The 41,438-nt window shown below is 30.1% G+C and carries 39 protein-coding genes and 1 other annotated feature (1 of these 40 only partly in view); all 39 genes read left to right on the top strand.

Translation table 11 applies throughout. The features are described 5' to 3' along the window. The first annotated feature begins 198 nt into the window (after positions 1 to 198). Entirely contained in the window at positions 199 to 399 is a 201-nt protein-coding gene (locus L3B96_RS01730; RefSeq protein ID WP_238858648.1) for a hypothetical protein, read from the top strand. A 523-nt stretch (positions 400 to 922) separates the two neighbouring features. Then, the gene (locus L3B96_RS01725) at positions 923 to 2,167 is read left to right on the top strand and encodes a replication-associated recombination protein A (RefSeq protein ID WP_238858647.1); all 1,245 of its coding nucleotides are present in this window, start codon (positions 923 to 925) and stop codon (positions 2,165 to 2,167) included. A 122-nt stretch (positions 2,168 to 2,289) separates the two neighbouring features. After that, a complete protein-coding gene (locus tag L3B96_RS01720) occupies positions 2,290 to 2,742 on the top strand; it encodes an Rrf2 family transcriptional regulator (protein WP_011968438.1) in 453 nt (150 codons plus the stop codon). A gap of 2 nt (positions 2,743 to 2,744) precedes the next feature. Then, on the top strand, positions 2,745 to 3,926 hold the full coding sequence (gene nifS / locus L3B96_RS01715) for a cysteine desulfurase NifS (RefSeq protein WP_238858646.1): 1,182 nt from the start codon (positions 2,745 to 2,747) through the stop codon (positions 3,924 to 3,926). A 1-nt stretch (position 3,927) separates the two neighbouring features. Then, the gene (nifU, locus tag L3B96_RS01710) at positions 3,928 to 4,365 is read left to right on the top strand and encodes a Fe-S cluster assembly scaffold protein NifU (RefSeq protein WP_011968440.1); all 438 of its coding nucleotides are present in this window, start codon (positions 3,928 to 3,930) and stop codon (positions 4,363 to 4,365) included. Positions 4,366 to 4,376: 11 nt separating this feature from the next. Further along, entirely contained in the window at positions 4,377 to 5,453 is a 1,077-nt protein-coding gene (gene mnmA / locus L3B96_RS01705; protein WP_011968441.1) for a tRNA 2-thiouridine(34) synthase MnmA, read from the top strand. A 415-nt stretch (positions 5,454 to 5,868) separates the two neighbouring features. Further along, on the top strand, positions 5,869 to 6,150 hold the full coding sequence (locus L3B96_RS01700; protein ID WP_238858645.1) for a hypothetical protein: 282 nt from the start codon (positions 5,869 to 5,871) through the stop codon (positions 6,148 to 6,150). Between the two features lie 600 nt (positions 6,151 to 6,750). Then, positions 6,751 to 7,251 (top strand): PRC-barrel domain-containing protein, encoded by a 501-nt coding sequence (locus tag L3B96_RS01695; RefSeq protein ID WP_011968443.1) that lies wholly within the window; start codon positions 6,751 to 6,753, stop codon positions 7,249 to 7,251. Beyond that, positions 7,232 to 8,260 carry an AI-2E family transporter gene (locus L3B96_RS01690; protein WP_077305143.1) on the top strand — a complete coding sequence of 343 codons (1,029 nt, stop codon included), beginning with the start codon at positions 7,232 to 7,234 and terminating at the stop codon, positions 8,258 to 8,260. Before L3B96_RS01695 ends, L3B96_RS01690 begins: the two co-directional genes overlap by 20 nt. Before the next feature lie 106 nt (positions 8,261 to 8,366). Continuing rightward, positions 8,367 to 8,545 (top strand) — a binding site (T-box leader). A gap of 280 nt (positions 8,546 to 8,825) precedes the next feature. Beyond that, the gene (gene alaS / locus L3B96_RS01685) at positions 8,826 to 11,465 is read left to right on the top strand and encodes an alanine--tRNA ligase (RefSeq protein ID WP_238858644.1); all 2,640 of its coding nucleotides are present in this window, start codon (positions 8,826 to 8,828) and stop codon (positions 11,463 to 11,465) included. A 136-nt stretch (positions 11,466 to 11,601) separates the two neighbouring features. After that, positions 11,602 to 11,859, top strand: coding sequence for an IreB family regulatory phosphoprotein (locus tag L3B96_RS01680; RefSeq protein WP_008424959.1), 258 nt, complete (start codon positions 11,602 to 11,604; stop codon positions 11,857 to 11,859). Positions 11,860 to 11,967: 108 nt separating this feature from the next. Continuing rightward, positions 11,968 to 12,384, top strand: a complete 417-nt coding sequence (gene ruvX / locus L3B96_RS01675; RefSeq protein ID WP_011968446.1) for a Holliday junction resolvase RuvX — start codon at positions 11,968 to 11,970, stop codon at positions 12,382 to 12,384. Between the two features lie 208 nt (positions 12,385 to 12,592). Then, positions 12,593 to 12,871 (top strand): DUF1292 domain-containing protein, encoded by a 279-nt coding sequence (locus tag L3B96_RS01670; protein WP_017210790.1) that lies wholly within the window; start codon positions 12,593 to 12,595, stop codon positions 12,869 to 12,871. An 85-nt stretch (positions 12,872 to 12,956) separates the two neighbouring features. Beyond that, positions 12,957 to 13,421 (top strand): Fur family transcriptional regulator, encoded by a 465-nt coding sequence (locus L3B96_RS01665; RefSeq protein ID WP_011968448.1) that lies wholly within the window; start codon positions 12,957 to 12,959, stop codon positions 13,419 to 13,421. Between the two features lie 363 nt (positions 13,422 to 13,784). After that, positions 13,785 to 15,452, top strand: coding sequence for a ribonuclease J (locus tag L3B96_RS01660; RefSeq protein ID WP_238858643.1), 1,668 nt, complete (start codon positions 13,785 to 13,787; stop codon positions 15,450 to 15,452). 399 nt (positions 15,453 to 15,851) lie between these two features. Further along, a complete protein-coding gene (gene typA / locus L3B96_RS01655; RefSeq protein WP_011968450.1) occupies positions 15,852 to 17,678 on the top strand; it encodes a translational GTPase TypA in 1,827 nt (608 codons plus the stop codon). 108 nt (positions 17,679 to 17,786) lie between these two features. After that, on the top strand, positions 17,787 to 18,812 hold the full coding sequence (gene mltG / locus L3B96_RS01650; protein ID WP_238858642.1) for an endolytic transglycosylase MltG: 1,026 nt from the start codon (positions 17,787 to 17,789) through the stop codon (positions 18,810 to 18,812). A gap of 271 nt (positions 18,813 to 19,083) precedes the next feature. Further along, a complete protein-coding gene (locus L3B96_RS01645) occupies positions 19,084 to 19,728 on the top strand; it encodes an O-methyltransferase (protein ID WP_011968452.1) in 645 nt (214 codons plus the stop codon). A gap of 6 nt (positions 19,729 to 19,734) precedes the next feature. Next, positions 19,735 to 20,955, top strand: a complete 1,221-nt coding sequence (locus L3B96_RS01640; protein WP_011968453.1) for a U32 family peptidase — start codon at positions 19,735 to 19,737, stop codon at positions 20,953 to 20,955. A gap of 250 nt (positions 20,956 to 21,205) precedes the next feature. Beyond that, complete coding sequence (locus tag L3B96_RS01635; RefSeq protein ID WP_077310043.1) at positions 21,206 to 22,822, top strand: penicillin-binding transpeptidase domain-containing protein; 1,617 nt, start codon at positions 21,206 to 21,208, stop codon at positions 22,820 to 22,822. Between the two features lie 309 nt (positions 22,823 to 23,131). Then, on the top strand, positions 23,132 to 23,830 hold the full coding sequence (gene sigK / locus L3B96_RS01630) for an RNA polymerase sporulation sigma factor SigK (RefSeq protein ID WP_011968455.1): 699 nt from the start codon (positions 23,132 to 23,134) through the stop codon (positions 23,828 to 23,830). A gap of 248 nt (positions 23,831 to 24,078) precedes the next feature. Continuing rightward, positions 24,079 to 25,110, top strand: a complete 1,032-nt coding sequence (locus tag L3B96_RS01625; protein WP_011968456.1) for a PilT/PilU family type 4a pilus ATPase — start codon at positions 24,079 to 24,081, stop codon at positions 25,108 to 25,110. Positions 25,111 to 25,210: 100 nt separating this feature from the next. Then, entirely contained in the window at positions 25,211 to 26,464 is a 1,254-nt protein-coding gene (locus tag L3B96_RS01620) for a cell division FtsA domain-containing protein (protein WP_238858641.1), read from the top strand. A gap of 14 nt (positions 26,465 to 26,478) precedes the next feature. Continuing rightward, positions 26,479 to 27,618 (top strand): cell division protein FtsZ, encoded by a 1,140-nt coding sequence (ftsZ, locus tag L3B96_RS01615; protein WP_077831623.1) that lies wholly within the window; start codon positions 26,479 to 26,481, stop codon positions 27,616 to 27,618. Positions 27,619 to 28,154: 536 nt separating this feature from the next. Then, positions 28,155 to 28,997: a sigma-E processing peptidase SpoIIGA gene (locus L3B96_RS01610; RefSeq protein WP_238858640.1), complete on the top strand. Its 843-nt coding sequence runs from the start codon at positions 28,155 to 28,157 to the stop codon at positions 28,995 to 28,997. Next, on the top strand, positions 28,972 to 29,679 hold the full coding sequence (gene sigE, locus L3B96_RS01605; protein WP_011968460.1) for an RNA polymerase sporulation sigma factor SigE: 708 nt from the start codon (positions 28,972 to 28,974) through the stop codon (positions 29,677 to 29,679). The genes L3B96_RS01610 and sigE overlap by 26 nt, the downstream gene beginning before the upstream one ends. Positions 29,680 to 29,761: 82 nt before the next feature. Beyond that, complete coding sequence (sigG, locus tag L3B96_RS01600; protein ID WP_011968461.1) at positions 29,762 to 30,535, top strand: RNA polymerase sporulation sigma factor SigG; 774 nt, start codon at positions 29,762 to 29,764, stop codon at positions 30,533 to 30,535. A 40-nt stretch (positions 30,536 to 30,575) separates the two neighbouring features. Continuing rightward, positions 30,576 to 30,845 (top strand): YlmC/YmxH family sporulation protein, encoded by a 270-nt coding sequence (locus tag L3B96_RS01595; protein WP_011968462.1) that lies wholly within the window; start codon positions 30,576 to 30,578, stop codon positions 30,843 to 30,845. Positions 30,846 to 30,915: 70 nt separating this feature from the next. Continuing rightward, on the top strand, positions 30,916 to 31,365 hold the full coding sequence (gene nrdR / locus L3B96_RS01590; protein ID WP_011968463.1) for a transcriptional regulator NrdR: 450 nt from the start codon (positions 30,916 to 30,918) through the stop codon (positions 31,363 to 31,365). Positions 31,366 to 31,629: 264 nt separating this feature from the next. Continuing rightward, entirely contained in the window at positions 31,630 to 32,370 is a 741-nt protein-coding gene (pgeF, locus tag L3B96_RS01585; protein WP_238858639.1) for a peptidoglycan editing factor PgeF, read from the top strand. A 15-nt stretch (positions 32,371 to 32,385) separates the two neighbouring features. Beyond that, entirely contained in the window at positions 32,386 to 33,087 is a 702-nt protein-coding gene (locus L3B96_RS01580) for a response regulator transcription factor (RefSeq protein WP_011968465.1), read from the top strand. A gap of 2 nt (positions 33,088 to 33,089) precedes the next feature. After that, positions 33,090 to 34,796 carry an ATP-binding protein gene (locus L3B96_RS01575; protein WP_238858638.1) on the top strand — a complete coding sequence of 569 codons (1,707 nt, stop codon included), beginning with the start codon at positions 33,090 to 33,092 and terminating at the stop codon, positions 34,794 to 34,796. Positions 34,797 to 34,998: 202 nt separating this feature from the next. After that, the gene (locus tag L3B96_RS01570) at positions 34,999 to 35,907 is read left to right on the top strand and encodes a phosphate ABC transporter substrate-binding protein (RefSeq protein WP_238858637.1); all 909 of its coding nucleotides are present in this window, start codon (positions 34,999 to 35,001) and stop codon (positions 35,905 to 35,907) included. Positions 35,908 to 35,930: 23 nt separating this feature from the next. Then, positions 35,931 to 36,824, top strand: coding sequence for a phosphate ABC transporter permease subunit PstC (pstC, locus tag L3B96_RS01565; RefSeq protein WP_017210780.1), 894 nt, complete (start codon positions 35,931 to 35,933; stop codon positions 36,822 to 36,824). Continuing rightward, positions 36,824 to 37,708 (top strand): phosphate ABC transporter permease PstA, encoded by an 885-nt coding sequence (gene pstA, locus L3B96_RS01560; protein ID WP_238858636.1) that lies wholly within the window; start codon positions 36,824 to 36,826, stop codon positions 37,706 to 37,708. The genes pstC and pstA overlap by 1 nt, the downstream gene beginning before the upstream one ends. Positions 37,709 to 37,717: 9 nt before the next feature. Then, positions 37,718 to 38,467: a phosphate ABC transporter ATP-binding protein PstB gene (pstB, locus tag L3B96_RS01555; protein WP_011968470.1), complete on the top strand. Its 750-nt coding sequence runs from the start codon at positions 37,718 to 37,720 to the stop codon at positions 38,465 to 38,467. An 18-nt stretch (positions 38,468 to 38,485) separates the two neighbouring features. Beyond that, a complete protein-coding gene (gene phoU / locus L3B96_RS01550) occupies positions 38,486 to 39,148 on the top strand; it encodes a phosphate signaling complex protein PhoU (RefSeq protein ID WP_078114841.1) in 663 nt (220 codons plus the stop codon). A 313-nt stretch (positions 39,149 to 39,461) separates the two neighbouring features. Then, positions 39,462 to 40,124, top strand: a complete 663-nt coding sequence (gene phoU, locus L3B96_RS01545) for a phosphate signaling complex protein PhoU (protein WP_011968472.1) — start codon at positions 39,462 to 39,464, stop codon at positions 40,122 to 40,124. A 239-nt stretch (positions 40,125 to 40,363) separates the two neighbouring features. After that, a protein-coding gene (locus L3B96_RS01540; RefSeq protein ID WP_238858635.1) for a DUF512 domain-containing protein crosses the window boundary here: on the top strand, positions 40,364 to 41,438 show its 5' portion. It continues 260 nt past the right edge of the window; 1,075 of the gene's 1,335 nt are visible here — the first part of the coding sequence; its start codon is at positions 40,364 to 40,366; the stop codon falls past the right edge of the window.

Below are 41,438 nucleotides of genomic sequence, written 5' to 3'. Positions count from 1 at the left end.
ATTAAAAATAGCTTAATAATCTGTTTTTTTATTCAACTGTAAAATTATTCAAGCAAAACTGCACTATTATAGTTTTAAATAAAGATTGAATATTTTTTCTTATTAAGGTATATACTTAGTATATGAAATTTTGAATTTACAACTATTTTATACAATTCCGCTCACGAGAAAGGCTGGCTGACAGATTAAACTATAACAATGAATTCAGATACTTGTCTTGTTAAGAAAGATATAAATACAAATGATGGAACTGATGTAGGTATAACACAAGCTAGATTAGGAGAATATATAATTGAACCAGGTACTAAAGGAACAGTAACAGCCGTTATTTCTTTATTAAATACTAAAACAAGACAATTATATTATGTAAGTTCAGAATCTACACCATTCCGAGCTTAATAGCTAAATTTATAGACGAATATAAAGATTTAGAATTATTAATTATATTTGTATTAAACTAAGAGTTTTATAATCAAATGTAATAGTAATACTTATTCATTAATAGCAGAAGCAAAGCAGTAAGAATTTTAAATTCTTACTGCTTTCTTATTTTTTTATATCTGCTATAATATTACTTGTCGCTATTTTTATTTCTAGCGAAGAAAAATATTGGGGAAAGTGTTACTTTATATAAAATAAAGTTTATTATATATATTGCAAAAATAAATCTTCGTCATAATTCTAAAGATATTGTGAGAATTTTAGACGTAATTGTGAAGTGTGCATTGTGAATTGCAACATATATAAGTTAAGAGGCATTAAAGAAAAAGAGAAGTCCAAAACTAACAAAAAGATTTTGGGTTAAGCATAAGTAATATGGCAGTGGGAGTGGATTTACTAGGATATGTATATCTGCTGCTAAATAGAAAATTAGAAATCTTAGGCTTTGAGTGAACCAAAGTTGCAGAAAGGAGTGGAAAATGTGAGACCATTAGCAGACTTAATGAGACCTAATAAATTAGAAGATTTTGTAGGACAGCAGCATATATTAGGGCAAGGAAAGCCATTATATAACTTGATAGCTGGAAAAAACATATGTAATTGCATATTTTACGGACCACCAGGAACTGGAAAAACAACTTTAGCTAATATAATGGCTAATTATGTAGATAAGAAATTTTATAAATTAAATGCAACAGTTGCATCGGTTAAGGATATTCAGGACATAACTAATAATATAGATAGCTTATTAAATTATAATGGAGTTGTTTTATATATTGATGAGCTTCAACATTTTAACAAAAAGCAGCAGCAGGCATTGTTAGAATTTATAGAAGATGGAAGAATAACTTTGATTGCAAGTACAACTGAAAATCCATATTTCGTTATACATAAAGCTATAATAAGCAGATGTAATATATTCTCTTTTAAACCTTTAACTACAGGTGACATAATAGTTGGTCTTAAGAGATCTATACAAAAGCTTATAGATGAAGGGATAGAAATAGAATATTCAGATGAGGCGCTGGAGTATATAGGGGAAATCTCTCAAGGCGATTATAGAAAGGCTTATAATATTTTAGAGCTGGCTGTAAACTCTCAGGTTAAGCAGGTTAGAGTAATTTCAAGTGAATATATTGAAAGCTTAGGACAATCAAGTATGCGGGCTGATTCTAGTGGAGATGAATTTTATAATTTATTAAGTGCTCTTCAAAAAAGTATAAGGGGAAGCGATCCTAATGCAGCAGTCCACTATCTAGCTAGATTGATTAAAGGAGGAAATTTAACAGCTATAATAAGAAGAATATCTGTTATTGCAGCAGAAGATATTGGTCTTGCATTTCCTAATGCATTATCTGTTGTTAATTCTGGAATAGAACTTTCATTAAAGGTTGGACTTCCGGAAGCAAGAATAATTCTTTCAGAAATAGTTGTATATTTAGCAACGCTTCCTAAATCGAATAGTGCATGCTTAGCTATAGATTCTGCTATGAGTGATCTAGAAAACATGAATTTTGGAGATGTTCCAATGCATTTAAAGGATGCTCATTACTCTGGAGCAGCAAACCTTGGTGTTGGTGGCTATAAATATCCTCATGATTATCCTAATCATTATGTAAAACAGAGTTATTTACCGCAAGAACTGCTTGGAAAGATTTATTATAATGAACAAAATAATAAATATGAAGAGAGTTTGAGGAAATACTGGGCAGAAATAAAAAAATAATAGCAATTATCGTTTGACAAAAGCCGAGTATTTTGGTAAGATATAAGCGAATTTAATATATCTTTTATAATACTAGAAAAACAAAGAAATATCAACAAAAAACGAAAAGGGGTGAAGAAATAATGAAACTTTCAACTAAAGGAAGATATGGAGTTAGAGCTATGGTTGACTTAGCATCTAATTATGGTGGTGCCCCAGTTTCAATAAAAACTATATCAAAGAGAGAAAATCTTTCGGAATACTATTTAGAACAGTTATTTAGCCCGCTTAGACGTGCTAATATGATTAGAAGTATAAGAGGTGCTCAAGGTGGATATGTTCTATGTAAAGCGCCAAAAGACATAACAGTTGGCGATATTATGACTATTCTTGAAGGGCCAGTTGAGATAGCAGATTGTATTGATGGTGTTGAGTGCGATAGCTCGGATTGCTGTGCAACCAAAGCAGTTTGGGAGAAGATCAAAAGAAGCATAGACGATGTTATGAACTCAATTACATTACAAGATATACTTGATGATTATGAGACAATTAAAAACAATAAGAATAATATTAAGATAGTGGATAGGAGTGAATGATTATGAAGAACGTATATATGGATTATTCAGCTACAACTTATGTAAAGCCAGAAGTATTAGAAGAAATGCTTCCTTATTTTACTGAAAAGTTTGGTAACCCATCTTCATTTTATGGAATATCAAGAGAAACAAAAAGAGCTATAGATAAGGCAAGAGAACAGATAGCAGAAGCGTTAAACTGTTTACCTGATGAAGTGTATTTTACAGGTGGCGGATCAGAGGCTGATAACTGGGCTATAAAAGGTATTGTATCAGCTCATAAGAATAAAGGAAATCATATAATAACAACTAAGATTGAGCATCATGCAGTTCTTCATACTTGTGAATACTTAGAGAAGAATGGTTTTGATGTTACATATTTAGATGTTGATGAAGAAGGTTTCATAAAATTAGATGACTTAAGAAATGCTATAACTGATAAGACAATTTTAGTAAGTATTATGTTTGCTAATAATGAAATAGGAACAATTCAACCTATAAAAGAAATTGGAGAAATCTGTAGAGAAAAGAAAGTTTTCTTCCACACAGATGCAGTTCAGGCTGTTGGAAATGTTCCTGTTGATGTTAAAGAAATGAATATAGATATGCTATCACTTGCAGGCCATAAGATTTATGGACCAAAAGGTATTGGAGTTCTTTATATAAAGAAGGGAATTAAAATTGATAATTTAATTCACGGTGGAGCTCAAGAAAAGAATAGAAGAGCAGGTACAGAAAATATTGCTTCTATCGTTGGACTTGGTAAAGCTCTTGAACTTGCTACTAATAATTTAGAAGAGCATATGAAAAGATTAACTGCGTTAAGAGAAAAATTAATAGCTGGTTTACTTGAAATTCCATACACTAAATTAAATGGACCAAGAGGAGATAAGAGACTTCCTGGAAATGTTAATGTATGTTTTAGATTTATTGAAGGTGAATCAATTTTATTATCATTAGATTTTAAAGGGGTTTGTGCATCGAGCGGTAGTGCTTGTACTTCAGGTTCTTTAGATCCATCACATGTATTACTTGCAATCGGGCTTCCTCATGAAATTGCTCACGGATCATTAAGACTTAGTATGGGTGAAGGTTCAACAGAAGAAGATGTAGATTATGTTCTTGAAGTTGTACCACCAATTATTGAAAGATTAAGAAATATGTCACCATTATGGGATGACTTTTTAAAGAAAGGGGAAAATTAATATGATATACAGTGAAAAAGTAATGGAACATTTCCAAAACCCAAGAAACGTTGGAGAAATAGTAGATGCAAATGGCGTAGGTGAAGTTGGAAACGCTAAATGTGGAGACATAATGAAAATCTATTTAAAGGTTGAAGATAATATCATTAAAGATGTTAAATTTAAGACTTTTGGATGTGGATCAGCTATTGCATCATCATCAATGGCTACAGAATTAATCAAAGGGAAAACATTAGATGAAGCTTGGGAATTAACTAACAAAGCAGTTGCAGAAGCTTTAGATGGTCTTCCACCAGTAAAAATGCATTGTTCAGTTCTTGCAGAAGAAGCAATTCATAAAGCTATAAATGATTACAGAGCAAAAAATGGATTAGAAGTAATACCTATGGAAGAACATAGTGATGAAGATCTACATGCTGCTGTACATGGAGAAGAGTAATAGGTGAATTTATGAAGAAAAAAGTTTTAGTAGGTATGAGTGGTGGTGTAGATAGTTCTGTTGCTGCATATTTATTAAAACAGCAGGGATATGACGTCATTGGTGCTACAATGCAGATTTGGCAGCACGATGAGGAATTTGAAGAAAGGGAAGGGGGCTGCTGCTCCCTTTCTGCTGTTGATGATGCAAGAAGAGTATGCGACAAACTTGATATACCATTTTATGTTTTGAATTTTAGAGATTATTTTAAGGAAAAAGTTATTGATAAATTTGTTCAAGAATACATAGACGGAAAAACTCCAAACCCTTGTATTGAATGTAATAAACATTTAAAGTTCGATGAACTTTTAAGAAGAGCAAGAGGTATAGGGGCAGATTATGTTGCTACTGGTCATTATGCTAAAATTGAAAAGCGAGATGATAGATATCTTTTAATTAGATCTGATGATGATAGAAAAGATCAAACGTATGCTTTATATAATTTTACTCAAGATCAGTTAGAACATACATTAATGCCTTGTGGAGATTATGAAAAGACAAAAATAAGAGAAATAGCGAAAGAAATTGGTCTTGCTGTTCATAATAAAAAAGATAGTGAAGAAATATGTTTCATTTCTGATAATAATCATGGAAAATATATTTCAGAAGCAGAACCAAATAGGGTTAAACCAGGTAACTTTGTCGATAAGAGTGGTAATATACTAGGTAAGCATAAAGGAATTGTGTATTATACTATTGGACAAAGAAAAGGACTTGGACTTTCACTTGGAAGGCCAGTATTTGTAACAAATATTAATGCTAAAACCAACGAAGTTGTACTAGGTTCTGAAGATGATATCTTCAAAACAGAATTAATTGCAACTGATGTGAATTTTATTCCTTTTGATAAACTTGAAAAAGAAATAGAAGTTACAGCGAAAATCAGATATTCTGCAAGACCAGCAGAAGCGACTTTAATACCACTTCCAAATGGTAGGGTGAAAGTTATCTTTAAGGAAAAGCAAAGGGCAATAACTAAAGGTCAGTCAGTTGTATTTTACGATGATGAAATAGTAGTTGGCGGCGGAATAATAGAAAGTATAATCTAAAGAGTTATTGTAATTTAAATATTTTTAAAACTGAGAGTGCGTAAGTGCTCTCGTTTTTTTGTTTTTGTTTTTGTTTTGAGGTTGTAGAATATTTCAATGTGCAAGTAGCAGAGGAGTGTTATAGACAGTAAAAAGCTTTATAGGTGCAGAGAAAGGCACGCGTTTTGTGAGAGGATTAACTATGTGATTTAGAATTAAAAAGAACTTTGTGAGTAATTATACTGATTTGATAATTGATAGAAATAATACTAAAAAGTTAGGATAAATAAACAATGGAAGTGAATATAAATTACCAACTAGAGGAGATAAAATATTTACCTATATTTTACATAATAGTATTAACTTATAAAGATATACTTGATATAATGTTTTTGAGAGTAAAAAATTGGAAGGTGATTTTTTGAATATCTTCAAGGTGTTAAAAAGATACGATGAACATGGCTTTAATTCTAAAGGATTTCATAAAAATGGCACGAAGTATGACGAGTATGGATTTGGTAAAAGAGGAATGCATAGAAATGGGACATATTATAACGAGGAAGGGTATGATAGAGAAGGATACGACAAAAAAGGATATGATAGAAATGGATTTAATAGTGCAGGTTTTGATAAAGAAGGATATAACAAAAATGGATATAACATATTAGGATACGACAGAGGTGGTGAATACTTAGAAGTAAGATATAAGTGGAAGTGATTGGAGTAAATCTAAATAATAAGAGGGTAATGTCATGAAGCGAATAAAAAGCTGCATTTCTAAATTGGCATTTAGAATGAACATTTTATACTTACATTAATTTTTCTAATAACTGATAATGGTAGTGTCTCTTTTATTAAAGTTAAAGAAAACGGTTGTATATTATTGAATAGATTCACCCAAATTCTAAGGATATTAAAATTTTATCTCAAAAATTTTATTTGATGAAATTAAGTACTTACTAAATAGTAGGTACTATTTTTATTCTCTAGTACTGCTCATGAAGACAAAGTATCCACAATGTATGATGAAAATATTGGTATTTTCGTAGGAACCCGCCCATAGAGGCAAAGCCTTCATAATTAACCATATTCGTCTACGATTTTTTAAGTGCAAAATTATTGTGCGGTAAAATTATACATTTGAGCATATTAATATGAATAATTTTCCTCTTGTTGGAGACCATATCAAATGAACTAGATTTAGTTTATTAACTATATTACTTATTTTAGAGAATATAGGGGGAACACTACAGTGTATAGTGTATAGACATAAACAGGCATAAGGACTTTCTATTAAAAATTATTTTGGAGGTGCACAATGTTTAAAACTAGAGACTTCTATTTCAAGAAAGTTTATAACATTAAAGGCAAAAAGATTGGCATTATAGAAGACTTATACATAGATTTCTTTTGGGGAAAGATTGTAGGATTTAAGGTATCCAATAGCCATCTGTTCTCTAAAAATAACTATATAGACATGGAAGATGTTATAGATATAGGTGAAGATGTAATAATAGAAAATATAAAAAAAGGTGAGGGACTTACATTTAAAGAGATTAAGTATATGGAAGTTATTGATACATTGGGGAATGTTAAAGGAGTTCTAGAGGATATTATAATAGATATACAAGATTATTCAATTAAAGCAATAGTTATAAGCTCAGGGTTAGTAGATAAAATGATAAAGGGTAAGCAAATTATTCTATTAAATAGATGCATCCTCGGAGAGGAATATATATTATATACAGGAAATGAGGGAGTTATGTTTAAAACTTTACCTCATAATATGGATAGGCACAATGCAATTAAGAAAGCATAAAAAAGCAATTCTTCTAGGTATAACCCTATTATGCTTTATTAGCTTAATATTAGCTTACATTTTTAACAAATCAATAAATTCAATAATAAATATTATTGTAGCATCTTTTATTTTAGCTTATACTCTGACTCCTATTAGGGATGGATTTGAGGCAAAATTTAGAATAAGCAAGAAAATATCCTCAATAGTGGTTATATTAATAATTATAGGTATCATAACTGCATGTATAATTGTTATAGTTCCTACGCTATTTAATGAGATATCCAATATCAGTAATATATTTGATAACGTAAGAAGTTTACTGGAAGGAATGCTTAAAAAAAATAACTTAGATGACTTTTCTACCACCAATGTAATTTATAATGAAATTTTAGAAAAAGGAAATGCTTTTTGGACAAATTTTTCGGAAAATGCAGTGGAAAATTTAATGAGCATTGGAGATAATGCAATGTCACTAGCTATAATACCTATTATGGTTTATTACTTTCTTTGCGATGGTAATAAAATATATAGTAAAATGCTACTGTTATTACCAACTTCTAAAAGAGGGCTAACTAAAAAAATATTAAGTGATATTGATAGAGTGTTAACAAGATATATAACAAGTCAGTTAATGCTTTCGGGATTAATAGGCGGATTAACATTAATATTGTTATTATTATTGAAAGTAAAATTTCCTTTATGGATTTCTATATTGAATGCAATCTTAAACATAATACCTTACTTTGGACCAATTTTTGGTGCAGTTCCAGCGGTAATAGTTGCACTTTTAGATTCTCCAATAAAGGCATTTTGGGTGATTGTAGGTATGTTCATAATCCAGCAGCTTGAAGGTGATATTTTATCTCCGAAAATAACAGGGGACAGCACAGAGATGCATCCATTTGTTATAATAATTTTATTACTTATAGGAGATAAATTTGGCGGATTTGTTGGGATGGTTTTAGTGGTGCCAATAGCTGTCATTATAAAAGTTTTATATGATGACATAAATTATTATCTGTTCTAGATTTTATAGCTATCTATAAAAAAGCTTATGTATTAGGGGCGTACAAATAAAGTTGAATATTGACATAATTATCTATATGAAATATAATTTTGATGAAATAATTAAATATTAAGCGATGAATAGGATAAGTAAATTTATCATAGTCATTTCAGAGAAAAAGTGGTTGGTGAAAACTTTTGGCTATATATTTTGAAGCTACCTAGGAGCTATAAATTACTAAGTGATGTATGATTATATCATACATAATTAGGGTGGTACCGCGGAATTCTAGCTTTCGTCCCTATATCTATTTGGGGAGAGGGCTTTTTTTATTTGGTAAATTATACACCTATAAAAAAGAGCAGCTATGCACTACTGAAAAGAGAAGCTATGCTGCAATACGGAACTTTTCTGCAATTAGGATCTTTTCGCCTATAAAAAGAGCAGTGGTTCTGCAATTAATGACTTGTCACAAATAATTATGAAATCTTAAATCTTCATAAGAAGATTGTAAACAATAAAATAAAAGATATTCCGAAGGAATATCATCGTCAACTGTTAACTGAAAAAAATGGAGGAATAGTTTATGAAATTTATGAAAACCAATGACTTAAGAGAAGCATACTTGAAATTTTTTGAAAGTAAAGATCATCTAAGAATGGATAGCTTTTCTTTGGTTCCAAAGAACGATAAAAGTTTATTATTAATAAATGCAGGAATGGCTCCGTTGAAGCCTTATTTTACTGGATTACAAGAGCCGCCAAAGAGAAGAATTACAACTTGTCAAAAATGTATTAGAACAGGGGATATCGAAAACGTAGGTATTACAAGTAGACATGGTACTTTCTTTGAGATGCTTGGAAACTTTTCTTTTGCAGATTATTTCAAGAAAGAAATAATTCCTTGGGCTTGGGAATTTATCACAGAAGTGTTGGAACTTCCTAAAGATAGATTATATGTAACTATATATTTAGATGATGATGAAGCATATGAATATTGGACTACACTTACAGATGTAGATAAAACTCATATATTTAGATTAGGCAAAGAAGATAACTTCTGGGAACATGGTGCAGGTCCATGCGGTCCTTGTACAGAAATTCATTTTAATAGATCAGAAGAAATACCAACTAACGCTGATGAGTTTGTTAAATTAGCAGATGAAGATAAGATAATAGAATTCTGGAACCTTGTTTTCACTCAATTTGATGGTGATGGAAAAGGAAACTATGAAAAACTTGCTAATACTAACATTGATACAGGTATGGGACTTGAAAGACTTGCAACTATAATGCAAGAGAAGAATAGTATTTTTGAAATTGATACATTAGAAAATATTTTAAGTGAAGTTGCAAAATTAGCTAATGTTAAATATGGAGAAAATCAAAAAACAGATATATCTTTAAGATTAATAACTGACCATATTAGATCGATAACTTTCATGATTTCAGATGATGTTATGCCATCTAATGAAGGTAGAGGGTATGTTTTAAGAAGACTTCTTAGAAGAGCAGCGAGACATGGGAAGACTTTAGGAATTAAAGAAGCATTCCTTTGTAATTTATGTGACACTGTTATAAGAGATTCAAGTGAAGCTTATCCAGAACTAAATAGCAAAAAAGAATATATTAAAAAAGTAATTAAAATAGAAGAAGATAAATTTAGAGAAACTTTAGATTCAGGAATGGAAATATTAAATGGATTTATAAGTGAACTAAAAGCAAAGAATGAAAAAGTTCTTAGTGGTGTAGATGGATTTAAATTATATGATACATTTGGTTTTCCAATGGAACTTACAAAAGAAATATTAGAAGATGAAGGCTTATCATTAGATGAAGATGCTTTCCACGAAGAAATGAAAGTTCAAAGAGAAAGAGCTAGAAGTGCAAGAAAAGTTTCTAATTACATGGGAACTGATGTTAAAACATTAGATATTATACCAGGAGAAATCGAAACTGTTTTTGATGGATATGACAATGATACTTTAAATGCAGAAGTTAAAGTGTTAATTGAAGGTGAAGACTTTACAGATGCTATAACAGAAGGAAATAAAGCTATTATAGTTACTGATGTTACTCCTTTATACGCTGAAATGGGTGGTCAAATAGGAGATACAGGTGTAATATTTAATGATGGTTTTAAAGCTAATGTGCTTGATACTAAAAAGAACATAGGTGGAAAAATAGTTCATTTTGTTGAAGTTGTATCAGGAGAACTTAAAGTAGGAGATACAGTTACTATTGAGGTGGATAAAGTTAGACGTGAAAACATTAAGAAAAATCATACTGCAACTCACCTTTTAGATAAAGCTTTAACTGAGGTTCTTGGATCACATGTTCATCAAGCTGGATCTTATGTAAGTAATGATAGACTTAGATTTGACTTTTCTCATTTTGAAGCTATGACAGAAGAAGAAATAAGTAGGGTTGAAGATTTGGTAAATGAAGCAATTACAAGTGTTACACCAGTTGTTACAGAAGTTATGGATCTTCAAGAAGCAAAAAATAGTGGAGCTATAGGTATATTTGATGATAAATATGCTGATAAAGTTAGAGTTGTAAGTGCAGGGGAATACTCTAAAGAATTATGTGGTGGAACACATATAGATAACACAGGAAAGATTGGTTTATTCAAAATTATATCTGAAAGTGGTATTGCTGCAGGAACAAGAAGAATTGAAGCTGTAATAGGAAAAGAAGCTTATAAGATAGTAAATGAAAAGAAAGATTTATTAAAAGAAATTTCAACTAAGCTTAAATGCTCAGAAAAAGAATTATTAGCTAAACTTGATCAACAAGTTAAGGAGCTTAAGGAAAAAGATAAAGAAATAACAGCTCTAAAATCTAAATTCGCATCAATGGGAATAGATGATATAGTATCTTCTTCAAGAAACGTTAAGGATATAAATGTAATTTCTTATGAATTAAAAGACGTTGATAGTGATACTTTAAGAGATGTATGCGAAAAAGTAAGAGATAAAGCTCCAAATAGCATAGTTTTACTTATGAGTGCAAATGCTGGAAAAGTTATTATTTGTGCTATGGCAACTAAAGATGCAGTAGCTAAAGGTGCTCATTGCGGAAAGTTAATAAAAGAAATATCTTCTATGCTTGGCGGCGGAGGCGGCGGAAGACCAGACATGGCTCAAGCAGGTGGAAAGATGCCAGAAAAGATACAAGGGGCGATTGAAGAATCATATAAAATAGTGGAAACTTTAGCAAAGTAGTATACTTTTTATAAAAAATAGGTTATAATCTAATTATAGTTAGTGAATAAATTTAAAAAATAAAGTTAATAATAAATATGGATATCGTTTCCTTATAAAATGATTAAGGGGGTGAGTTGCTTTAAGTAGCAATTTTATGAGTAATAATATTGAACATACAATGCAATTTGATTTAAGTAAGAATAAAGAAGCTCTTACAAAAACAATATTAACAGAGGTTTATAATTCATTACAGGAAAAAGGATATAATCCTATAAATCAATTAGTTGGATATTTGATTTCAGGAGACCCTACTTACATCACTAATTACAACGGAGCAAGAGCTTTAGTAAGAAAACTCGAGAGAGATGACATACTAGAAGAAGTTATAAAATCTTATTTAGAGATAAAGTAGAGAGTGCCCGTTTATAACGGGCACTTTTAATTTTAGTATATGAAAGAAAGCGTGATATTGAGATTTTCTTGATATTTGCTGCTTATATGTTGTGAGAGGTGCTGTAATTTGAGGATACTTGGATTAGATTTGGGTTCAAAGACTATTGGAGTGGCAGTAAGTGATCCATTAGGATTCACTGCTCAAGGCCTGACTACAGTTAGAAGAACTAATAAAGAAAAAGATATAGCGGAAATAAAAAAGTTTTGTGATGAATATGATGCAAAGGTTATTGTAATTGGATTACCCAAGAATATGAACGGAACAATAGGACCATCTGGAGAGATTGCGATGGCTTTTGGAAAGGTTATAGAAGAAGAACTTAATGTAGAAGTGAAATTCTGGGATGAACGTTTAACTACTGTTGCAGCACATAAAGCAATGCTTGAAGCCGATTTGTCAAGGAATAAGAGGAAGAAGATAGTAGATAAAGTTGCATCAACTTACATACTTCAAGGATATTTAGATATGATTTCAAGAAAATAAATATCTGATGGAATAGGAAATTTTGAGGAGTATATGTATAAGATTAATTTCTTATACAATATGCTTTTATTAATAAATATATATTGCAAAAATAATCCTTATCATAATTCTAAAAATATCGCAAGAATTTTAATCGCGATTGTGAATTGTGAAATGTGCATTGTGAATTGCAACATAAATAAAAATAAAATACAGAAGGGATACATTTATGGATAAGGAAGCAAAATATGTATATATACCTGATCAAGAAGGAAATGACGTTAAGTTTGAGGTTGTTATATACTTTGAAATAGAAAAATTAAAAGGCCAATATATTATTGCAACTCCTGCATTTGAAGAAACTGATGAAGCTTATGCTTTTAAGATATTCAAAGATGAGGATGGAAGCGATATATTTATAGCTTTAGAAGATGACGATGAAGAATTCGAAATGGTATTAGAAACTTATGAAACTCTTATGAATGAAGATGGTTTAATTGAGGAATAGTATACAATCTAGTAATATGATATTTTCTTTAATGTTTATTTAGAGAAAAATCAATTCATTTAATATGAAAAGTGAGGTGTCATGTATGGATGCATCAAATTTAATTGATATGAATGCCTTGAAGGAAGACTTGAAAAAAAAGGGTTATAAATTAACACCACAAAGAAGATCAATTGTTGATACTATTATTGAAAATGAAGGTCAACATTTAACAGCGGAAGAAATATATGATAGTGTAAAAAAAAGTTGTCCGGAAATTGGATTAGCAACAGTATATAGAACTATTCTTTTGCTAGAAGAATTAGGAGTAATATCAAGATTAGATCTAAATGATGGATGTAGTAGATATGAAATAGTGCATTCAAATGAAACGCACAGACATCATCATCTTATTTGTAATATCTGTCATAAGGTTTTGGAAGTTCAGGATGATTTATTAGAGGATTTAGAATCTGGAATTGAAAAGCAATATAAGTTTAAGATTTTAGACCATAGTTTAAAATTTTTTGGCGTATGTGATGAATGCCAAAAGAAGCTAAGTGATGAATAAAAGGACTTTTAATAGAAAATTAAAAATAAAATAAAGTCAAAAGTGTGCCAGATATTTTGCCGTGAATGAAGTAAGGATATGTATTTTACGGTTTATATATTTACTAAGAAAATGCATTCGGTGCCATGCTTAAAAGGGCATGGTATCAAATGATAATTGTTATTAAGGTATATGTATTTAAAGTGAATTAATATGGCTAAACCTTATATGCTAAATAAAGCAATGTAGGCTTATAGATTGGAATGTAGATTAAGGTCGCCTATATTAATGTAAAATATATTGTCACATAGGACTTGTTATTTTTTAATGCTAAAGAAAGAACCTTTGTTTATAAATATAATATTAAGAAGAAGGAGGGGAAGTATGAAAAATGAAAGAGCGAAGATAAAGATAATTCCTCTTGGTGGTATAAACGAAATCGGAAAAAATATAACAGCTATAGAATATAAAGAAGATATTATTATTATAGACTGTGGACTAAAATTTCCGGATGATGATATGTTTGGAATAGATATTGTAATACCAGATGTTTCATATCTAATCAAAAATTCAGAGAAAATCAAGGGGATATTTTTAACTCACGGACATGAAGACCATATAGGAGCGTTGCCGTATGTACTTAGACAACTAAATGTTCCTGTTTATGGCACTAAGCTTACTCTTGGAATAGTTGAAACAAAACTAAAGGAACACGGTTTGTTAGCTTCAACAGAGTTAGTAAGAGTAAAGCCAAAGGATATAATTAAACTTGATAGTGTTTCAGTTGAATTTATAAAGACTAATCACTCAATTGCAGATTCAGTTGCAATTGCAGTTCATACACCACTTGGGGTAGTACTTCATACAGGAGATTTTAAGATTGATTACACACCAATTGATGGGGAAATGATGGATTTTGGAAGATTAGCTGAACTTGGAAGAAAGGGAGTTTTAGTATTAATGGCGGATTCAACAAATGTTGAAAGACCAGGATATACTATGACAGAAAAGGTTGTTGGCGAAACTTTCCTAAGACTTTTTGGTAAGGCTAAGGGCAGGTTAATAGTTGCAACATTTGCATCTAATGTTCACAGAATTCAGCAAATAATTACAGCTGCTGAAGCTTATGAAAAGAAGGTAGCAGTTTCAGGAAGAAGTATGGAGAATATTGTTCAAGTTGCAATAGAACTTGGATATCTCACAGTTGGAAAAGATGTACTTGTTCCAGTGGATCAAATTTCAAAATATCCAAACGAAAAAATTGTTGTAATAACAACTGGAAGCCAGGGGGAACCAATGTCTGCTCTTGCAAGAATGGCAGCATCGGAGCATAGAAAAATTAATGTAATTCCAGGCGATACAGTAATTATTTCAGCAACACCTATACCAGGTAATGAAAAATTTGTTTCAAAAGTTATAAATCAACTATTTAAAAAGGGTGCTCAAGTTATATATGATTCTCAGGAAAAGATTCACGTTTCAGGTCATGCATGTCAAGAAGAACTTAAACTAATGCAGGCTTTAGTTAAACCAAAATTCTTTGTGCCAGTTCATGGTGAATATAGACATTTAAAGAAGCATGGTGAATTAGCTATGGAAGTTGGACTTTCAGAAAAGAATTTATTAATACCTGAGAATGGTGATGTTATCGAAGTAGCAAGAAATTATATTAAAAAGAATGGTGCTGTTGTTTCAGGGCAAGTGTTTGTTGATGGTCTCGGTGTTGGAGATGTCGGAAATATTGTCTTAAGAGATAGAAAACATCTTTCACAAGATGGTATATTAACAATAGTAGTTACAATAGAGAAACAAACTGGAAGGGTTGTATCCGGTCCAGATATAATTTCAAGGGGATTCGTCTATGTTAGAGAATCTGAAGGTCTTATGGATGAAGCAAGAGAAATTGTTAAATCTGTATTAAAGACTTGTGAAGAAAAACAGATTACTGACTGGGCTACATTAAAATCTAAGATGAGAGATCAACTTAGAGAGTATCTTTACGAAAAGACTAAGAGAAAACCTATGATATTGCCAATAATTATGGAGTTTTAGAAGTTTTTGGAAGTGTGAAAGAAAATAGTGATTCTAAAACTGCAAAGAATATATTTTGTTATTGATAATTAAATTATGAATTAACTAAATATTAAATTGTTAAATATATATTCTTTGGAATAGGGTTGACTTTTTTTGATGAAAAGAGTAGAATTTATAATAGTTGTGTAGGAATTGGATACTTTAAGTATCCAATTTTCTTTTGGAGAAAAACAGTTATAGGTTTACATTTATATGTGAATAATTTTAATCGCAATTTATTTATAATAATAGTAATAATATGTTAACAGTATGAAGTTATTTACAGTGTATACTTAAATTTTAACTAATTTATATACAAACTAAAGAGAAACTATAAAAGAAAAATTCGCAGCTTGCTTGCTGTTTGGAGGAATAATAATGGAATTAATTAAAAGAGAAGATATAAGAAATATTGCTATAATTGCCCACGTTGACCACGGTAAGACAACTTTAGTAGATGCTTTGTTAAAACAAAGCCATACATTTAGAGCTAATGAAAAAGTAGAAGAAAGAGTAATGGATTCTAATGACTTAGAAAAAGAAAGAGGAATTACAATTCTTTCAAAGAATACTGCAGTAATTTATAATGACATAAAAATAAATATAGTAGATACACCAGGGCATGCTGATTTCGGTGGAGAAGTTGAACGTGTACTTAAGATGGTTGATTCAGTTTTGCTTGTTGTTGACTCTTATGAAGGACCAATGCCACAAACTAAATTCGTTTTAAAGAAATCATTAGAATTAGGTTTAAAGCCAATAGTTATAATCAACAAAATAGATAAACCAAATGCTAGACCAACAGACGTTATTGATGAAGTATTTGATCTATTCGTAGAACTTGGAGCTAATGATGAACAATTAGATTTCCAAATTATTTATGCATCAGCTAGAGAAGGCTTTGCAAGATATAATGTAGATGATCAAAATAACGATATGACTCCTATATTTGATACAATATTAAAATATGTTGCACCACCAGAAGGATATATTGATGAACCACTTCAAATGCTTGTTAGTACACTAGATACAAATGCATTTGTTGGGAAAATTGCAATTGGTAAGATACATCGAGGTACAGTAAAGAGAAATCAAACAGTTGCTTTATTGAAGAATGATGGATCAAGCGCTAATTACAAAATAACTAGTATATTCACATACAAAGGATTAAAGAGAGAAGAAGCAGAAGAAGCTTCAATGGGAGATATAGTTGCAGTAAGTGGTGTTATTGATGCTAATATAGGTGATACTATAGCAGATTCATCATCGCCAGAAGCATTACCATTCCTTGAAATAGATGAACCTACTTTAAATATGAACTTTATGGTTAATGATTCACCATTTGCAGGTCAAGAAGGTGAGTTCGTAACATCAAGACATTTAAGAGATAGATTAATGAAAGAACTTGAAACAAATGTAAGTTTAAGAGTAAAAGAACTTACTCCAGATTGTTTTGAAGTTTCAGGAAGAGGAGAACTTCACCTTTCAGTTCTTATTGAAACAATGAGAAGAGAAGGGTATGAATTCCAAGTTTCAAAGGCAAATGTTATATTTAGAGAAGTAGATGGCCACAAGGAAGAACCAATTGAGTACTTAACAATTGATGTTCCAGAAGAATTTATGGGACCTGTTATGGAAAAGTTAGGACCAAGAAAAGCAGAAATGGTTAATATGACATCTGCAGTAAATGGATATACAAGATTAGAATTCACAGTTCCAGCTAGAGGACTTATTGGATTTAGAAGTGAATTAATGACTGATACAAAAGGTAATGGAATTATGAATCACGTATTCCATTCTTATGAAAAATACAAAGGTGATATTCCAGGAAGAAGCAGAGGATCAATAGTTTCATTTGAAGCAGGAGATTCAATAGCATATGGATTATATAGTGCTCAAGAAAGAGGTCAATTATTCATAGGTGCTGGTGTTCCAGTATACGGTGGTATGATTGTTGGGGTTTCTGCAAGAGCAGAGGATCTTGAAATTAATGTATGTAAAATGAAGAAACTTACTAATACAAGATCATCAGGTGCTGATGATGCATTAAAATTAACTCCACCAGTTGAAATGTCTCTTGAACAATGTTTAGAATTTATAAATGCTGATGAATTGGTAGAAGTTACACCAAAGAATATAAGAATGAGAAAAAGAGTATTGGATAGTGCTGAAAGAAGAAGAATGATTAGCAGAAACAAAAAATAATTTGCTGAAAATACTTTAACTATTAAATAAAATAAATATAATTAAAGTAAATGGTCTTTATTTGGCTATTTACTTTTAATTATATCTAGGAGAAAGTAGAAAAAGTTTATGAATAAATATAAATCTTTTAGAAAGCTAATACTGTTAATTATATTATTTTTATTTGTAATAACTCTGACGTTTGTAATATCTTATAGTAGTACCATAAGAAAACCATTAAAGTCAACTGAAGACTCAATTATAATTGAAGTCAAACAAGGCGAAGGTTTTTATGATATATTGGATAGGTTAGACAAAGAAAATAAATTGACCAATAAACTTCTTATTAAAGTAAATCTGGCTATAGATAAGAGAAAAGTAAATTTAACAGAAGGTATATATGAAATAAATACAAATTCATCCTTAGAAGAACTGATAAAATCTTTAGAAAATAAGGATGGGGATAAGGATTTGGTTAAATTAACTATACCAGAAGGTTATTCTATAGAAGATATTGCTAAAAGCGTAGAAGATAAAGGTATTTGTTCTAAAGACGAATTTATTAAAGACGTTAAAGATTATAAATTGCCTAGTTTCGTGAAAAATAATAATAAGAAGAGATATAATTTGGAAGGATATTTGTATCCTGATACATATTTAATAGAAAAAGGGTCAAATGCAAATGATGTAATTAAATCTATGTTAGATAGATTTGAAGATGTGCTGAAGCAGGCAGAAGATGAGACTAAAGTTGAAATAAGTGATGAAGATGTTGAAAAAATAGTTACTATAGCTTCCATGATAGAAAGAGAAGCAAGAGCGCCTGGTGATAGGCCATTAATATCATCAGTTATTTACAACAGATTAGAGAAAGATATGAAACTTCAAATAGACGCAGCCGTAATTTATGCATTAGGATATCATGTTGATGTAGTATTAAACAAGCATCTAGAAGTAGATTCTCCATATAATGTGTATAAGTATAAAGGCCTGCCAGTTGGTCCTATAGCAAATCCAGGTTTAGACTGCATTAAGGCAGCATTGCTTCCTGAAAAGACAGATTATTTATATTATATTATGAAAGATGATGGATCACATTATTTTACTAATAACTATGAAGATTTTTTAAATAAGAAAAAAGAGTTGGGATACTAAGTACAATGCACAATGCACAATCGATAGTTGTGAATTGATAATTTAAGTTCTAAAGTATAATATAGAGACTTAATTTTGGATATGTATAGATTTCCAGAACAAGAACTTGACATATACCCAGTCTAACTCAAGTAAATTGAAGAACTAATCAAATGCATAAGTAAAATTCTTAAATTGCTTATCTATAGATAAACAACTTAAGAATTAGATATAAATTATAAATCAAGTTATTGATTTGTTTATCTATAATACAGATTTATGGAGGAAATTCATGAGCGAAATCACATATGACTATATGGAAGAATATATTAGAAGTTTAATTCCTGAGAGAGAAGGGACATTAAAGGAAATAGAAGCTTTTGCAAGAGCAAATGGGGTGCCTATTGTTCAAAAAGAAACAGGTGTATTTCTTGAATTCATGACTAGTATGAAGAAACCAAAAAGAATATTAGAACTTGGAACAGCAATAGGGTTTTCATCAATACTAATGTATCAAGCTGCGGGGACAGAACCAGAAATTGTTACAATAGAACGTGATGAAAAAATGATTGAACTTGCAAACATTAATTTAAAGAAATTTAATTTAGACCATAAGATCAAAATTGAAGAGGGCGATTGTTTAGAGATTTTAGAAAAATTAAATGAGCCTTTTGATTTGATTTTTATGGATGCAGGCAAAGGACATTACAACCACTTTTTGCCACACTGTTTGAGACTACTTAATCCAGATGGAGTAATAGTTGCTGATAATGTTTTATTTAGAGGTATGGTGGCATCACAAGAATTAGTTAAAAGAAGAAAAATTACAATAGTAAAGAGAATGAGGACTTATTTGGAATTAGTTACTCAAGATGAAAACTTAATTACATCTGTTATACCAATGGGAGATGGAATTGCAGTTACAAAGAGGAGGTAAATTAAAATGATAAGACCAGAAATTTTAGCACCAGCAGGAAATTTAGATAAACTTAAAATAGCAATAGATTTTGGTGCAGACGCTGTATATCTTGGCGGAAGCAAATTAAATCTAAGAGCATTTGCAGATAATTTTACTAATGAACAATTAAAGGAAGGCGTGGAATACGCTCATGATAGAAATCGAAAAGTTTATGTAACTATGAACGTTTTCCCTCATAATGCAGATTTAGGCGGAGTAGAAGATTATATAAAGGAATTATATGAAACAGGTGTTGATGCAATAATAGCATCAGATCCAGCAATAATTTCAGCAGCTAGAGAAGTTGCACCAAATTTAGAGATTCACTTAAGCACTCAAGCTAATAATGTTAACTGGAGAGCAGCTAAGTTTTGGTATGAACAAGGTGTTAAGAGAATAGTAATGGCTAGAGAGCTTAGCTTAACTGAGATAAAAGAAATGAGAGATAACTTACCAGAGGAATGTGAGATCGAAGCATTTGTGCATGGTTCAATGTGTATAAGTTACTCGGGAAGATGTTTAATTTCTAATTATATGGTTGGGAGAGACGCTAATAGAGGGGCTTGTGCGCAAGCATGTAGATTTAAATATCATTTGGTAGAAGAAAAGAGACCAAATGAATTTTATCCAGTAGTTGAAGATGAGAATGGAACATACATAATGAATTCAAAAGACTTATGTATGATTGAACATATAGACGATGTTATAAAGGCTGGAGTATACTCTCTAAAAATCGAAGGACGAATGAAGAGTTTATATTACGTTGCAGCAGTAGTTAAATCATATAGGCAGGCAGTGGATGCATATATGAAAGATCCTGATAATTATAAATTCGATCCAAAGTGGATGGAAAATTTAAATAAAGTAAGTCACAGAGTATATCATACAGGTTTTTACTATGGCCAGAGTGGAGAGCAAGTATACGAAGATTCAGCGTATATAAGGCATGCAGATATAATAGGAATAGTAAGAGCATACGATGAAGAAACAAAAATAGCAACTATTGAACAAAAAAATAAAGTATTAAATGGTGATACAGTAGAAGTTTTAAGACCAGAAGGAGATAATTTCGAAGTTGTTCTTCATGATATGACAGAAGAAAACGGAACTCCAATAGAGTCGGCAAATAGAGCGAAAATGATATACAAAGTAAGAGTAGATATTCCTCTAAAAGAAAAAGATTTAATAGTTAAAGACAAAGAATAGTTTATTTAATGGGAGCTTGCCCAACTTTGACTTGTACGAATGAATAATTCGGAGCAAGCTAAAGTTGTTGCAAGCTTTTATTTTTAGCGCTTTCAGCGATATTTTCATAGCTTTTCGGAACAAAATATTTATGATTTCGGTAAGTTACCACATAAATTTAGCTTTAGAGCTGGATATCTATAAATATATAAGTCCAGATATTTTGAATAAAACACCTTATTTAAGGCTAGAATCTAAGCTAGAGAGGGAGGTGTTTTTCATTTTTACTGGAAAATTTGATAGAAATAAGAGATTGATTCAGATTCTAGCTATGCTTATGACTGTAATTGTTATGTTAACAGCGCGTTTAACAATATTGCAAATATATCCATCTGAAAGAGTTGTGAGTTCTTATCAAAATCACCAAGAAGAAAATATTAGCAATATGAATTATATGATTTTAGACACTAATGGGAAAGATTTAATGAAGTATAACAAAAAATACGTACTTGTCATTGATACAAGACCATTCAGTTTAAATAACTATGAAGAAACACTTGAGGATTTAATGGCGTTTAATTTCATAATGAAATCTGAAAATCCTGATTTTAGTTATTCAGATATAATGAAACAAAGTGGGAAATTATATTTTAACATATCAGAGGATACATATAATAAAATTAATAACCTAAAAAATATAAAAGGAATATATACTTATATTTCTGATGAAGTAGATACTAAAAAAGCGTGGAGTGTCAGCAGTATGTTATCTAAAATATTAGATGAGGAACATGAAGCAGGAACTCTTGAAGGTGATATGTATGATTATCTAAAAGATAATGAAAAACCTAAAAGTGAATTTTATTTAGATAATAAAGCTGTTTATGCGAAACAATCAGTAAGTATAAGTGATGATAATAAAAATTTAAAATTAACTCTTGATAGTGATATTGAAAATAAAATAAGAGATATTTTGGATAAAGAGGAATATTCATATTTAAGCAATGTAGGGGTTACTATAATGGAAAGTGATACAGGTAAAATTAGGGCAATGGTTCAAAAGGACGAAAGCGCTGCTAATGTAAATTTAGGTATACAGCAGATTGGATATGAACCTGGATCTATTTACAAAGTGATAACACTCGGAGCAGCTTTAGATATGGGGCTTATAAATATAAATGATACTTTTGTTGGAGCAGGTAAGATAGATAGAAAAGTATATGGTAAATTATCAGTTGAGCAGGCTTTTGAAAAGTCTTCTAATGATGTATTTGCTGATATAGGAGCGAAAGTTGGCTATGATAAATTAATGGATTACTCACAGAAATTAGGATTATACGATAGAGTGCTAAATTTAAATAGTGGAATCGTAAAAGAGGCACAAGGGGTGAAACCAGAAGAGGAGTCCGGAATAAACAATATATCTATAGGACAATGCATGAATGTAACTCCAATTCAAATGCTGGGAGCTATAAATTCTATAACTAATAATGGGGTTTATGAAAAACCATACTTAGTCGAAGGTATTTTGGATAAAGATGATAATTTAATAAAAGAGTTTAAAACTGATAAAAAGAGAGTATTTAGTGAAACAACAGCAAAAATAGTTAAGAATGAAATGAAGCAGGTTGTTTTGAAAGGAACAGGAATAAAAGCGTATGAATCAGATCTTGATATAGGTGGTAAAACTGGTTCGGCGACAGGTAGTGAAGGTAAAACTCATGGATGGTTTGCTGGATATTTTAGTGCAGGAGGAAAAAACTATACTATGGTAGTATTTACTCCAGACATACAGATGGATAAGGATGCTAATAATGAAGATCTTGGTGGTGGCGATACTGCAGCACCAATATTTAAAGATATAGTTAAAACTTTAAATGCGAAGTAGTGAAATTTAATCACTGCTATATTATATATAGTGAGATAATAAATTTACATTTAGAATTCTAGTGAACTAAGTGGTAAATTAAGCTTGTGATATAGAAATTTAATTGCAATATAAGTGTTCTAAAAAAATTAATTAATAAGAACATATATTGGAATATCGGTCGCTACAAACCAAATAACTTTATTAAGAGTGAATTATATCATTTAGAACCTATATAGTAAAATATAAATATAAAAAATAAAAATGTATAAGCAACTTTTTTGGTACTCCAACATATTATAATATCAAGCACTGCTATGGAGGAAAAAGGTGTTTATATTAAATAGCTTTATAGACCTAATATTAAATTCACTATTCTTAACTGGATATGTGACAAACAATAATACATTTCCACTACCTTTAGATGAAACAGAAGAACAAATGTATTTGAAAAAATTTAAAGAAGGAGATAAAAATGCCAAAAGTATTTTAATTGAAAGAAACTTAAGATTAGTAGCTCATATAGTAAAAAAATATTCGTTTCCTAATAAGGATGTAGATGAATTAATTTCAATTGGTACTGTTGGATTAATAAAAGCGATTGATTCTTTCGATGCAGGTAAGGGTACTAGACTTGCAACTTATGCTTCTAGATGTATAGAAAATGAGATTCTAATGCTGTTTAGAAATAGTAAAAAGCAAAAAAGTGAAGTTTATCTCCAAGATCCAATCGGAGTCGATAAAGAAGGAAATGAATTTTGTCTTATGGATATACTAAGCAGTGAAAAAGATAGCGTCTTAGAAAAAGTTGAAAGCAATTTACAAGTTAGAGCTCTATATAAAAAGTTGATTGAGTCATTAACCAAAAGAGAAAGTGCTATTATAATAATGAGATATGGATTAATTGATGGAAAATGCAAAACACAAAGAGAAATAGCAGTAAATTTAGGAATATCACGATCATATGTATCGAGAATAGAAAAAAAAGCTTTAAAAAAATTAAAAAAAGAGTTATTTACTAAAAATTAATTTAGTGTATAGAGAATTATAAATCTTTATCACTATAAAGCGATGCGCTGCTATTTAGTATATAATATGTACTTAATAATATCCATTTTCATTCATATTAGTGTAATGTTAAAAGAAGTTGGAAGGATAAATATTCTATATTTATATAAAGAATATTGACATACTTTAAACAAGGGTGCTATTTTTAATATAGCACCTTATTTTTTATAAGATATACTTTTTAAAATTATGGATAGAGGAGAAAACTTATGGCTAAAATAGACAACTTATTAGATAGAATTGATCTAACTAGCGCATCAGATATTCACTTAACTTCAGAATTGCCACCAATGGTAAGAGTAGACGGTGATTTGGTTATCGCAGATGAAAATGCAGTACCACACGAAGTTGTTGGAGAATATATTAGAGATCTAATGCCAAGTAAATATGAAGAGTTTTTAGAAAATGGAGAAATAGATTTTAAATATAATAAGCCTGGTTTAGGGAACTTCAGGGTTAATGCATTTAAATGCAAAGGTAATTATGCTATATGTATGAGAGTTATAAAGGAAGCTATACCAAAGCTTAGGGATATATCAGATGCACCAGTTTTAAAGGATTTCACTGAATTACAAGATGGATTGGTTCTTGTTACTGGACCAACAGGATCAGGAAAAAGTACAACACTTGCGGCTATGGTAAATGAAATAAATATGACTAAAGAAAAGCATATAATTACATTAGAAGAACCAATAGAATATATCTATGAAACGAAGAAATCAATGGTAAATCAAAGGGAAGTTGGACAAGACACAAAAAGCTATGCAATGGGACTTAGAGCGGCATTAAGACAAGATCCAGATGTTATACTGCTTGGAGAGATGAGAGATCCTGAGACAATTGAAATAGCTTTAAGAGCTGCGCAAACAGGACATTTGGTTTTTTCTACTTTGCATAATATGGGAGCAGCAAATAGTATATATAGAATTATAAATTCTTTTGAATCAGGCCATCAAAATGAAGTGAAAATTCAACTATCATCATTGCTTAGGGGAGTTGTTTCACAAGTATTATTGCCAAATGCTTCAGGAAAGGGTAGAACTGCTGCAATGGAAATTATGGTATGTACCTCTAGTATAAAAAATCTTATAAGAGAAGGAAATTTTGAGCAGATTAACAGCTTTATTCAAATGGGCTCTAAATTTGGAATGCAGACTATTGAGATGGATTTGAAAAGATTAGTAAGTAATAATACTATATCGAGGGAAGAATATGAAAAATGGATACGAAATAATAAATAAAAAATAATAATTGCATAAATAAAAAAAGGAATTTGAGTAAATGTGTTGAATATATTGCAATTAGTAGATTTTTTTCTGCAGAGAAGGGAAAGATTTAATCATGCAACAAGAGATAATTACGTCCTTAGATTTTGGTACTCAAAAATTATCTGCTACTGTAGCGATTAGAGAGAAAGACGAACTTAAAATTTTAGGAGTTCAATCATGCAAATCAGCAGGTATAGAGAAAGGTTTGTTATTAGATATTGATAAATGCAGGGATGTTGCAGTAAGCTTATTAAAGGATTTAGAAAAAAAGACGACAGTAAAAAGTGAAAGAATATCCATTGGAATTTCTTCTAATAAAGTAAGAATTACTGAAGTATCAACTGTAGTTAATATTCAAGAAAAAGTTACAAGTGCGGATATAAGAAAAGCGCTGAGAAATGCACAAAGAGATTTTATTTTAAGTGACGATGAATGTATAGTAGATGTGCTTATCAATTTTTATATATTAGATAACAAAGTAATACGTAAAGATATATTAAATTGGAAAGGAAGTAAACTTGAAATAAATCTTACATTAGTAATAGCAGCTAAAAGTGAAATAGAAAAATATTATGAACTTTTTAGAAAAACAGGGTATAATATTGGGTCTATAAAATTGAATATATTAGTAGGAAAGCAAGTGTTCTTGAATGAAAAAAATTCTATGGAAAGTATAGTGATTGCAGACATTGGAGCTGGGACTACTGATATAGCATTATTTACGGATGGAATTCCTAAAAGTATAAATTCTATTCCAATAGGTGGAAGAAATATAACTAAGGATTTAGCAATTTGTGGGAAGTTTTCGTTTTTAAAAGCAGATAATATGAAAAAGATTTACTCTAGCAATTATAAAGCTTTATATCTAGATAATTCGCTTGAAGAGGAAATTGAGGTGGGAACTACCAAAGTTTCCAGGAAATTATTCTATGAAGTGGTAAATGCTAGAATTGAAGAAATATTAAGCCATATCAATATAAAATTAAAAAATACTGGTCATTATGATAGAATTTGTAGTATAATTCTATATGGAGATGGAGTTAATTATTTTGAAGATATAGATGAAATCGTTCGTAAAATTTTCAAAATAAAAACTAAAGTTATAAGAAAAAATGATCTGGGAATAAAAAATTCAGAAAATATAACTTCTATGGCTATTGCTAAAGAAGTATATGATAGATTAAATTTATTAGAGGATGATAATATAATTCTAACTAATAAACATAATGATAATAAAGTAATTAATGAAAAAGAACATTTACACAATAATGAAGGTGAAAATCATATTCTAAAAAAAGTTAAAGTTTTTTTTGATAAGATTTTTTAAGGGGAGGAATTGTTTTGTTAGATTTTGAGACAGATATGCAAGAGTTAACCAATATAAAAGTTATTGGTTGCGGCGGCGGCGGAAGTAATGCCGTAAATAGAATGATAGTTGAAGGACTAAAAAATGTTGAATTTATTGCAATAAATACAGATAAGCAAGCACTTATGCTTTCTAATGCAGATCAAAAAATTCAAATAGGTGAAAAGCTAACCAAAGGACTAGGAGCTGGAGCTAATCCGGAAATAGGAAAGAAAGCAGCAGAAGAAAGCAGAGAAGAAATAACAGCTTCTATAAAGGGAGCAAATATGGTGTTTATTACTGCTGGTATGGGCGGCGGAACAGGAACAGGTGCTGCACCAATAGTAGCGGAAATTGCTAAATCTATGGAGATTTTAACTGTAGGAGTAGTAACTAAACCTTTCCCTTTTGAAGGTAAAAGAAGAATGAGACATGCTGAAATGGGTATAGCAACATTAAAAGAAAAAGTTGACACATTAGTTATAATCCCTAATGAAAGACTACTTAATATGGCTGATAAGAAAACAACGTTGTTGGATTCATTTAAGTTAGCTGATGAAGTTTTAAGACAAGGTGTTCAAGCTATTTCAGACTTAATCACAATAACAGGTGTAATTAATGCTGACTTTGCAGATATAAAAGCAGTAATGCTTAATAAAGGACTAGCTCATATGGGAGTTGGTTTCGGTAAAGGTGATACTAGGACACAAGATGCTGTTAAACAAGCAATTTCATCTCCACTTTTAGAAACATCAATAGATGGAGCTACAGATGTTATTATAAACTTCACTGGAGGAGCAGACCTTGGAGCATTAGAAGTATATGATGCTGCGGATGTTGTTCGTGAGGCTGTAGATCCAGATGCTAATATAATCGTAGGAGCTGTTATAGATGAAACTCTTAATGAAGAAATTAGAATTACTGTTATAGCAACTGGATTTGAAAGTGAAAATAACAGATTATCATTAGGTTCTATAGTAGAAGAACCTAAAAAAGTTCAACCTCAAGTTAAGGAAGTTGCAAAAGAACAGCAAGAAGTTGCAGTAGATGCAAAAGAACCAGAAATGACTTCTAACAATTATGAGCCAGATGATTTAGATATACCTGTTTTCTTAAGAAGACAAAAGAGACATTAATAACGGAATTTATAATATTAAGAAATAAAGTTAAATAGAATGAAAGTTTGTTTTAGGGATCAAAAAACTATTAAATAGTTTTTTGACCTTTGATATACAAGTTTTCATTCTATTTTTTTATTTTTTAGTATGTTGTATTTTTCTCAGAAACTTGTCAGTTACATAGTGCCACCTGCTGCTTAGAACCTTCAGCGATATTTTCATAGCTTTTCGGAATCAAAATATTTATGATCTCGGTAAGTTATCATATAAATTTAGTTTTAAAGTTGGGTATTTCTAAATTTAAATTACATAATTAAATTTAGAATAGAATGACTTAAAATTTATTCCACTTATTTTTAGCAAATTTATATAAGATAAAAGAATTTATTTTTACATATTAAGTTAGTTTTAAATATAAAAAAGAGTACAAAAAAATATAGTGTAAATAAATGTAAAAAGTTCAATTAAAAAAACAAAAAGATTTAATGTGATTGTGACAAATTTTTATGAGAAAGAAGTATATAATAAAATCCAGACAGACTGGAGGCGTTGAGATGGAAATTTATGTTGATACCTTGGTTTTGGAAAATTGCATAGTAAATTTCTTTTTGTTAACAGTAACTATGAAATGCATAAAGCATAAATGTAAGGTGATTGCGCTCTTAAGCTCCAGTTTATTGGGTGGAATTTATACATTGGTTTTAGTTATTCCACAGTTAAACATATTCTCTTGTTTACCTATTGAATTAATTGTTGCTTTCATAATGCTTAGAATAGTGTATGGAAAAACAAACATTCTTAATATGATCAAGATTCTTATTATATTTCTAATGATGACATTTACTTTAAGTGGAGTATGTTTTCTATTTTCACTAAAGCAAAATTTATATTTATTAGGAACTACATTCAAAATAGAGAAGTATTCAATTAAGTATATTATGCTAGGAGTAATGATTATGTATATAATTTTTAGCAGACTTGTGGAATACATTAGAGACAAGCTGTTTGTAAGAAATTTTGTTTTTGAGATTGAATTCAATATAGAAGGTAAGCAATATAGTATTAAAAGCTTTTTGGATACTGGAAATGAGCTTAGAGAGCCAATTACAAATCTTCCATGTATTTTGATTGAAGAAAACCTAATAAGTGATGTGGAGTTTAATAGTATCAATACATATCATGTGCTTTACAGTTCAATAGGATATGGAGGAAGTCTTAAAGGTATAAAAGTTAACAACATAAAAATAAGCAATAATTATCATCTATATGAAGAAGTCGATGCAATAATATGTCCATGTAAAGAAAAATTAAGTAAAGAATGCGAATTTAATGCCTTATTATCAAGGGGAATAGTTTATAAGGGGGATATTTATGGAAAAGTTAGTTCTGTTTTTTAATAAATTATTATGTAAGTTCAAGTTGTTTAGAAAAAAATTATATTATGTAGGAGGAAATGATGCTCTACCACCACCATTATCAAAAGATGAAGAAGAAGATTTGGTAAATAAATTAAATGGTGGAGATGAAAATATAAGAAGTACTTTAATTGAAAGAAATTTAAGATTGGTTGTTTATATAGCAAGAAAATTTGAAAACACAGGTGTATATGTAGAAGATTTAATATCAGTTGGTACCATTGGATTAATAAAAGCAGTAAATACTTTTAATCCAGAGAAAAAGATAAAGCTTGCAACTTATGCGTCTAGATGTATAGAAAATGAAATACTTATGTATTTAAGGAGAAATAGCAAGATAAAAGCTGAAATATCATTTTATGAGCCTCTTAATATTGACTGGGATGGAAATGAGCTTCTGTTATCAGATATATTAGGAACTGAAAACGATACTGTTTATAATTTGATAGAAGATGAAGTAGATAAGCAGTTATTAGTTATGGCATTAAAGAGCTTAAATGATAGAGAAAAAGAAATAGTAAGACTTAGATTTGGTTTAAATGGAACAAGAGAAAAAACGCAAAAAGAGGTCGCGGATATGCTTGGAATCTCACAATCTTACATTTCTAGATTGGAGAAAAAAATAATTAAAAGATTGAAAAAAGAAATAAGTAGAATGATTTAGCTTGTCTTCAAGTATAAAAGTATTGCCTATCGGAGATAATGTTTAATGCAATGGATTATTACTTTCGAAGGGGTGAATACTTGTGATAATTAACAAAGTAGAAATATGTGGCGTTAATACTTCAAAACTCCCTATACTTAAAGAAAAAGAAAAGAAGCAGCTTTTTTTACAAATGCAAGCTGGAGATAAGAACGCAAGAGAAACTTTTATAAAGGGAAATTTGAGATTAGTACTTAGTGTTATTCAACGGTTTAATAATAGAGGAGAAAATATCGATGACTTATTCCAAGTGGGCTGCATAGGCTTAATGAAATCAATAGATAATTTTGATTTGTCTCAAAATGTTAAATTTTCAACTTATGCAGTTCCTATGATAATTGGGGAAATTAGAAGATACCTAAGAGATAATAATTCTATTAGGGTAAGTAGATCTTTAAGGGATATAGCTTATAAAGCTCTTATTATGAGAGAAAAATTTATAAAAGACAATAATAAAGAGCCTACTATATCGCAAATTGCAAAAGAACTTGAATTGCCAAGAGAAGAAGTTGTATTTGCGTTAGATGCAATACAAGATCCCGTATCGCTATTTGAACCGATTTATCATGATGGAGGAGATGCCATTTATGTAATGGATCAAATAAGTGATGCAAAAAATACAGATGAACATTGGCTTGAAAATATTTCAATAAAAGAAGCAATGAAAAAACTTACTGATAGAGAGAAGCTTATATTGAATTTAAGATTTTTCAATGGAAGAACTCAAATGGAAGTAGCAGATGAAATTGGAATTTCACAAGCACAAGTTTCAAGATTAGAAAAAACAGCACTAAAGCATATGAGAAAACACGTATAAGAATGAGAGTTTAATAATATTATAATGGTGGGGGATAATTATGGAACTTGAATTACATTCACTCAATGCTATGAGAAGTATGGAAGTTATAGATATATTAACAGGAACTAAAATCGGGTTTATAAAAGATTTTAAGATAGACTGCGATGAAAATAAAATAGTTGCGTTAATATTACCAGGAGAAATAAAATCATGGTTTGCAAAAGAAGATGAAAAAGAGATTTTGTGGAGCGATATAGTAAAAATAGGAACAGATGTTATATTGGTGAAGGCAAAAGATAAAGAAAAAGTAAATGCAAACAATGTATAGCCATATTTCAAAAATATAGTTATAATAAGTATAGGTTTTGATATACGAAAGCAAAGAGGTGAATGAAAGTATGAAATGTCCATTTTGCGGATTTGAAGAAAGTAAGGTTGTTGATTCAAGGTCAACAGATGACAATACAACAATTAGAAGAAGACGAGAATGTTTAAAATGTAATAAGCGTTATACTACATATGAAAAAATAGAGGATTTTCCAATCCTAGTAATTAAAAAAGATTTAACTAGAGAAAATTTCAACAAAGAAAAAATAATTAACGGATTAATTATTGCATGTCAAAAAAGACCCATATCTAGAAAGCAAATCGAAGAAATAGCATATGATATAGAAAAAACAATATCTAATAGTATGCTCACTGAAATCCCATCAAATGAAATAGGGGAAATGGTTATGGCTAGATTGAAAGAGTTAGATGAAATATCATATGTAAGATTCGCGTCAGTTTATAGACAATTTAAGGATATAGATACTTTCCTAGAAGAAATAAAAAATCTTAGAACATAATCACATAATTAAGGATGTTGAAAAGTTTTCAATGTCCTTTTTATAATGAAAAATGTTATATATAAGTTAAACTTCAGTTAATAAAGATGCCAAGCAGCTAATAAAATGTTAATATTAAGTAAAGAATTAAAATGAATTAAATGGAACAAGCATTTTATTCTTATAAAAAGTATCTAGCTGTATATAAGAAGATTTCATGGTGGCTTTGTGACTTTTATTTTCATATACATTATTAAAAAAGTATTAATTTATTGGAGGATTAGAGTGAATACATTAGAGTTGAAAGACTTAGAAATTAAAGATGATTTTACAATAATAAATGGTAAAAAATTTGAAATTATATTCACAAATGCAGAAAAAGAAAGAAGTTTTAATAGAAATACAGAAGAGGGAGTTAGAGAATTAAATTCATTAAAAAAAGAATTTAATGCAGATAATATAATATATATAAAGCAAATTCATAGTGATAGAATATTAAAATATGAAGGTAATGGGAAAGATATTATAAATGAAGAGGGAGATGCAATAATAACAAATGAAAAAAATGTTATTATTGGGGTTTTCACTGCTGATTGTGTACCAGTTATATTGGTGGATGAAGAAAGAGAGGTTACAGCTGCGATACACAGTGGATGGAGAGGTACCTTCGAGTCTATTACATTGAAGACAATAGATAAAATGAAAAATGAATTTGGATCTGATGTAAGAAATATTAAGGCTTATATAGGACCACATATTAGAAAATGTTGTTATGAAGTTTCAGAAGATTTAAAGCAGAAGTTTATTGAAAAGAAAGATACAATAAATGAAAAAGAGCTATTTAATGGAAATAATCTTAATCTTGAAGCTTGCATAATAGACGATCTAAGGAAATCTGGAATAAATGAGTGCAATATAAATAGCTTAGATTTGTGTACTTATTGTAGTAGTGATATTAAATTGCATTCATACAGAAAATCTCAGGGTTCCTATGGTAGAATGTTTTCTTTTATTATTTCACGTTAAGGGGGAAGATGAAATATGGCTAATGAAAAAATTTTGATTGTAGATGATGAAGAACATATAGTTGAATTATTACATTTTAATTTAGTTAATGCTGGATATGAGGTTTTAAGTGCTAATAATGGTATTGATGCAGTGAAAATAGCTAAGGCTGAGAAGCCGAGCTTGTTATTGCTTGATTTAATGCTGCCGGGTATGGATGGATTTGATGTTTGTAAAGAAATAAAGAGAGATTCTGAAATGAAAAAAACATCAATAATAATGTTAACAGCTAAAGGTGAAGAACTGGATAAGATACTTGGATTAGAACTTGGAGCTGACGATTATATAACAAAACCATTTTCGGTTAGAGAATTACTTGCCAGAGTAAAGGCAGTTTTAAGAAGAACAAGCTCGTTTAATGAGGCAGAAGATGATGTATATAATTCAGAAAATCTTAAAGTGGACTTTGAACGTCATGAAGTATATGTTAATGACAGAAAGGTTGATCTAACTTTAAAAGAATTTGAACTTTTACAAATACTAATAAAAAATAAAGGTAGAATACTAAAAAGGGAAACCCTATTAGATAAGATTTGGGGTTATGAGTATATAGGAGAAACAAGAACTGTAGATGTTCATATAAGATATCTTAGAAAGAAGATAGAGGAAGATGATAAAAATCCGAGATTTATTGAAACTATAAGAGGAGTAGGTTATAGATTTAACCCAGCTGAGTAAAAATGAAAAACAAAATATTAACTTCAGTTATTATAACTGTGCTATTTGCACTATTAATTGTAGCATCTTCTTTTATCACAATAATAAATTTAGAACAAATTAAAAATACAAAAGAACAGCTTAGAAACATAAATTTGCTAGTTTCTGAACTTAATGATGTTACTGATATTAGTAGAAATGATTATGAAGAGTTAAAAGCATTAAATAATACGAAAATAAATGGTATAGACGTACGATTTACTCTTATAGATGATAGTGGAGTTGTCTTATACGATAATGAACAAAAGAGTAGTGAAAATCATAGGGATAGAGAAGAAGTTAAAAAAGCAATGGAAACTGGTGAAGGGTATTCAAAGAGGTACAGTGAGACAATTAAGTCAGACTTAATATATTATGCTACTAGGCTTAACAATAACTTTGTAATTAGAAGTTCTGTAAGCATAAATTCTGTTACTATAATACTTAAAGAAAATATTAAATATTGTTTCGGAATATTACTTGTGGTTATGCCATTTTCTTTATTTCTATCATTAAGACTAGTTAAAAAAATTGTTGATCCAGTTAAAGAGTTAGAAAGTGTAACTTTGAAAATGACTCATGGGGACTATAAAATAAGAGCCAATATCAATACAAATGATGAACTTGGGACTTTGGGAAATAGCTTCAATAATATGGCGGAACAGTTACAAATAAAGATTCGTGAAGTTATAGATAATCAAAATAAAATAGAATCAATATTAAAAAGTATGGAAAGCGGAGTTATAGCTGTTGATAATTGCAATATGGTAATTTCAATTAATCCGTGTGCAGAATCGTTACTTGGCATTAAAAAAAATATTGTAGGCGAATGTTTATTAGACCATATAAAGGACTATGATATAATCAGATTCTTAGAACAAGATGATGTAAATGATAAAGAAATAAAAATACGTCATCCAATAGAAAGGGATTTCAAAATTAAGAAATCAGCTATGGTAGATGGAATGGAAGGCGTAGGAAAGGTTATAACTTTTCAAGACATAACCGATATAAATAGAGTAGAACTTATGAGAAGCCAGTTTGTTGCCAATGTATCTCATGAATTGAAGACGCCGTTAACATCTATAAAGGGATTTGCTGAAACTTTAAAATTTGTTAAGGATGACGAAACAAGAGAGAAATTTTTAGATATTATAGATAAAGAAGCTGAAAGATTATCAAGACTTATAAATGATATATTAGTGTTATCTAATATTGAAAGTAACTTAGCGGTTGATATGCATGAATTTGTGCCAAGGTCAGTAATTGAAGAAGTAATTAATATAATGAGGAAAACTGCTATTAATAAAAATATTAAATTAGAATTTAAAGATAATAGTAGTGAGAAGATCTTTGGAGATAGAGATAAATTCCATCAGCTGGCTTTGAATTTAATAGAAAATGCAATAAAATACTCTAAGGATGCTTCTGGAAAAGTCGAAGTGTTAAGTTATGATGAAGATAGATATTATTGTTTAAGAGTAAAGGATAATGGAATAGGAATACCTAAGGAAGATATATCAAGAATCTTCGAAAGATTTTATAGAGTTGATAAATCAAGAAAGAAAGGTGGAACAGGTCTTGGTTTAGCAATTGTAAAACATATTGTTAAAATTTTTAACGGAGAGATTTATGTTAAAAGTGAGCTTGGAGTAGGAACTTGTTTTGAAGTAAAAATTCCATATTTATAACAGATAATGCGCAAAGTGGTAGAAACTTTGCGCATTTTTTAATTATTATCAAAGGTATGTTAAATTTTCTTAACACCACTCTAATATAACTTAACAATTCTCTAATAATAGATTAACTAAATGGGTATATTATTAGATATGTAATAAGAAACAATTTAACCAACATAATTTATGTCGAATTTATTGATGGAGGGAATTTATAATGAAAAAAAGAACATTAAAGTTAATCGTAGGGGCTTTGTTAGTGACAGTTATAGGAAGTGCAATGGTTGGGTGTGGAAGCTCATCAAATAAATCAGAAACAGGTACAAAGACTGAATCAAGTGATAAAGTAAGTGGATCAATAACAATGAGTGGTTCATCTGCATTGCTTCCATTAATGGAACAAGCAATTGAAACATATAATAAGGAAAATCCGGATGCGCAAATTAGTGCTCAAGCAGGTGGATCAGGTACAGGTCTTACTCAAGTACTAGATGGATCAGTAGATATAGGAAATTCAGATATTTTTGCAGAAGAAAAATTAGATAAAGATAAAGCAAGTCAGTTAGTTGATCATAAAGTTGTAGCAGAAGGTTTTGGTGTTGCGGTAAGCAAATCACTTGGAATAGATAATTTAACATCAGCTCAAATTAAAGATATATTCTCTGGCAAGGTAACTAACTGGAAAGAAGTTGGAGGACCTGATAAGCCAATATTATTAGTTCATAGAACAGCAGGTTCTGGAACAAGAGCAACATTCGAAAAGGTAATTCTTGGTGGAGATAAATCAGCAGAAAACGAATCATTAGGAGTAACTCAAGATTCAAATGGAGCAGTTTTAAGTGCAATGAAACAAAATGATGGTGCAATTAGTTATTTAGGTCTTGCATATATGAACACACAAGAAGCTAAGGATGCTATAAAAATAGTAAAACTTGACGGAGTTGCAGCTGAAAAAGCAAATATATCTGATGGATCATATAAGTTCTGGTCATGGGGACATATGTATACTAAAGGCGAAGCAACAGGAGTAGCTAAGAGTTTTATAGATTATGTTACAAATAAAGTTGATAAATCAGTTTTAGATAATTTAGGATTTGTTTCAGGAAGTGAAATGAAAGTAAAATAATTTCAATTAAGGGATGAGTAAAGATGGAAAAAAGAAGTTTTAAAGAAAGGCTTAAAAATGAGTATTTGGGCCAAGGCTTTGCAGGGCTATGTGCAATATTAATAATAGTGATAACAATATCAATCATAGTATTTATAGCTTCAAAAGGGATAAGAATATTCACAAAAGATGGATATAGTGTCACAGAATTTTTATTCACAAATAATTGGAAGCCAAACAAAGGTGGAGAGCCTTCCTTTGGAGCTCTCGCTTTCATCTTAGGGTCAACCTTAGTATCAATAGGTGCAGTAGTTATAAGTGCACCTATTGCTATTGCTTTGGCGATATTTGTGAATGTCATATCAAGCAAATTTGGGAAAAAGATAATTAAACCTTCATTAGAAGTATTAGTTGGAATACCTTCTGTTGTTTATGGTTGGGTCGGTATTTCTGTGTTAGTACCATTTATAAAAGGAAGTTTTGGAGGAATGGGATTTTCTTTAATCGCAGGGATTTTAGTTTTATCATTAATGATTTTACCAACTATAGCAACGTTATCTATAGATGCTATAAAAACAATACCTCAAGATCATATTGAGGCATCATATGGCCTTGGAGCTACAAGGTGGCAGACGATTTATAGAATAATAGTTCCAGGCGCCAAATCAGGGATATTAACAGGTGTAGTACTTGGTATTGCAAGGGCTTTTGGAGAAGCGTTAGCAGTTCAAATGGTAATTGGTAACACTGTAAAGATACCTGATAGTATCACTTCCTCAATGGCAACATTAACAAGTATAATAACAATGGATATGGCTAATACTGTCGGCGGAACGCCATGGAATGATGCATTATGGACATTAGCATTAATTTTACTTGTGATTTCTTTTATATTTATAGTTATAGTAAGAGTAATTGAGAAAAGGAGTGCGGTATAATGAATGCAAAAAAAGTAGATAAAATTGCGACAGTTATATTTTATATAATAAGTATGTTCATAGTGGTTTTACTTGGTGCATTTATTTTATATATTTTATATAAAGGTGGAAGTATGTTAAAACCGTCATTCCTTTTTGGTAATCCAAAGCTTACAGGAGCAGGAGGAGGAATAGCACCGCAATTATTTAATTCATTTTATATGCTTGTTATTTCTTTGGTTATAACAATTCCTATTGGTGTTGGAGCGGGAATTTATTTGGCAGAGTATGCTAAAGAGGGACCTATTCTTAAATTTATAAGAATGTCTCTTGAAACAATGTCTTCACTTCCATCTATTGTTATTGGTATGTTTGGATTATTGGTTTTTGTTAATATGGCAGGATGGGGATATTCAATACTTGCGGGTGCTTTATCTGTAAGTATATTAAATATACCTTCAATGACTAGAATTTCAGAAAATGCAATAAATACAGCAAGTAAAAGGGTTAAGGAAGCATCTTTGGGGCTTGGAGCAACTAGATGGCAAACATTAGCGAAGCTTACAGTTCCGACAGCTATGGGAGAGATATTAACGGGTATAATACTAGCAGCAGGAAGAATTTTTGGTGAGGCGGCAGCATTTTTATATACTGCGGGATTAAGTTCTAAAAATTTAAATTTCAATGCCATAAGTATGGCTGGGAACAGCTCAGCATTTTCACTTTTTAGACCAGCAGAAACTTTAGCTGTCCATATATGGAAGCTAAATTCAGAAGGTGCAGTGGTTGATGCTGCTCAAATAGCTAACGGAACGGCAGCTGTGCTTATAATAGCAGTTCTCTTATTCAATGTTTGTGCAAGGTTAATTGGAAATAGATTGATGAAAGCTTATAGTGGGAAGTAGGAGATAGTTATGAATATTATAGAAACAAAAGATTTATGCTTATATTATGGTGATAATCAGGCTCTTAAAGATATAAATATGTCCATAAATAAAAATGAAGTTACAGCACTCATTGGACCTTCAGGCTGCGGAAAATCAACTTTCCTAAGAACTTTAAATAGAATGAATGATTTGATTGAGATCGTAAAAATAACTGGGGAAGTGTTTTTTGAAGGTAAGGATATATATAAGGACTATGATGATATATATTTAAGAGAAAGAATCGGAATGGTATTCCAAAGACCAAATCCATTTCCAATGTCAATTTATGATAACATTGCGTATGGACCTAGAATACACGGCACAAAAAATAAGAAGATCTTAGATGAAATAGTAGAAAAAAGCTTAAGAGGAGCAGCGCTTTGGGACGAGACTAAAGATAGGCTAAAATCAAGTGCGCTTGGAATGTCAGGTGGACAACAACAAAGATTATGTATTGCTAGAACATTGGCGGTTTCTCCAGAAGTAATTTTAATGGATGAACCAACATCTGCATTAGATCCAATATCAACTGGAAAAATGGAAGAACTTATGGATGAATTAAAGAAGAAATATACAGTTATCATTGTAACTCATAATATGCAGCAAGCAGGAAGAATAGCTGATAAAACTGCATTCTTTTTAAATGGAGAAGTTATAGAGTTCGGAAAAACAGAAGACATATTTTATAATCCAAGAGATAAGAGAACAGAAGATTATATTACAGGTAGATTTGGCTAAAAGGGGGCAATGATAATTATGACAAGGGGATCGCAGGATACAAGAGTAAAAAATATAAATAGAGAGCTGCTAAAAATGTCTAGTCTAGTTGAAAAGCAAATATATGAGAGTTTGCTAAGTTTAAAAAAATATGATCTAGAAAAGGCTGAGCAAGTTATTAAGAATGATGATATTGTTGATGATATGCAAAAAATGATAGAAGAGGAATGTATCAAATTTATAGCAACTGAACAGCCGCTCGCAACAGATTTAAGGAGAGTATTTACAGCATCTAAAATAGTGACGGATTTAGAGAGAATGGCAGACTATGCAGTAGATATATGTAAGATAACAAAGAGGATTGGGAAAAAGATAAGCTCATTTGAAAAAGGTTCAGAAGAATTATGGGAGATGGACGATAAAGTTAGAGCTATGATAAGAGCTTCTGTAGACTCATATATTAATGAAGATGAGGAAATGGCATATAAGGTTTGCGAAAAGGACGATGAAATAGATGCATTCTATAAATCTTTATTCTCCACTTTAATTAACTCAATAAAAGTAGATGAAAATCTGCTTCAAGAAGGAACTCAATTACTATTTGCAATAAAATATCTAGAGAGAATAGGAGATCATGTAACTAATATATGTGAATGGACTATTTTTTCAAAAACAGGTTCCTATGTTGATTTAAATGAATAAGATGTATAAGTATTATAAAGTGTCCTTAATTTATTGAGGACATTTTTATCATTTGGTCATGAATTTCTTGACTTAGGTATTATATTAATGTAATATGAAAAAAATAAATTGAAAGCATAAAGAAAATATATCATATAATAAGATAACTCGTGATAATTTAATTAATGATATTTTTTATTATTTAGAAAATTATAATCAAGTCAAATCTGTGGTGATTTTTAAAAGTAGCAGAAACACGTAGTGTGCGATGTAGATTTTATTTATGTAACTAAGGTGTAAACGATAAATTTAAGTATAAAGGGGCAATGGAAGAATGACAAGAGGATCACAAGATACTAAAGTAAAGAATATAAATAGGCAATTAGTGATTATGGCAGACTTAGTAGAAAAGCAGATATATGAAAGTATGCTGTGTTTAAAGAATTGTGATATAGAAGCAGCAGATGAAATTATTAAAGCTGATGATAAAGTTGATGAATTACAAAAAATAATTGAAGAACAGTGTATTAAGTTTATTGCAGCAGAGCAGCCTCTGGCAACAGATTTGAGAAGAGTGTTCACTGTTTCGAAAATAGTGACAGATTTAGAAAGAATAGCAGATTATGCAGTAGATATTTGTAAAATAACAAAAAGAATCGGCAAAAATGTGAATTCTCTTAAAAAGGTTTCAGAGGATCTATGGGATATGGAAAGAAAAGCAAGGTATATGATAAAGGCATCTATAGATTCCCACGTCAATGATGATGAAGAAATGGCATATAGAATTTGCAAAAAGGATGATGAGATAGATACTATATATAGATCGCTGTTTGCTTCTTTTATTAAAGCAATAAAAAAAGATGAAAGTTTACTTCAAGAAGGAACTCAATTGTTGTTTGTAATAAAATATTTGGAAAGAATAGGGGATCATGTGACTAATATATGTGAATGGACTGTCTTTTCAAAAACAGGAGCTTATGTTGATTTGAATGAATAGGACTATATAATGTAGGAAAATGTTCTTTGCTATTAAGAACATTTTTTGTTTTGTTAAATCATTTATACGAGAAATGAAATCTTTTGAAGCTATTTTTTTAAAAGGTATGAATAAAAAACATTATTATTTTATGAAATTATAATGAGGTTAAACATGTTTTAACAATATGAATTGTTGACTTAACTAAGGGTTTAATGTAATATAACAAAGATAAGAATGTTATAATAAGGGGTGAAAAAATGAAAAATATTATAACAAAAGTAACCTCTAATGGAATTGCAGAGGAAGTCGGGATAGAAGAAAATGATATCTTAGTATCTATAAACAATAAGGAAATAAATGATATCATAGATTATAAATTTTTATCTGCAGATGAAGAGATTGTTTTAGAGATAGAAAAACCTAGTGGTGAAATATGGGAAATTGAAATTGAAAAAGAATATGGTGAGGATATAGGGATAGAATTTGGCGGGGGAATTATGGATAAAGCAAAATCATGCAGTAACAAATGTATATTTTGTTTCATTGATCAGCTGCCTAAAGGAATGAGAGAAACATTATATTTTAAAGATGATGATTCTAGATTATCATTTTTACAAGGAAATTTCGTGACATTAACAAATATGAAAGATGAGGACATTGATAGGATAATAAAATATCATATAAGTCCAATCAATATTTCTGTACATACAACAAATCCAGAATTAAGAGTTCAGATGCTAAATAACAGATTTGCAGGTAATGTTCTTGAAAGAATGCAAAGACTAGCTGATGCAGGAATTACAATGAATGCACAAATAGTTTGTGTTCCAGGGATAAATAATGGAAATGAACTTAAAAGAACAATTGAAGATTTATATAAACTTTATCCAGAAGTCTCAGATGTAGCAGTAGTTCCAATAGGTATTACTAAGTTTAGGCAAGGACTTAAACATGTTAATACGTATACAAAGGAACAATCTATTGAGGAAATCAATAATATTAAAGAATTGCAAGATACATATATTAAAGAAACTGGTAAGCCATTTGTGAGATTATCTGATGAATTTTATTTAGTCGCAGATAAAGAAATTCCAAATCAGGAATTTTATGATGATTATCATCAAATAGAAGATGGTATAGGAATGGTTAGGTGTTTTAGAGATGCCATAGATAGCACTTTAGATGACTTGGATTTAAATATGAAGGGAAGCTTTTCTATAGTTACAGGAGAGCTGGCGTATAATGAATTGCTTGAAGCCAGCAATAAAATTAAATGTAAAAATCCTAAGATACAGCTTGATGTCTACAAAATAGTGAATCATTATTTTGGAG

It is taken from the genome of Clostridium sp. YIM B02569 (assembly GCF_022320765.1).
GTDB lineage: Bacteria > Bacillota > Clostridia > Clostridiales > Clostridiaceae > Clostridium > Clostridium beijerinckii.
Note: the sequence above shows the minus strand (reverse complement) of the source record. Positions and strands in the feature narration are given on the sequence as shown.

Bases quoted from the DNA above. Each gene is read 5' to 3' on its own strand.
- L3B96_RS01730 (WP_238858648.1), top strand. From the start codon at position 199: ATGAATTCAGATACTTGTCTTGTTAAGAAAGATATAAATACAAATGAT.
- L3B96_RS01720 (WP_011968438.1), top strand. From the start codon at position 2,290: ATGAAACTTTCAACTAAAGGAAGATATGGAGTTAGAGCTATGGTTGAC.
- nifS (WP_238858646.1), top strand. From the start codon at position 2,745: ATGAAGAACGTATATATGGATTATTCAGCTACAACTTATGTAAAGCCA.
- nifU (WP_011968440.1), top strand. From the start codon at position 3,928: ATGATATACAGTGAAAAAGTAATGGAACATTTCCAAAACCCAAGAAAC.
- mnmA (WP_011968441.1), top strand. From the start codon at position 4,377: ATGAAGAAAAAAGTTTTAGTAGGTATGAGTGGTGGTGTAGATAGTTCT.
- L3B96_RS01695 (WP_011968443.1), top strand. From the start codon at position 6,751: ATGTTTAAAACTAGAGACTTCTATTTCAAGAAAGTTTATAACATTAAA.
- L3B96_RS01690 (WP_077305143.1), top strand. From the start codon at position 7,232: ATGCAATTAAGAAAGCATAAAAAAGCAATTCTTCTAGGTATAACCCTA.
- alaS (WP_238858644.1), top strand. From the start codon at position 8,826: ATGAAATTTATGAAAACCAATGACTTAAGAGAAGCATACTTGAAATTT.
- L3B96_RS01680 (WP_008424959.1), top strand. From the start codon at position 11,602: ATGAGTAATAATATTGAACATACAATGCAATTTGATTTAAGTAAGAAT.
- L3B96_RS01670 (WP_017210790.1), top strand. From the start codon at position 12,593: ATGGATAAGGAAGCAAAATATGTATATATACCTGATCAAGAAGGAAAT.
- L3B96_RS01665 (WP_011968448.1), top strand. From the start codon at position 12,957: ATGGATGCATCAAATTTAATTGATATGAATGCCTTGAAGGAAGACTTG.
- L3B96_RS01660 (WP_238858643.1), top strand. From the start codon at position 13,785: ATGAAAAATGAAAGAGCGAAGATAAAGATAATTCCTCTTGGTGGTATA.
- typA (WP_011968450.1), top strand. From the start codon at position 15,852: ATGGAATTAATTAAAAGAGAAGATATAAGAAATATTGCTATAATTGCC.
- mltG (WP_238858642.1), top strand. From the start codon at position 17,787: ATGAATAAATATAAATCTTTTAGAAAGCTAATACTGTTAATTATATTA.
- L3B96_RS01645 (WP_011968452.1), top strand. From the start codon at position 19,084: ATGAGCGAAATCACATATGACTATATGGAAGAATATATTAGAAGTTTA.
- L3B96_RS01640 (WP_011968453.1), top strand. From the start codon at position 19,735: ATGATAAGACCAGAAATTTTAGCACCAGCAGGAAATTTAGATAAACTT.
- L3B96_RS01625 (WP_011968456.1), top strand. From the start codon at position 24,079: ATGGCTAAAATAGACAACTTATTAGATAGAATTGATCTAACTAGCGCA.
- L3B96_RS01620 (WP_238858641.1), top strand. From the start codon at position 25,211: ATGCAACAAGAGATAATTACGTCCTTAGATTTTGGTACTCAAAAATTA.
- L3B96_RS01610 (WP_238858640.1), top strand. From the start codon at position 28,155: ATGGAAATTTATGTTGATACCTTGGTTTTGGAAAATTGCATAGTAAAT.
- sigE (WP_011968460.1), top strand. From the start codon at position 28,972: ATGGAAAAGTTAGTTCTGTTTTTTAATAAATTATTATGTAAGTTCAAG.
- L3B96_RS01595 (WP_011968462.1), top strand. From the start codon at position 30,576: ATGGAACTTGAATTACATTCACTCAATGCTATGAGAAGTATGGAAGTT.
- nrdR (WP_011968463.1), top strand. From the start codon at position 30,916: ATGAAATGTCCATTTTGCGGATTTGAAGAAAGTAAGGTTGTTGATTCA.
- L3B96_RS01580 (WP_011968465.1), top strand. From the start codon at position 32,386: ATGGCTAATGAAAAAATTTTGATTGTAGATGATGAAGAACATATAGTT.
- L3B96_RS01575 (WP_238858638.1), top strand. From the start codon at position 33,090: ATGAAAAACAAAATATTAACTTCAGTTATTATAACTGTGCTATTTGCA.
- L3B96_RS01570 (WP_238858637.1), top strand. From the start codon at position 34,999: ATGAAAAAAAGAACATTAAAGTTAATCGTAGGGGCTTTGTTAGTGACA.
- pstC (WP_017210780.1), top strand. From the start codon at position 35,931: ATGGAAAAAAGAAGTTTTAAAGAAAGGCTTAAAAATGAGTATTTGGGC.
- pstA (WP_238858636.1), top strand. From the start codon at position 36,824: ATGAATGCAAAAAAAGTAGATAAAATTGCGACAGTTATATTTTATATA.
- pstB (WP_011968470.1), top strand. From the start codon at position 37,718: ATGAATATTATAGAAACAAAAGATTTATGCTTATATTATGGTGATAAT.
- phoU (WP_078114841.1), top strand. From the start codon at position 38,486: ATGACAAGGGGATCGCAGGATACAAGAGTAAAAAATATAAATAGAGAG.
- phoU (WP_011968472.1), top strand. From the start codon at position 39,462: ATGACAAGAGGATCACAAGATACTAAAGTAAAGAATATAAATAGGCAA.